The sequence below is a fragment of the Acidovorax sp. FG42 genome (assembly GCF_057809195.1).
Map to the genome: position 1 here is coordinate 389,598 of NZ_JBMDJM010000001.1, position 57,671 is coordinate 447,268.

Below are 57,671 nucleotides of genomic sequence, written 5' to 3' on the forward strand. Positions count from 1 at the left end.
TGCCGGAGCCGATGATGGCGATTTTCATGGCCGGCCCCCTCTGGCCGGCGCCTGGAATAAAAAGGTTGCGAAGCGTCCCGAAACGAATAAGAGAGGGAGGGAGGAGAAGCGCTCCAGGAGGTCAGTCGGAACCCAGGGGCCCGAAAGGCTTCGCAACGTTAAAACTGTACGCCGCGCAATCGTCTTGCGCAATGGATAGAGTGGGGCCGCTGCGGCGAAGTTCCAGAGGGCGCCTGTATTTTTTTTCAAGAAATGTAAAGAAGTCATGGCGCTTACCGGGGAGTAGGCAGGGCGAGCTGCCGTTCGATGGCACGCACAAGGCCCTTGTTGTCCGGCCCGGTCAGGCTGGAGTAGTTGTCCACCAGCTTGCCGTCGCGGCCCAGCAGGTACTTGTGGAAGTTCCAGCGGGGCGCCGTGCCCGACAGCTGGGCCAGCTGCTGGTACAGCGGCGAGGCCTCCGGTCCTTTCACGCTGCTCTTGGCAAACATCGGAAATTTCACGCCGAAGGTGTTTTCGCAGAAGTCGGCGATTTCCTTGTTGCTGCCTTTTTCCTGGGCAAAGTCGTTGGACGGGAAGCCCAGCACCACCAGCCCCTTGTCCTTATAGCGGGCATACAGCTCTTCCAGCCCTTTGTACTGGCCGGTAAAGCCACAGAAGCTGGCCGTGTTGACCACCAGAACCACCTTGCCGCTGTACTGGCACAGCGACTGGGGCTTTTCGTCCTGCAGGCGCGGGAAGGTGTGCTGCAGCGTGGCCGGGCACCCGGCAGGCGCGTCGGCCGCCTGGGCGACGGGCGCCAGCAACAGCCAGGCCCCCAGGGCGGCGGCGGTCGAGAGGAGTCTTGTGAGGCGTTTCATAGGACTTTGGGCAGTGAGTGCAGCCAATTTAACCATTTCATCATTTTTTGTCCACATGAGTTTTTATTTGTACTGAATGGTTTACGTGGCGCGCACGCGTTTGGATTCAGATTTCGGGAGGAAACGGGACGCGCGGTGCCACTGGCGCCAGCCCATGGCCGGGCAGGGAAAGGAGGGGATACAGCGTCAGCCCCAGTGACGGACGGCAGGAGCCACGCATGGGCAACGCCTCATGCAGGTATCGGGGGGGGGCTGTGGCCCGCCGCTGACAGCGGCGGCGCGTAGAACCGGGGGGCTTGCAGCGCCCTCCTGGTCGTCAGACCATCTGCAGCAGGCGGTCCAGCGACAGGTTGACGCGTACGTCCTTGAACGCCACCACGCCGGTGACCTTCCAGGGCGGCATGCCCGTGTCGCGGGGGATGGGCTCGCCCGTGGCCATGCCGTCGCGGTTGGTCACCACGGCCACGCGGGGGGTGGTGGCGGTGGTGCCCCGGCGGATGACCACGCCCACCTCACGGCTGGCCAGGCGCACAAAGGCACCCGGGGGGTAGACCCCCAGCGTCTTGACGAGGGCGGCGCCGGCCTCGTCCACCTGGTGTTCTTCGTCGTAGTAGCTGGCCTGCATGGCGGCGGTGACGGGCATGGGCAGCCGCGCCGCACGGGGAGCCAGGCGGGCGCCAAAAATGTCGGCACGCTGCAGCAGGCGCGCCATCTGCTGGGCTTCGGTCTTCTTGGACAGCGGCCCGGGCGTGCGGTGGTGGTGGCAGCGCACGGCCTCCAGCCACACCGGGTCGGCCACGCCCAGGTGGCGCAGCAGCGCCTCGGACCGCGCCGCGTGGTCTTCCACGGCCGCGATCTGGGTCGCGGTGAGGGGCTGGGTCTGCAGCACCAGCTGGTCCTGCAGCTCGGTCATGGCGATATTCATGCTCAGCGCCGCGTGCCCCAGTTGCTGCACGCGGCTGCTGGGCCAGCGCAGCATCTCGCGGGCGACCACCATGCACACGCAACTGACCAGCATGGAGTGGGTGGCGCTGTACATGCGTGTTTCCTGGGCCGACAGGTAAATCAGGCCCAGCAAGGTGGCGTCGGGGGTTTGTTCGCAATGGCGCGCCAGCTCGTCGTGCAGCGCCTGAAAGCGCCCGCCGAAGTCGCTGGGCGACGGGGCGCGCAGCAGCTGCGTGGCGCGCAACTGCAGTTCGGGCCAGTCGGGCAGGGTCTTGCCTGCACGCGCGGCGGCTGCAGCGGCGGCCTGCTCGCCCGCCGTCATCTTCATGGCGGCGATCTCGCCCAGGTTGGTGTCGGCGATCAGCATGCGCTGCAGCTGCGCCAGGTAGGCGCGGTGGCTGCCGCCGGATTCGTCGGTATCCACGCACAGCTCGCGGCCCCGTTCGACCAGCTTGGCCAGCTCGTCGCGGGTGCGGATCACATAGCCTTTTTGCGCCAGCAACACGCCATCGGCCCCCCTCAGCACAAAAGGCAAGGGGTGGCCCAGCTGGATGGATTCGATGTTGAGGCTGACGAGGTTCATGGTGCGCATTGCATTATCCGACGGCTACCCCCCGCCAAAGCCCGCGCAACCCCCGTGATTGCCCTGCTTTTTGGGCTCACGCCGGGGGGCGCGCCAAGTGCTGGCGTCAGGGGGCGGAATGCGGCGCTGAGGGTGCCGTGGCCGGGGCTGCGGGGGCCGCCGGTGCGCCCGAGGCATGGCGCCCCCCGCGCAGGCGGCGGACCAGCCGCCCGAACCCCTGTCCCAGGTCATCCACCCCGGTGAACACCGCGGGAATCACCAAGAGGCTCAGCAGCGTGGAGGTGATGAGCCCGCCAATCACCGCCACCGCCATCGGCGAGCGAAAGCTCGCGTCGGCCGCACCCAGGCCAATGGCGATGGGCAGCATGCCCGCGCCCATGGCCAGCGTGGTCATGATGATGGGCCGTGCGCGCTTGTGGCAGGCATCGATCAGCGCCTCAAAACGCGTCATGCCGTGTTCGCGCCGCGCCAGGATGGCGTATTCCACCAGCAGGATGGAGTTTTTGGTGGCAATGCCCATGAGCATGATCAGCCCGATGAGCGAGGGCATCGAGAAGCTCTTTTGTGCAATCAGCAGCCCCACAAACGCACCGCCCAGCGACAGCGGCAGCGCCGCCAGGATGGTCACCGGGTGCAGGAAGTCCTTGAACAACAGCACCAGCACGATGTAGATGCACAGCACGCCAGTGAGCATGGCCAGGCCGAAGCTGGCAAACAGCTCGCCCATCATTTCGGCGTCACCAATCGTGATCTGGCGCACGCCCGGCGGCAGGTTCTGTATGGAGGGCAGCGCCTCCACCGCCTTGGTCACGTCGCCCAGCGGCTGGCCCGAGAGTTCGATCTCGAAGTTCACATTGCGTGCGCGGTCATAGCGGTCCACCACGGCCGGGCCGCCGCTGAACTCCAGCGTGGCCACCTGGCCCAGCATCACCGGGCCCTTGGCGCCGGGCACCGGCAGCCGCTCCAGCAGCGACAGGTCCTTGCGTGCATCGTCCTGCAGCTTGACGACGATGGGCACCTGGCGCGCAGCCAGGTTGAGCTTGGGCAGCGACACGTCGTAGTCACCCACCGTGGCAATGCGCAGGGTTTCAGCGATGGCGCTGCTGGTCACGCCCAGGTCGGCGGCGCGGGCAAAGTCGGGGCGCACGGCGATCTCGGAGCGCACGAGGCTGGCGGTGGACGAGATGCTGCCGAGGCCCGGAATGGTGCGCAGGTCCTTTTCGACCGCCAACGCGGCCGTGGTCAGCGCCTGCGGGTCGTCGCCCGTGAGCACCAGCACGTACTTCTCGCCCGAGCCGCCCAGGCCCACCTTGCTGCGCACGCCGGGCAGCGTCTCCAGCGCGGCGCGGATCTTGTTCTCGATGCCCTGCTTGCGCGGCCGGTCGCCGCGCGGGGACAGCAGGATGGTGAGCGTGGCCTTGCGGGTTTCGGTGCTGGCGCCGCCCATGAAGGGGTCGGTGCCGGCCGAGCCGCCGCCAATGGTGGTGTACACGCTTTGCACATGCTCCATCTGGGCGATGCGCTGGCGCGCGTCTTCGGCCACGGCACGCGTCTGCGCCAGCGTGGCGCCGGGCGGCAGCTCCAGGTACACCTGGGTCTGCGAGTTGTCGTCGGGCGGGATAAAGCCCGTGGGCAGCAGCGGGATCAGCGCCAGCGAGCCGATGAAGAACGCCGCCGTGGCAATGAAGGTCATCCACCGGTGCTTGATGCACCACGCGGCCCAGCGCAGGTACACCGTCATCCAGCGCGGCTCCTTGTGGTCGCCCACGATGGGCTTCAGGATGTAGGCCGCCATCATGGGCGTGAGCAGGCGGGCCACCACCAGGCTGGCAAACACCGCGAGCGACGCCGTCCAGCCAAACTGCTTGAAGAACTTGCCCGCAATGCCGCTCATGAACGCCGTGGGCAAAAACACCGCGATCAGCGTGAAGGTGGTGGCGATCACGGCCAGGCCGATCTCGTCGGCCGCCTCCATGGCCGCCTGGTAGGGGGTCTTGCCCATGCGCAGGTGGCGCACGATGTTCTCGACCTCCACGATGGCGTCGTCCACCAAAATGCCCACCACCAGCGACAGCGCCAGCAGCGTGATCACGTTGATCGAGAAGCCCAGCCAGTACATGCCTATGAACGCCGGGATCACCGACAGCGGCAGCGCCACAGCCGATACAAACGTCGCGCGCCAGTCGCGCAGGAACAGCCACACCACCAGCACGGCCAGCAACGCACCTTCGTACAGCAGGTGCATGGAGCCGTCGTATTCCTCCTGCACCGGCTGCACGAAGTTGAAGGCCTCGGTGATCTCCAGGTCGGGGTGCTGCGAGCGCATCTCCTGCAGGGCCGCCTGCACCGCAGCGCCCACTTCCACTTCGCTCGCGCCCTTGCTGCGCGCGACCTCGAAGCCCACCACCGGCTTGCCGTTGAGCAGCGCCAGCGCGCGGGGCTCGGCGATGGTGTCTGCCACCGTGGCCACCTGGTCCAGCCGCACATGGCGGCCGTCCGACAGGGCCAGGGTCAGGCCCGCCAGCTCCTGCGCCGACTGCACCGTGGCCAGCGTGCGCACAGGCTGCTCGCTGCCGCCCAGGTCTGTGCGGCCACCAGCACTCTCCGTCTGAACCAGCCGCAGCTGGCGCGACACATCGGCCGCCGTGGCGCCCAGGGACTGCAGCTTGACCGGGTCGAGCGCCACATGCACCTCGCGCTGCACGCCGCCCACGCGGTTGACGGCGCCCACGCCACGCACGGTGAGCAGCTTCTTGGCCACGGCGTCGTCCACAAACCAGGACAGCGCCTCATCGTCCATGCGGGCCGACGCGATGGTGAAGGCCAGCACGGGCTGCGCAGCCAGGTCCATCTTGGTCACGATGGGGTCGCGCACGTCGCCCGGCAGGTCGCCGCGCACGCGGGCCACGGCCGAGCGCACGTCGTCCAGCGCCTCCTGCGTGGGCTTCTCCAGCCGGAACTCGGCGGTGATGGTGGCGCCGCCGTCCTGCACCTTGGTGTAGATGTGCTTGAGGCCCTGCAGCGTGGCGATGCTGTTCTCGATCTTGCGCGCCACGTCGTTTTCGAGCTGCGCGGGCGAGGCGCCGGGCAGCGCCACCGTGACGGAGATCGTGGGCAGGTCGATGTCCGGGAAGTTCTGCACCTTCATCGCGTTGAAGGACAGCAGGCCGCCGAAGGTCAGCAGCACAAACAGCATCAGCGCCGGTATGGGGTTCTTTATGGACCAGGTGGATACATTCATCGGGAATGCTCCTTAATTGATAGCTGTCAGCGCATGATCCACTAGCGCTACAGGCACTTTTTGCATGAAATACTCGCTGGAGGACTGCTTGCCCGCCGCTGGCGCCGCCGCAGGGGCCGCCACGCGCACGAGGTCACCATCGTTCAAAAAGCCCGCACCGCGCACGGCCACGGAGGCCCCGGCATCCAGGCCCGACAGCACCTCGACCCGGTCGGCCACGCGGCGGCCGGTCTGGACCTTGCGCATCTGCACGCGCTGGTCTCCGCCCACCACAAACACGTACGAGAACCCGTCGCGCACCACCAGCGCCTCTTGCGGCACGGTGAGCGCGTCGCTGCTGCCCAGCGCGAAGTCGCCCCGCGCAAACATTCCGGCACGGAAGTCGGTGTTGGCGGGCAGATCCACGTAGACCAGCGCATTGCGCGTCTGCGGGTCCACCGTGGGCGCGACCATGCGCACGGTGCCCTCGGCCACGGCGCCGCTGGCGGCGGTGACGCTGACTTTGGCGCCGGGCTGGATGCGCCGCAGCTCGGTGGACGTGACCTCGGCGCGCCACTCCAGGCGGCCCTTGCGCACCATGCGGAACAGCTCTGTGCCGGCCCCCACCACCGCGCCCACGGTGGCGGTGCGGGCCGAGATCACGCCACTGTCAGGTGCCACCACCTGCGTGTATTTGAGGCGCAGCTGCTGCGCGTTCAGCGCGGCCTGGGCGGCCTCCACGCGGGCCTTGGCAGTTTGCTCGGCCGTGGTGAACTGCTGGATCTGCTGCTGGCTGAGTGCGCCCGTGGCCTGTAGCGAGCGGGCGCGATCGGCATTGGCGGCGGCCTCGGCCGCATTGGCCTGGGCTTCGAGCAGGCTGGCGCGGCTCTGGGCCACATCGGCCAACACCGTGTCGGCAGAGAAGGTGGCCAGCACCTGCCCGGCCTTGACCACATCGCCCACGTTCACGCGCACGTCGGTCAGGCGCAGGCCGTTGCTCTCGGCCCCAATGCTCGCCTCTTGCCAGGCCGCGATGTTGCCGTTGGCGGCCAGGCGCAGCGGCACCTGCATGCGCTGCGGTTGCGCCGTGCTGACGGTGAGCGCAGGCCGGGGCTGGCCCGCCTTGGGTTCATCGGCGGCACGCGATGCACCCGAGAAAACCAGCGCACCGCCCGTGGCCAGCACGCAGGCGGTGATCACGGCGAAGGCGGTGGGGGAAAACTTGAAGGAGAAGGAGGAGTGTTGCATGTGCATCTGTCCTGAAAAATTCATATCCGCTGTGCATGGTGTTGGGCGCAGCCCACTGCGCTTGAAACCGGCGATGCGCAGACGAGGCGCAAAGCGCCTCAGGGGGTGTCTCATAGCTTCCAGCCGCCGCCAGCGGCGCGGTACAGCGCAATCCAGGCGGTCTGGCGCTCGTGCTGCAGCGCGATCAACGCGTTCTCGGCGGCCAGCGCTGTGCGCCGGGCGTCTTCCAGCTCCACCAGGCTGGCCAGGCCTCCGCGCCAGCGCGCCTCGGTCGCGTCGAACGATGCGCGGTAGCCGTCGGCGGCAGTGCGCGCGCTGGCGCTGCGCTCGGCTGTGCTTTGCAGGCGCACCAGGGCTTGCTCGACCTCGCTCACGGCCTGGCGCACCTTGGCCCGGTACTGCGAGGCGGCCTCGTCATAGCGGGCCTGCGCTGCATCGGTCTGCGCGGCACGCCGGCCACCGTCAAAGAGGGGCACGCTGAGCGCCAGCGGGCCGATGGTCCAGGTGTTCAGGTCGGTGGTTACGCCCCCCGTGCGCACCTGGGCTGCACCCACGCTGCCGCTGAGGGTCAGGCGTGGGTAGCGCTGGGCCTGGGCGCTGGCGACGTCGGCACTGGCGGCCGCCACTTCGCGCTCGGCGTTGTACACGTCGGGGCGCTGGGCCAGCACCTGGGCGGGCAGTGCGTCCACGGTAAACAGCGTGTCCGGGGCCGCAGCCACCGGCTGGGCCAGCCGGGTGCGCAGGGTGGGTTCTTCCCAGCCGGTGAGCGCCACCAGGGCCTTGACTTCCACATCGCATTGCATGCGCTGCTGTGACGCACGGGCTTGGGCCTCGGCGGCGCTGGCACGGGCCAGTGCGGCCGTGGCGGGCGCCGTGAAGCCCGCGCGCTCACTCAGCTGGGACAGGCGGGACGTTTCACCACGGGACTGCGCGTCGCGCTCGGCCACCTGCTGCTGGGCCAGGCAGGTGCGGATGCTGCTGGTCTGCTGTGCCACCTCGGCCGCCACGCTCACGCGCGCCTCGTGCCACAGGGCCTGTGCGCCCGCCAGCCGTTCATCGGCCGCAGTTTTGGCGGCGCGGTTGGCGCCAAACAGGTCCACTTCCCAACTCGCCTGCAGTCCGGCCTGCGAGGTGGTGGCCACGCGGGCCAGCTGGTCATTGAAGCCCCGGCTGGCGCTGGCCTGTGCGTCGAGTGAAGGCAGCAACGCCGCCCGGCTGCCCACCTGCGTGGCGCGGGCCTGCGCAATGCGCGACTGGGCCTGCGCGATGCCCGGGCTCACGGCCTGGGCGGCGTCGATCAGCTCGACTAGCAGCGGATCTTGCAGCTGGGTCCACCAGCGGGCCATGTCCGTGAGGGAGCCCTGGTGCGGCAAGGGTGCCTGCCAGCCCATGGGCACGGGTGTTTCGACCTGGGCTGGGGGTGCGGTGGTGGAGCAGGCCACGAGTGGCAGGACCAGCGCCAGCCACAGGGGTTTGTGTGAGATCAGTCGCATGTGCAAGTCACTCTGGGGTACGGGAAGAGGAGGTTTTTTTGGCGGACGCAGCAGCGCGGGCCGTAGCGCGGCGCTGGCGCTCCCCGTCCACCATGAACTGGGCAAAGTCCACCAGCCGTGATGTGGTGGCGGCCAGTCCCCGTGGCGTGGCGGTGAGTCCGGGGCGCACCGCCTGCACCACGTCGCGGCCCACGTAGTACTGCAGCGCCAGGGCGGTGATGGCCATGGCAAGGCGGTGTACGTCGTCATCGGCGGTTTTCAGGCCGAACTCCTTGCACAGTAGGCCCACGAGCGCGGCGTGCGCGGGCTTGATCTCGCACTCCAGCTCCTGCTGCCACAGCCCGGTCGGGTCCAGCATTTCGCGAAAGTGCAAGCGCATGCACAGCTCGACCAGATCGCCTTCGTGCAGGGGTTGCATGAAACTCTGGATCAGCAGCTCGATGAACGCAGGCAAGGTGTCCGGCCAGGCATCCACGGCGATGGGGCTGCCCATGGGTTCGGTGAACGCCGCACGGTACAGCCCGTTCTTGTCGCCAAAGTAGTAGCTGATGGAGGCCGGGTTGACCCCCGCCGCCTGGGCAATGTCGCGGATGGATGCCTTGGCAAAGCCGTTTTCTGCAAAGAGGCGCAACGCTGCGTGCAGCAGCCGTGCACGGGCCTGCGCGCCTTCCGTGGGCGGTGGTGGGGGCATGGAAGGCCGGGGCGACCTGGAGGCTGAATCTGGCATGGAGCCGGATTACAGCACTATTTAATCAAACGATTGATTAAATTTTTGTTTCAGAAAATGTCGAAGGTGTTTCGGCCGTGTCTCTGCCCGTGCGGAGCGGCTGTTTGGAGCGGGGGCTGGGCAGATCGGATGGAGGTTTTGCACCATCCGAATATAGGGTGTGGAGGAGGAAGGCGACCCCTCCGGAAGTCGGCCATTCCTTGCGCTGTGCGCCCGCCGATCAGGCTGATGCGGCAGCAGAGCCGAAGACCGCGGTCCACAGCGCCAGCACGGCATCGCGCTCGGTCTGCAGTGCGGGGGGCGTGACCTGGGTGGGCGCCTCGTCCAGGCGCGCCACGTGCTGCACCCGGCGCAGTTCTCGGTACGCGTCGGCGGCTGCGTGGCCCACACCGGCAGGTAGCAGGCCCACTTGCTCGGCGCGCTGCAGCAGCGCAATGTTGCCCAGGTTGCCGCGCAACTCGGGGTGGGCCGCAGACTGCGATAGCACCAGGTACTGCACGGCAAACTCTGCGTCCACCATGCCGCCCGGGCTGTGCTTCACGTCAAAGCGGCCTGCCGGCGTGGGATGGGCCGAGCGCACCCGCTCGCGCATGGTCACGATCTCGTCTTTCAACGCCAACGGGTCGCGGGCGGAGGTGATCACGGCCTCACGCACGGCGTCGAAGCGCTCGCGCAAGGTCTCGCTGCCCATCACAAAGCGCGCACGTGTCATGGCCTGGTGTTCCCAGGTCCAAGCGGTGTTGCTGCCGCGTTGCTGCTGGTAGTTGGCATAGGCCTCGAAGCTGGTCACCAGCAGGCCCGAGTTGCCGTTGGGCCGCAGGGCCGTGTCGATCTCGTACAGGTCGCCCTCGCCCGTCTTGACGGTCAGCCAGTTGATGAGCTTGCGCACAAAGGCCGCGTACACCTCGGGGGCGCGCTCATCGTCGTCGTCGAACACAAATACGATGTCCAGGTCGCTGCCGTAGCCCAGCTCCTTGCCGCCCAGCTTGCCGTAACCAATGATGGCGAACTGGGGTTCGTCGCGGTGGCGGTTCTTGAGGCGGCTCCAGCACCACTGGCTGGTGATGCGCAGCACGCTGTCGGCCAGCGCGCTGAGGTCGTCGGCCACCTGTTCCACCGTGATGCGGCGCTCCACGTCGCGCGCCAGGGTGCGGAAGGTTTCTGCATGCTGGGCACGGCGCAGCAGGTTGAGCAGGGTTTCGTCGTCGTCCTCACCGGTGGAGCGCAGCGACGCCAGGCGCATGCCCAGTTCGCGTTCAAAGTCGGCTACCACAAAACGTTCGGACAGCAGTGCGTCGCCCACCAGCTCGTCGATCACGCCGGGGTGCTGCAGCAGGTACCGTGCGGGCCATTTGGCCGCGCCCAGCAGGTGCAGCAGCTGTTCGTGCACCGACGGCCGCTCCAGCAGCAGCGCCAGATAGCTCTCGCGCCGCAGCAGCGGCTCCAGCCAGTTGGCCAGGCGCACGGTCGCCTCTTCGGTGACGCGTCCTTCCTTGAGCCACTGGGCCGTGCGCTGCACCAGGCGGAACAGGCGCGCGCGCGCTTCGTCACGCAGACCGGCCACGCGCGGGTGGTTGCGCCACTCGGCCACGCGCTCACGAAAGCCCGGCGGCAGCTGCTCCAGCAGGCCTTCCAGTTCCGGGGGCGGCGGTGCCGCTGCCCGGGGGCCGCCACAGCCGCCGCCGCTGCATTGTTTTTTGCCGTTGCCACCCAGCAGGGTGTCGAACTCCTGGGCCACCAGCTCGCGGTGTGCGTCCAGCTCGTGCAGGAAGGCGCAGCAGTTCTTGTAACCCAGGGTGCTGGCGATCCAGGCCAGATCGTCGTCGCGCGTGGGCAGCACGTGGGTCTGCTGGTCGTCCAGGTACTGGATGCGGTGCTCCACCCGGCGCAGGAACACATAGGCCCGGGCCAGCGCGTCGGCGGTTTCCTGGGGCATCAGGCCCGCGTGGGCCAGGCGCTGCAACGCATCCAGCGTAGGGCGGCGGCGCAGCTCGGGGAACTGCCCGCCGCGCACCACCTGCAGCAGCTGCACGGTGAATTCGATCTCGCGGATGCCGCCACGCGAGAGCTTGACGTCGTTGGCGCGCTCGGGGTGCCCGGCGCTGCGTTTGGACGCATGGTCCCGGATCTGGCTGTGCAGCGAACGCAGCGCGTCGAACACGCTGTAGTCCAGGTAGCGGCGGAACACAAACGGCAGGACCACGCCGCGCAGTGCTTGCACCTCGGGGCGGCCAATGCAGTCGCGCGGGGCCACTACACGGCTCTTGAGCCAGGCAAAACGTTCCCATTCGCGGCCCTGCACCTGTAGGTATTCCTCCAGCGCGGCCAGGGACACCGATGCGGGGCCCGAGTTGCCGTTGGGCCGCAGGGCAAGGTCCACCCGGAAGACAAAGCCATGCTCGGTGGTGTCGCCCACCAGGCTGTAAATGGCCTTGACGGCGCGCGCAAAGTATTCGTGGTTGGAGATGCGGCCCCGGCCATCGGGCATGCCGGCGGTTTCGCCATCGTGCTCATACACATAGATGAGGTCGATGTCGCTGGAGACATTGAGCTCGCGGGCGCCCAGCTTGCCCATGCCGATGATCCACAGCTGCACGGGCTGGCCCTGCGGGCCGCGCGGTGCGCCATGGCGTTCGTCCAGCTCGCGGCGCGCCTGCTGGCAGGCGCGGTCCAGGGCCAGTTCGGCCAGTTCGGTCACGGCCCGGGTGATGTCGGCCAGGGGAGTCTGTGCCTCACAGTCCAGCTGGATCAGCCGTTCCATGACCAACTGGCGCAGCACGCGCAGCGCGGTGCCCGTATCGCAGCCGCGTGCGCACAGGGCATCGTAGGCCTGGCCCATGGTCGCCAGCACCGGGACGCCCGGGGGCAGCAGCGGAAGGTCGTTGGCGTAGCGGCGGTGCAGGCGCTGGTAGAAGCGGGAATGTTCGGCCAGGGGGCCCTCGGGCAGGGGCTGGTGGCAGCGGGGGTCAGACAGAGAAGGATGCATGGCAGCCACAGCCGGATGTTGGACGGGGAGCGGGGTGCTGGTGTGCGGGCCCGACGGCATACAAAAGCTCACTGGGCACTCGGGTCACGAGTGAACCCACGCCAGGGCTGCGGGTCATAATTCCTGCCACTTTCCATCTCACCATGATCGATCCCACCTCGCACCCCTCACGCCTGCTGAAAATAGTTGCAGGTTTTGCGCGGTGGTCGCTGGGCTTGTTGCTCGCGTTCTGGCTGCTGCTGACCATCGCATGGGGGGCTCTTCATGGCTGGATTGTGCCGCGAATCGGTGATTTCCGCCCACAGTTGCAGGCGCAGGCCGCACGGGTATTGGGGGTTCCCGTGCAGATCGGCGCCATCGTGGCCCGCACCGAGGGGTTGATCCCGTCCATCGAGCTGTCTGACGTCGCGCTGCTGGATACGGCAGGCCGTACCGCGTTGCGCCTGCCTCGGGTGGTGGTGGCGCTGTCGCCCCGTTCGTTGTTGCAGTGGGGGTTTGAGCAGCTTTACATCGAAGGCCCGGATCTGGAGGTGCGGCGGGCGAGCGACGGGCGCATTTATGTGGCGGGGCTGGAATTTGCCCAGAACCAGGGCGATAGCAGCGCGGCGGCCGACTGGTTGTTCTCGCAGGGCGAGGTCTATATCAAGGGTGGCACGGTGCGCTGGACCGACGAGCAGCGCGGCGTCCCCGAGCTGGCGCTGGAAAAAGTGGACCTGGTTTTGCGCAACGGCAACTGGCACCACAACCTTCGGGTGGATGCCACACCGCCGCCGGAATGGGGCGACCGTTTCAGTCTGGTCGGTTTGTTTCGCGCGCCGCTGCTGCGCGCCCGCGATGGCAACTGGAAGCACTGGAGCGGCCAGATGTTTGCCCACTTCACGCGGGTCGATGTGTCGCACCTGCGGCACCACGCCGATGTGGGCATCGAGGTGGCGCAGGGCCGGGGCGCGCTGCGGGCCTGGGCCGATGTGCGCAGCGGGCAGGTGGTGGGCGGCACAGCCGACCTGGCGCTGGCCGATGTGAACACCACGCTGGCGGCCGATCTGCGCCCGCTGGTTCTGCCTTCCATCCAGGGCCGGCTGGGGGGGCGGCGGCTCACCGGCGGCTTTGAATTCTCGACGCAGGCGCTGCAGTTCCAGACCGACGACGGCCTGACCTGGCCCGGCGGCAACTTGCGGCTGGTGCACACCGATGCCAACGGCAAGGCACCGGCGCAAGGCGAATTGCGGGCCGACCGGCTGGACTTGGCGGCCCTGGCGCAGGTGGCCAGCCGTCTGCCGCTGGGAGCGGCTGCCCACGACGCCTTGCGCACCTACACGCCCCAGGGGCTGGTGGACGAGATCCAGGCCTCCTGGAAGGGGCCGCTGGATGCGCTGCAGCAGTACCAGGTCAAGGGGCGCATCCAGGGGCTGGCGCTGGCCGGTGCCACTGATGGCGCAACCCCCGCCCACCTGGGCCTGCGGGGCGCCAACGTGGACATCGACATGACCCAGGCAGGGGGCAAGGCGGCGCTGACCATGGCGTCGGGGGCGCTGGTGCTGCCGGGGGTGTTCGAGGAGCCGGTCCTGCCGCTCGACCGGCTCAGTGCCGACGTGCGCTGGCAGGTGGACGGGGGCCGCATCGCCGTGCAGGCCAACGATGTGCAGTTTGCCAATGCCGATGCCCAGGGCGATGCCCGCGCCACCTGGCATACCAGCGACCCCTCCAAGGCGCCCCACCGGTCGCGTTTTCCGGGGGTGCTGGACCTCACCGGCACGCTGCACCGCGCTGACGGCACACGCGTGCACCGCTACCTGCCCCTGTCGATTCCCGCCGAATCCCGCCACTACGTGCGCGATGCGGTGGTCGCTGGCAGCGCCAGCAATGTGCAGTTCCGGGTCAAAGGGGACTTGCACGACCTGCCTTTCAATGACCCCAAGCAGGGCGAGTTCCGCATTGCGGCGCGCGTCAAGGACGTCACCTACGCCTACGTGCCCACCGCGCTGCAACCCGCAGGCACCCTGCCCTGGCCGGCGCTGACCGATCTGGGGGGGGAGCTGATTTTTGAACGCTCGTCCATGCAGGTGCGCGGCGCCAGCGGCGGCTTTGCGGGTAGCAAGGGCTTGCGCCTGTCCAAGGTCGAGGCGCGCATTCCAGACCTGGCGCATACCGTGGTCGGCGTGAGTGCCGATGCGCGCGGCCCGCTGGCCGAGCTGCTCACGCTCATGACCACCTCGCCGCTGGGCCGTATGACGGGCAATGCGCTGGAGCAGGCCAGCGGCACGGGCAACGCCGACTTCCAGCTGCGGTTGAGCCTGCCCATCAGCGACATCAACAAATCCAAGGTGCAGGGCAGCGTCACGCTGGCGGGCAACGAACTGCGCATCACCCCCGACACCCCTGCACTCACCCGCGTGCGTGGCGCCGTGCAGTTCAGCGAGACCGGGTTTTCGCTGTCCAATGTGCAGGCCCAGGCGCTGGGCGGCCCCGTGCGGCTGGAAGGCGGCATGCGCGCGCTGGCGGCCAATGCCCCGGCCACCGAGTCGGCGGTGCAGATCCGTGCCCAGGGCACCGCCACGGCCGAAGGGCTGCAGCAAACCCCGCAGCTGGGCATGTTGTCGCAACTGGCGCGGCGGGCCACCGGCAGCGCACCGTACACACTGGCCCTGTCTTTTCGACGCGGGGTGCCTGAGCTGCAGGTGAACACCAGCCTGCAGGGCCTGGCCCTGGCCTTGCCGCCCCCGCTGGGCAAGGCTGCGGACAGCAGCCTGCCCTTGCGCTTCGACAACCAGGTGGCGCGCGAATCGTTGGCGGGCTTGGCGAACAACAACGGAAACGGCAGCAATGCCCCACCGCTGCGGGACCAGATCACGCTCGACCTGGGGCCGCTCGGTTCGGCCATCTATGTGCGCGACCTGAGCGGTCCCCAGCCCCGCGTGCTGCGCGGCGCCATCGGTGTGGGCCTGAGCAATGGCGAGTTCGCCCCCATGCCTGCACAAGGTGTGGCTGCCAACATCAACCAGGGCAAGCTGGACGTGGATGCGTGGGACGATGTGCTCACCCGGGCCACTGCCGCCGAGCCCGCCACACGCAGCGCTGGAGCGGCTGCAGCACCGGCGGGGCAGGCCATGGCGCAGGACTATCTGCCCACCACACTGGCGCTGCGTGCGCGGGAACTCACTCTGCAAGGCCGCACCTTGCACAACGTGGTGGCAGGCGCGCTGCGTGAGGGCACCACCTGGCGTGCCAACCTTGATGCCACCGAACTCAATGGCTATCTGGAATACCGCCAGCCCGGGTCGCCCGAGTTCAGCAACGGCCGCTTGTTTGCCCGCCTGTCGCGTGTGAACATGCCGCAAAGCGATGTGACCCAGGTCGAAGAGCTGCTCAACGAGCAACCGGGCAACTTGCCCGCGCTGGACATTGTGGTGGACGACTTTGAGCTGCGGGGCAAGCGGCTGGGGCGGGTGGAGATGGAGGCCCAGAACCGGGGTGGTGAGGGTGTGCTGCGTGAATGGCGCCTGTCCAAGTTCAACATCACCGCGCCTGAGGCGGCATTCACCGCCAGCGGCAACTGGGCGGTGCTCAACGCCGCTGCGGCAGGCCCCCGCTCTGCCGAGCGGCGCACGGTGCTGAGCTTCAAGCTCGATATCCGCGATTCGGGCGACCTGCTGGCCCGCCTGGGCATGGCCAACGTGGTGCGGCGTGGCAAGGGCCGCATGGAAGGGCAGGTGGGCTGGATTGGCGCGCCCTTCAGCCCCGACTACCGCAGCATGACGGGGCAGATCAACCTGAATGTCGAATCCGGCCAGTTTCTGAAGGCCGACCCCGGTTTGGCCAAGCTGCTGGGCGTGCTCAGTTTGCAGTCGCTGCCGCGCCGGCTGACTCTCGATTTTCGCGATGTGTTCAGCGAAGGTTTTGCATTCGATTTTGTGCGGGGCGATGTGCGCATCGAGCGCGGCGTGGCCACCACCAACAACCTGCAGATGAAGGGCGTCAACGCAGCCGTGCTGATGGAAGGCAGCGCCAACATCGACCAGGAAACGCAGGACCTGCGTGTGGTGGTGGTGCCCGAGATCAATGCCATGACCGCCTCGCTCGTGGCCACGGCCATCAACCCGGTGATTGGCCTAGGCAGCTTTTTGGCCCAGGTGTTTTTGCGTGGCCCGCTCATTGAGGCGGCCACGCAGGAGTTCCGCATCGACGGTACCTGGACCGATCCCCGGGTGGTGCGCGTGGCGCGCCGCGCACGCGAAGCGAGCCCTGCCACCGAAGCGGCGCCCCGCGCCAGCCCACCCCCCAAGACCGGAGAACCTTCATGAAAGTCGCTGCCATCCAGATGGTGTCCAGCACCGCGCTGGACGACAACCTGCGGGTTGCGCGTGAGCTGCTGGAGCAGGCTGCGCTGGGCGGCGCCGAGCTGGCGGTGTTGCCAGAGTATTTTTGTCTGATGGGATACAAGGACACCGACAAGCTCGCCTTGCGCGAGACCGCAGGCTCCGGAGTGATCCAGCAGTTTCTGGCTGACACCGCACGCGCGCTGCAGATATGGATTGTGGGGGGCACCCTGCCTATGGCCACCGATGCGCCGGACCGGGTGCGGAATACCACGCTGGTCTTTGACCCGACGGGTGCCTGCGTTGCGCGCTACGACAAGATCCATCTCTTTCGCTTCAGCAACGGCGCTGAACAGTACGACGAAGGCCGTGTCATCGACGCCGGTGACACCCCGGTGCAGTTTGATCTGCAAGCGCGCAGCGGTCAGCGCTGGCGAGTGGGGTTGTCCGTGTGTTACGACCTGCGCTTTCCGGAGTTGTACCGCGCGCATGCCCGCGCAGGTGCGGACTTGCTGCTGGTGCCCAGCGCCTTCACGCACACCACGGGTCAGGCGCACTGGGAAGTGTTGCTGCGTGCCCGCGCGGTGGAAAACCTGGCCTATGTGCTGGCCCCTGCCCAAGGCGGTGTGCACGCCAACGGCCGCCATACCTGGGGCCACAGCATGCTGGTGGACCCCTGGGGCAGCATCATCGCGCAGCGCGATCAAGGCGCTGGCGTGGTAGCCGGCGAGCTGGACGAGCAGCGCCTGAGTGCCGTGCGCGCCCAGCTGCCCGCATTGACCCACCGCGTGCTGTGAAGCCAACGCCCGTCAAACGCACCCTGCTGCAGCGCTGGCGCGGAGCCTGGCGGCGCTGGTCGTTGTGGACGGCGCTGGTGCTGCTCGTGGTGTCCATGCTTGCCACCATGGTGTGGCTGGCCGGGCGCTATGAAGCCAGCCAGGTGCAGACCCGCCTGGAGCGGGACACCGCCGATGCAGTCTCGGACATCCGCACCGCGCTGACGCACAACCTGCAAAGCCTGCAGGCACTCCCCAGCGACAACCCGAGCCATCTGGCCTGGGAGGTCGAGGCGTCTGACCTGCTGCGTAACCGGCGCGAGCTCGTGCGCATTGAGCTGCGCGATGCGAATCTGCGCATGCGCACCCACGTGCAGTCGCCCTACCGCCCGGTGGCCTGGGACATGCGGCTGCGCGACAGCGGCCAGTCGGATCTCACCATCGCCTGCGCCAACGCGCGTCGCCTGGGGGGGCCGGCGTATTCCAGCAGCTACTTCCAACCCCATGGCGACGGCCTGGGCTCGGAGATGATGGAGCTGTGTGTTCCGCTATCGGCCAGCGGCCGCCCCCTGGGGTATCTCGTCGCGACCTATGCGCTGCAGGACATCCTGGCGAATCTGGTGGGGCACAACCTCACGCGCAGCCAGGAAGCCTCCTTCACAGAGGCCGACGGCACCCGGCTGGCGGTGCTGGGAGCGGCGCGACGGGGGTCGCGCATGTTCTCGGCGCAGCACCTGCTGGACTTGCCAGGCAGTACATTGGTGCTGCGCATGGACAGCTGGCACAGTGCACCCAGCCTGTTCCCCAATGTGTTGACGGCCCTGGTCACGGCCATGTCGATTGCGCTGGTGACGGTGATGGTAGTGCTGGTGCGCGACAACCGCCGCCGCCTGCGCGCCGAGCGTGACCTGGCCGATGCGCTGGCCTTTCGCAAGGCGATGGAGGACTCGCTGGTGACCGGGCTTCGCGCGCGCGACCTGGAGGGGCGCATCACCTACGTCAACCCGGCCTTCTGCGAGATGGTGGGCTTCAGCCCGCAGGAGCTGCTGGGCCTGAGCATGTCGGCACCCTATTGGCCCCCCGAGCGTGTGGAGGAATACCGCCAGCGCCAGGCCATCCGTTTTGCCGGCACCATGCCGCCGCGCGAGGGATTTGAGTCCGAGTTCATGCGCAAGGACGGCACGCGGTTTCCCGTGCTGATCATCGAGGCCCCGCTCATCAATGCCCAAGGCCAGCACACGGGCTGGATGAGCGCGTTCCTGGACATCAGCGAGCAGCGCCGGGTCGAGGAGCTGTCCCGTGCCTCGCAGGAGCGTCTGCAGGCCACGGCACGGCTGGCCACGGTCGGCGAGATGGCCTCGTTGCTCAGCCACGAACTCAACCAGCCGCTGGCCGCCATCTCCAGCTACGCCAACGGCTCTATCAACCTGCTGGAACATGCCACGCCCGCCAGCGTCGGAGCCAGTGCCGGTGCGTCCACCCCCGAACACGATGCCCTGGAGGATGTGCGCATGGCCATGCGCCAGATCGCCCGACAGGCCGAGCGGGCGGGCCGCGTGATCAAGAGCGTGCACGACTTTGTGCGGCGCCGCGACCAGGCCCGCGAGGCCGTGCATGCGCAGCAATTGCTTGATGCCATCCTGCCGCTGGTGAGCCTGCAGGCCCGCAAGCTGGGGGTGCGCGTGAACACATCCATCGAGCCCGGCCTGGCGCCCGCGCTGTGCGACCGCACCATGGTGGAGCAGGTGCTTCTGAACCTCGCGCGCAATGCCATGCAAGCCATGGATGACCCTGGGGTGCGCAATCGTGTGCTGGATATCCGGGTGCGGCGCGCAGCCTCCAACCCGCACAATGGCTGGATTGAATTTGCCGTCACCGATGTGGGAACCGGGATTCCTCCCGAAGTCGCAGAAAAGCTGTTCACCCCGTTCTTCACCACCCGCCCCGAGGGCATGGGCCTGGGGCTGAGCATGTGCCGCACCGTCATCGAACAACACGGCGGTTTCCTCGGATTTGCGCCGAATGAGCCCCGTGGTACGGTATTTACCTTCACGCTGCCTGTGAACAATGGCGCCACGTCCTGAGGCATATGGCATGGGCCTGTGCCGAGCCCTGGCGGTTTCATCGTGTGCGCGTGACAGATATTGCAATGGACCACAGAACTGATTTATGGAGCCCATCACCAACGCCACCGTGTACATCGTGGACGATGACGCCAGCGTGCGCGAGGCGCTGGCCTGGCTGCTGCGCTCGCGCAGGCTGCCGAGCGAGTCTTTTGATTCGGCCGAGGCCTTCGATGCCATGCTGCAAAAGCGGCCGCCCCAGCGCCAGCCCTGTTGCCTGCTGCTGGATGTGCGCATGCCTGGCATGAGTGGGCTGGCACTTTTTGACGTGCTGGCCGCGCGCGGCGACTTGGCCACCATGCCGGTGATCTTTCTCACCGGCCATGCGGACGTACCCACCGCCGTGGACACCGTCAAGCGGGGGGCGTTCGATTTTTGCGAGAAGCCGTTCTCCGACAACGCGCTGGTGGACCGCATCGAACAGGCGCTGGCCCAGTCGTCCGAGCGGCTGGCCCAGGTGCGCGAGCGCAGTGACCTGCAAGTGCGGCTGAGCGAGCTGACCGAGCGGGAGCGCGACGTGATGGACCTGGTGGTCGCCGGTCTTCCCAACAAGCTCATCGCTGACCAGCTCGATATCAGCGTGCGCACGGTCGAGGTTCACCGCTCACGGGTGTTCGACAAGATGCAGGTCAAGTCCGCCGTGGAACTGGCGAACCTGCTGCGCGCGGGGCAGTGAGCCCGTCCCCTTGGCGAGGGCTCGTACCTGGGTGATCAACCCCGTGGTCGCTCGCCCACAAAAATCTCGACCCGCCGGTTGCGCGCACGGCCTTCGGCAGTGTCGTTGGTGGCAATGGGGTAGCGCTCGCCCATGCCTTCGATCACGATGCGGCGGCCGTCCACGCCGCGCGCCGTGAGGTAGTTGCGGGTGCTCGCAGCGCGGTCCATTGACAGCGGGTTGTTGATGGCGTCGCTGCCGGTACTGTCCGTGTGCCCCACGATGCGCACGTCGGTGTTGGGGTTGTTGCGCAGGCCTGCAGCAAACTGGTCCAGCACCGGCGCGAAGTTGGGCTGGATGTCCGAACGGCCCACAGCAAAAGAAATATCGCTGGGGATATTGAGCTTGAGCTGGTTGTCCGCCGTCTGCGTCACGGCGATGCCGGTGCCTTGGGTGGCTTGTTCCATTTCGCGCTTCTGGCGCTCCATGTTCTGAGACCAGATGTAGGTGCCCAGTGCCCCGACCCCGGCACCCACCACGGCGCCCGTCCCGGCACTGCCGCCAGTGGCCGAGCCGATCACCGCGCCCGCCAGGGCACCGATGCCGGCGCCTGTGGCTGTGCGGCGTTGTGTGTCGTCCATATTGGCGCATCCGGTGACCAGAACGATGGCGGCGGCCGCGCCGAGAAGTTGAATGTGTGTGCGCATGTGTGTGCTCCTTGAAGGTGGGTGGCGCCGGGTGGGCGGGCTTCGCGCCCGCAGCCTTGTCGGGGTGTTGCCCTGTTCCGCGCGTCGGCGCGGTGCCATCACCCGGCTCACGCCATCGTCGGGCCCGGGGTGCGCTTGCACCATCAGCCCGCTGGCCCATCGCTTGTAGGACGGAGCCGTACCCGCTGGGGGCTTAGCGGCGGCTCAAGGCGATGGGGGAGGCTGCTTGTCGTCGTCCGGGGGCTGCGGAGCCTGGAGTTCGCCCCCCTTGCGGCCCGAGAACATGGTCCACCACACGATGGCCACCAGGACCACCAGCGCCAGCAGCGCTTCAAGCAAAATCAGCCCCATGAAATTGACACTCCTGCGCGTTGCATTGACCGCGCTGATTGTAGGAACGCTGGCTGCCTGCTCCACGCCCCCTGCCCCCGTCCCCGCACGGCCTGGGGGCACTCCCGCGCCGCTGCCGCCCAGTGCAGTGGTGCTGCCGGGGGACACCGGCCCCCTGCCACCGCCCATGGCGCAACCCAAAAGCCGATGGATTCCGGTGCGCTGGGCCGAGCTGCCGGGCTTTACCGAAGATGCGCTGCACGAAGCCTGGAACGCGTGGATCAAGAGCTGCGAGCGGCCGCAGCCGCCTTTCACGGCGCTGTGCAGTGAGGTGCGGCAACTCAGCATTGCCACGGCCGATGAGCAGCGCGCCTGGCTCATTGCGCGCCTGCAGCCCTACCGCGTCGAGGCCACCGATGGCAATCCCGATGGCCTGCTGACGGCGTATTACGAGCCCATGATGGATGCGGCCCGCCAGCCCGGCAACGGCTTCACGGTGCCGATCTACCGGGTGCCCGCCAGCCTCGGGGCGCGCAAGCCCTGGTACACGCGTCAGCAGATCGATACCCTGCCCGAGGCCCAGGCCGCGCTGGCGGGCCGGGCCATTGCGTGGCTGCGTGATCCCATCGAGTCCATGGTGCTGCACATCCAGGGCTCGGGCCGTCTGCGCATCACCGAGCCCGATGGTTCGATCTCGCTGGTGCGGGTGGCCTACGCAGGTACCAATGACCAGCCTTACCAGAGCGTAGGCCGCTGGCTGCTGGACCAGGGCCTGACGCGCGATGCGACCTGGCCCGGCATCCGCGCCTGGGTGGCTGCCAACCCTCAGCGCACCAATGAGCTGCTGTGGAGCAATCCCCGCTACGTGTTCTTCCGCGAAGAACCCCTGAACCCGCTGGACGCCGGTTTTGGCCCGCGTGGTGCGCAGGGTGTGCCTTTGACGCCGGGCCGATCGATTGCGGTGGACCGGCAGAGCATTCCCTACGGCACCCCTGTGTGGCTGGCCTCGTCCGGCCCGCAGGTGCAGCTCAACCGCCTGGTGCTGGCGCAGGACACGGGCAGCGCCATCCTCGGCGCAGTGCGTGCGGACTATTTCACCGGCTGGGGGCCCGAGGCGGGCGACATCGCAGGCCGGCTCAAACAGAACCTGCGCCTGTGGGCGTTGTGGCCGCGTTGACTGCGAGGCGGTTTCGGCGCGGCACCGCCGCTGCCATGGGCGTGTGCTGAGCGCGCCAGGTGATCCGGCGCGCAGGCCGCTCAGCGGGGGCGGCTCAGGTGCGTCAGCGGCAGCGCCCCGCTGGCTTTCACCTCGCCCAGCGAGAAGCTGGTGTGCATGTCTTTCACATTGGGCAGGTTCAGCAGCACGTCGCGCGCAAATTGCGAAAAGCTGTCCAGGTCTCGTGCCACCACCTGCAGCTCGAAGGTACCGGTGCCGCTGATGTAGTGGCACGACACAACCTCGGGGATCTGGCGGATGGCTTCCTCCATCTTGCGCGTGAGGTTGCCGGTGCTGCGGTCCGCATCCAGCCGCACAAAGGCCAGCACCCCGAGGCCGATCTTGTGCCGGTCGATCTCGGCGCGGTAACCCTTGATGAAGCCCTGCTCCTCCAGCGCCCGCACGCGGCGCCAGCAGGGCGCGGCCGACAGGCCCACCCGCTGGGCCAGCTCGGCATTCGTCAGTCGGGCGTCAGCCTGCAGCTCGTTGAGGATGGCGATATCGAATTTGTCGAGAGTGTTCACAAAGCGGCTGAAAAGAGAAAGATTCTTTCTCAGAATAGCCTAAACACGGCACAGAACGCAAAGACATATCAGCGGCGCAGACATACACTTACCCGCAGATTAGTGCCGCAGCCCTAAACGGGCTGCATGGTGCTCCCCCAGCGTGCCCACAAGGCGCGGACCCCAAAAAAGCCATTGGAGACATAGCCATGAACGCCCCCCTGCCCGAGTCCATCCGCAAAGCGCTAGAGACGGTCACTCTGGACGACAAATACACCCTGGGCGAAGGCCGCGCCTTCATGAGCGGTGTGCAAGCCCTGGTGCGCCTGCCCATGCTGCAGCGCCAGCGCGATGCGGCGGCGGGGCTCAACACGGCGGGCTTCATCAGCGGCTATCGGGGCTCGCCCCTGGGCACCTACGACCAGGCGCTCTGGGCGGCCAAGAAGCACCTGGCGGCCAACAACATCGTCTTCCAGCCTGGTGTGAATGAAGAGCTCGGCGCCACCGCCGTCTGGGGCACGCAGCAGCTCGATCTGTACCCGCAAAGCAAGAAGTTTGATGGCGTGTTCGGCATCTGGTATGGCAAGGGCCCGGGTGTGGACCGCTGCTCCGACGTGTTCAAGCATGCCAACATGGCGGGCACCGCCAAGCACGGCGGCGTGATTGCCATTGCGGGCGACGACCACATCAGCAAGAGCAGCACGGCCGCACACCAGAGCGATCACATCTTCAAGGCCTGCGGCACGCCGGTGTTCTTCCCGAGCAGCGTGCAGGAAATTTTGGACATGGGTCTGCACGCGTTTGCCATGAGCCGCTTCTCGGGCGTGTGGTCGGGCATGAAGACTATCCAGGAGGTGGTGGAGTCGTCCAGCAGCATCAACATCGACCCCGACCGCGTGAAGATCATCCTGCCCGAGGACTTCGTGATGCCGCCCGGCGGCCTGCACATCCGCTGGCCCGACGCGCCGCTGGAGCAGGAAGCGCGCCTCATGGACTACAAGTGGTACGCGGCCCTGGCGTACATTCGCGCCAACAAGCTCAACTACAACGTCATCGAAGGCAAACAAGACCGCTTCGGCATCATCGCCAGCGGCAAGGCCTACAACGACACCCGGCAGGCGCTGGTGGATCTGGGCCTCGATGACGACACTTGCCGCCAGCTGGGCATCCGCGTGCACAAGGTCAATGTGGTGTGGCCGCTCGAAGCCACCATCACCCGCGACTTTGCGCAAGGCCTGCAAGAGATTCTGGTGGTGGAAGAGAAACGCCAGGTCATCGAATACCAGCTCAAGGAAGAGCTGTACAACTGGCGCCCCGATGTGCGCCCCAACGTGCTGGGCAAATTCGACGAGCCCGAAGGCGACGCCACGGGCGGCGAATGGAGCATGCCCAACCCCAGCCAGAACTGGTTGCTGCGCGCCAAGGCCGACCTCACTCCTGCCATCATCGCCAAGGCCATTGCCAAGCGCCTGAAGAAGCTGGGCGTACCCTCTGACATCGTGGCCCGCATGGAAGCGCGCCTGGCCATCATCGAGGCCAGCGAGCGCGCGATGGCGGAGCTGAAGGTGGACACGGGCGAACGCGCCCCCTGGTTCTGCAGCGGCTGCCCCCACAACACCAGCACCCGCGTGCCCGAGGGCTCGCGCGCTGTGGCGGGCATTGGCTGCCACTACATGGTCAACTGGATGCCCGACCGCCGCACCAGCACCTTCACGCAGATGGGTGGCGAGGGCGTGACCTGGGTCGGTCAGCAGCCCTTTACCACCGACGCGCACATCTTTGCCAACTTGGGCGACGGCACCTACTTCCACAGCGGCCTGCTGGCCATCCGCCAGAGCATTGCGGCGGGGGTGAACATCACCTACAAGGTGCTCTACAACGATGCGGTGGCCATGACTGGCGGCCAGACCGTGGGTGAGCGGCCCGAGGGGCACAGCGTGCTGCAGATCATGAACAGCCTGAAGGCCGAAGGCGTGGCCAAGCTCGTGATCGTGACGGACGAGCCGCACAAGTACGACGGCGTTGCGCTGGCCGACGGCGTGACGGTGCACCACCGCGACGAGCTGGACACCATTCAGCGCCAGTTCCGCGAGATCAAGGGCTGCACGGCCATCATTTACGACCAGACCTGCGCGACGGAAAAGCGCCGCCGCCGCAAGCGCGGTAAGCTGGCCACGCCCGACAAGACCGTGGTGATCAACGAGTTGGTGTGCGAGGGCTGCGGCGACTGCTCGACGAAGTCGAACTGCCTGAGCGTGGAGCCCGTGGAGACCGAGTTCGGCCGCAAGCGCCGCATCAACCAGAGCACCTGCAACAAGGACTACTCCTGCGTCAACGGCTTTTGCCCCAGCTTTGTGACGGTGGAAGGTGGCCAGCTCAAGAAGCCAAAGAAGGAGAAGAAGGGCGACCTGTCGGCGCTGCCCTCCATTCCTGAGCCTGTGCTACCCGTGGCCGAAAGCGCCTGGGGCATTGTGGTGGGCGGCGTGGGCGGCACGGGCGTGATCACCATCGGCTCGCTCTTGGGCATGGCCGCGCACCTGGACGGCAAGGGCGTGATCACGCAGGACGCCGGCGGTTTGGCCCAAAAGGGCGGCGCCACCTGGAGCCATATCCAGATCGCCAACCGGCCCGACGCCATCTACACCACCAAGGTCGATACCGCCAAGGCCGACCTGGTGATCGGCTGCGATTCCATTGTGGCCGCGCACAAGTACACGCTGGCCGTGATGCAGCCCGGCCGCACCTTTGTGGCGCTCAACACCCACAGCACGCCCACGGCGGCGTTTGTGAACAACCCGGACTGGCAGTTCCCTGGTGGCAACTGCGACGCCGCCATTGCCACCGCCGTAGGCGCGGCAGGTGTGGGCAGCTTTGACGCCGAGCAGGTGGCCACCCAGCTGCTGGGCGACAGCATCTACACGAACCCGCTGATGCTGGGCTACGCTTGGCAGAAGGGCCGTGTGCCACTCACCTACGCATCGCTGATGCGCGCCATGGAGTTGAACGGTGTGCAGGTCGAGAACAACAAGGCCGCCTTTGAATGGGGCCGCCGCTGCGCGCACGACCTCGCGGCCGTGCAGGCGCTGTTCCAGGCCGCGCAAGTGATTCAGTTCGTCAAGAAGCCTTCGCTGGCCGAGATGGTGGCCAAGCGTGTGGAGTTCCTGACCGGTTACCAGAACGCGGCCTACGCCTCTGAGTACCAGGCCTTCGTCGAAAAGGTGAAGGCAGCGGAAGCGAAGCTGGGCACCAGCACGAAGTTGTCCGAGGCCGTGGCCCGCTACCTGTTCAAGCTCATGGCCTACAAGGACGAGTACGAGGTGGCGCGCCTGCATACCGACAAGGCCTTCACGGACAAGATCGCCAACATGTTTGAAGGCGACTACAAGCTGGTGCACCACCTGGCACCACCCTTGACCGCCAAGAAGAACGCCAAGGGCGAGCTGGTCAAGCAGCCGTTCGGCCCCTGGATGCGCAGCGCCTTCGGCGTGCTGGCCAAGATGAAGGGGCTGCGCGGCACGGCGCTGGACATTTTCGGCAAGACCGAGGAGCGCCGCATGGAGCGCGCACTGATCGCCGAATACCGCGCCTGCATCGACGAACTGCTGGCCCGCCTGAGCGCCGACAACCTGGCCCTGGCGGTGGAAATTGCCCGCATCCCCGAAGAGATCCGGGGTTATGGCCACGTGAAGGAGCGGCACCTGAAGGCAGCGCGTCCCAAGTGGGACGGCCTGATGGCCCAGTGGCGCGCAGGCGCCCCGGTCCAGCGTCAGGTCGCCTGATCGGTCCTTCTGCCGTCAGTGTCTCCCGCAAAAGCCCGCACCTGTGCGGGCTTTTGCTATTAATAGTGTAGCTATCGAGGCATGAATCCCTAGCGCATCAGCCGTTTTTGGCTTGTATTTCCGTGGGCGAGCCCTTGCGGGCCCTGCTGGCGGCAAACACCCGCTGCATGCTTGGGTCTTCCCCCTTGGGCGGCGCCCGAAGCGCCGCATACAATGCCCTGTTCTGCCCTCGGTGGGCGCTTTGGCGCTTGGTGTGGGCGGGTTGTGTGAATTTTGACCATCCGTTGTGGAGTCCAGTCCGTGTTTATTTCTTCCGCTTTCGCCCAAACCGCACCTGCCGCAGCCGCTGGCGGCGGTGACATCATGTCCTCCCTGACCGGCATGCTGCCCCTGGTGCTCATGTTTGTGGTGCTGTACTTCGTCATGATCCGCCCCCAGATGAAGCGCCAGAAAGAACACCGCGCCATGATCGACGCCATTGCCAAGGGTGATGAAGTGGCGACCGCTGGCGGCATCGTCGGCAAGGTCACTCGCCTGTCCGAAGGTTTCCTGCACATCGAGATCGCCAGCGGCGTGGAAGTGCAAATGCAGCGCAGCGCTGTGGTGCAGGTGCTGCCCAAGGGCTCCGTCAAGTAATCCGTGAACATCCCCCTGAGGCGCTGCGCGCCCCGGCTGGGCCGGGCGCGGGGGCAGGGGGCGCTGGCGCGTAGGGCGTCAGCACAACCGAGGTGAGAGCGCGATCATGAACCGTTATCCGGTCTGGAAGTACGCGATCCTGGTGATCGTGCTGCTGGTAGGGGCCTTGTACACCCTGCCCAATTTCTTTGGCGAGGCGCCTGCCGTGCAGGTGTCGTCGGCCAAGGCCACCATCAAGGTGGACACCGCCGTGCAGCAGCGGGTGGAAGAAGCCCTCAAGGCCGCTGGCGTGACGCCCGACTTTGTGGCGCTGGAGGGCAACTCGGTGCGCGCGCGTTTCGACACGCCCGACACCCAGCTCAAGGCCAAGGACGCCATCCAGAAGGCGCTGGTGCCTGACGCCAACGATCCTTCCTACATCGTGGCCCTCAATCTGGTGTCGCGCTCGCCGTTGTGGCTCAAGGCCCTGCACGCCAATCCGATGTACCTGGGGCTGGACCTGCGCGGCGGCGTGCACTTCATGCTGCAGGTGGACATGCAGGCGGCGCTGACCAAGAAGGCGGAGTCCTATGCGGGTGACATCCGCACCGCACTGCGCGACAAGAACATCCGCCATGGCGGCATCAGCCGCGACGGCCAATCCATCGACATCAAGGTGCGCGATGAAGCCACGGCCACGGCCGCGCGCAACCTGATCGCCGACCAGTTCGCCGATCTGCAGGTCACTACCACGCCCGAAGGCACCGAATTCAAGCTGCGTGCATCGATCAAGCCCGAAGCCACGCGCCGGGTGCAGGAGCAGGCGCTCAAGCAGAACATGGTCACGCTGCACAATCGCATTAACGAGCTGGGCGTGGCCGAGCCCGTGATCCAGCAGCAGGGCCTAGACCGCATCGTGGTGCAGCTGCCCGGCGTGCAGGACACCGCCAAGGCCAAGGACATCCTGGGCCGCACGGCCACGCTGGAAGTGCGCATGGTGGACGAAGGCACCGAAGCCCGCTCGGCAGAGACAGGCCGTGGCCCCGTGCCCTTCGGCTCCGAGCGCTACCTGGAACGCAACGGCCAGCCCGTCATCGTCAAGAAGCAGGTCATCCTGACCGGCGAAAACCTGACCGATGCGCAGCCGGGCTTTGACGGCCAGACCCAAGAGCCCACCGTCAATCTGACGCTGGACGCCAAGGGCTCCCGCATCTTCAAGGACATCACGCGCGAAAACGTGGGCAAGCGCATGGCCATCGTGCTGTTCGAAAAGGGCAAGGGCGAGGTGGTTACGGCACCTGTGATCCGCTCCGAAATCGGTGGCGGCCGCGTGCAGATCTCGGGCCGCATGACCACGGCCGAGGCCAATGACACCGCCCTGCTGCTGCGCGCCGGCTCGCTGGCCGCGCCCATGGAAATCATCGAGGAATACACCATCGGCCCGAGCCTGGGCGCCGACAACATCGAGCGCGGCATCCACAGCGTGGTCTGGGGCATGGTGGCCATTGCAGTGTTCATGTGCATCTACTACGCACTGTTCGGCATTTTCTCCACCGTCTCGCTGGCGGTGAACGTGCTGCTGCTGCTGGCCATCTTGTCCATGCTGCAGGCCACGCTGACCTTGCCCGGCATTGCGGCCATGGCGCTGGCGCTGGGTGTGGCGATTGACTCCAACGTGCTGATCAACGAGCGCATCCGCGAGGAATTGCGAGCCGGGGTATCGCCCCAGGCGGCCATCCACGCGGGGTACGAGCGTGCCTGGGCCACCATCCTGGACTCGAACGTGACCACCCTGATTGCGGGCCTGGCGCTGCTGGCCTTCGGCTCCGGCCCGGTGCGCGGCTTTGCGGTGGTGCACTGCATCGGCATCCTGACCAGCATGTTCTCGGCCGTGTTTTTCTCACGGGGCCTCGTGAACCTGTGGTACGGCCGCAAGAAAAAGCTCAAGAGCGTGGCCATCGGTCAGGTGTGGAAGCCTGAGTCCGACAGCGCTGTGGCCAAGACGAACTGAAGGAGGAAGACCATGGAATTCGTAGTTCCAGCATCACGTGCGCGGTGCGCACATGAGCTTTCTCTGAAAACTCCAACGAAGGAATAGGAATCATGGAGTTTTTCCGTATCCGCAAAGACATCCCTTTCATGAAGCACGCGTTGGTCTTCAACGCGATCTCCTTCATCACCTTTGCCCTGGCGGTGTTCTTCCTGCTCACGCGTGGCCTGCACCTGTCGGTGGAGTTCACGGGCGGCACCGTGATGGAAGTGGCCTACAGCCAGCCCGCCGAACTGGCCAAGGTCCGCGACACCGTGTCTGCTCTGGGTTACCCCGACGTGCAGGTGCAGAACTTTGGCACCTCGCGCGACGTGATGATCCGCCTGCCCGTGCAAAAGGGCGTGACGTCCGCGCAGCAAAGCGAGCAGGTGCTGGGCGCCCTGAAAGCGGCAGACCCTGAAGTCACTCTGCGCCGTACCGAGTTTGTGGGCCCGCAGGTGGGCGAGGAACTGGTGCACGGCGGCCTGATGGCCCTGGCCATGGTGGTCGTGGGCATCGTGATTTACCTGGCCTTCCGCTTCGAGTGGAAGTTCGGCGTGGCGGCCATCATCGCCAACCTGCACGACGTGGTGATCATCCTGGGCTTCTTTGCGTTCTTCCAGTGGGAGTTCTCGCTGTCGGTGCTCGCGGGCGTGCTCGCGGTGCTGGGCTACTCGGTGAACGAATCGGTCGTGATCTTCGACCGGATCCGCGAGGCCTTCCGCAAGTACCGCAAGATGACCACCCACGAAGTCATCGACCACGCCATCACCAGCACGATGAGCCGCACGATCATCACCCACGCCTCCACCGAGGCCATGGTGCTGTCGATGTTCTTCTTCGGTGGCCCGAGCTTGCACTACTTTGCATTGGCGCTGACGATCGGTATCCTGTTCGGTATCTATTCCTCGGTGTTCGTGGCGGCGGCCATTGCCATGTGGCTGGGGGTCAAGCGCGAAGACCTTGTCAAGCCCGCCAAAAAGGAAGGGGATCCCAACGATCCCCAAGCCGGAGCTACCGTTTGACCCGCTAATATCTGTTCATGCACACCACGCCCCCTTCTGTTCCGCAACGTCGCCTGGCCCGCCAGGCGCGTCAGCGGTTCGTAGAGGGGATCTGTGGTGGGCTGGCGGACCTCGACAAGACGGTCCAGGACTTCCTTACCGCATTGATGAACCAGACGGGCACCGCCCGTGAAATGCAGTCGCGCCGGGACGCGTGGCTGCAGTACCAGCAAAAACATGCCGCGTGGACAGAGCGCACCGGCAAGGCCTGGCAAGAGGCCCTTGCTCCCCATGTGAGCTCTACACGCGGCCAGCTGGCAGCCGGTGGCGGCGGGGGGCTCAGCCAGTTTGAGCTGCTCAGCGACGATGTCGTGGAGAACAAGATCCTCGCCTCGCGCATGGCGCTCACTGTGAACGAGCAGGTCAGCCATCAGTTCGATACCTTGCGCCAGCGCACCCAGTCGCTGGAAGGGCAGGAGCTGGACAGCAGCGATATTCTCCGACCCGATACGGTATGCCTTCTGCTGGTGGAGCAATGGGTGGAGGCGGGCCTGCCCCGCACGGACCTGCAGACCGTGGTGGACCCCCTGCAGCGCGAACTGGCGAACCTGCTGCAAAAGCACTACCAGGCGGTCAACGTGTTCTACGTGGAGCAGGGCATCACGCCGCAGACCGATCTCAAATCCAAGGTGCGCCGCACCCAGGGCGGCACTGCCACGGGCAGTGGCGGGGGCGATTCGGGCGCAGGAGGACTTGCTTCGCAGGCCCTGGCGCAGACCCGCCAGGCCATGATGGCCGCGCGGGGAGGGATGCAACCGCCTAGCATGCCCGCCGCAGGCCGGCCGATGGGCCCTCCGGGCGCACAGATGCCGCCCCCCGGATATGGCGGCTACCCCCGGCCACAACACGGAATGCCCACGGCCTTTGCCACAGGCATGACGCCCCTGGCCCGCGCACGCCAGCGCGCGCAGGGTGTGATGGGGCAGCTGCGGCGCCTGCTCACGCAGCCCGCCACTGGCTTTGACATGGTGAATGCGCCCCCTGCGTCGGCGGCGCTGGCCCATGCACTCACTGCGCACCGCGTGAATGCGGACACCTACTACAGCGGCGTTGCCACCCTGATGGAGGACTACAGCCCTGCCGCCGTGGTCCAGTTGGTGGGCGCCGTGCGGGAGCGTTCCACCGAACTCAAGAAGAAAGCGACCACCTCGGGAGAAAAGGCCATCATCGAGGTGGTGGCCCTGATGTTCCAGAGCATCCTCGCCGAAGACCGGATACCGCCTGCCGTACGAGTGTGGTTTGCCCGGCTGCAGGTGCCGGTGTTGCGCGTGGCCTTGGCCGAGCCCGAATTCTTCAGCAACCTCGACCATCCTGCGCGCAAGCTGATCGACCGCATGGGAGCCTGTGTGCTCGGTTTTGATGCGACCAGCATCAATGGCAGTGCGCTGGAAGCCGAGATTCGCCGCGTGGTGCAGGTGATCGAACAGTACCCCGAGACGGGACGCCGCGTCTTCCAACTGGTCTATGACGAGTTCGAAAAATTCCTGGCCAAGTTCCTGACCGAAAAGCAGGTCACTTCGCGCCTGGTCAGCGTCGCCCAACAAGTCGAGCAGCGGGAAACGCTGGCGATCCAGTACACCATCGAACTGCGCACCATGTTGCGCGACATGCCGGTGCGCGACGAGATCCGCGAGTTCCTGTTCAAGACCTGGGCCGAGGTGCTGGCGCTGTCGGCCGTGCGCGATGGCCCCCAACATGCCGACACGGTGGCCTTCAAGCGTACGGCAGCAGATCTCGTCTGGGCTGCCAGTGCCAAGCCCAACCGCAGCGACCGGGCCCAGGTCATACAGAACCTTCCGGCGCTGCTGCAGCGCCTGCGGCAGGGCCTGTCCCTGCTGGGGGTGAATGGCGAGGCACAAGATACGCAGGTCAAGGTGTTGACGGACACCCTGGCCGACGCCTTCCTGTCCAAGACCGCATCCATCCCGCAGGCTCACATCGACGCCATGGCCAAGCGCCTGGCCAACCTGGAAGACTTCATCAGTGACGCCACGCTGGGCGACATGCCGCTCAACGCGGACAACATCGAGATGATGCTGGGCATCGACGCCTCGTCCATCCACGTGATTGCCGACAACGGCGCTCCGGTGGACGATGCGATGGTGGCCTGGGCGCAAGACCTGCAACCGGGCACCTGGTACACGCTGGACCACAACGGTGCATCGGCCCAGGTCCAATACGCCTGGCAAAGCCAGCGCAAGCAATTGCACCTTTTTGCAGCGGTGGATGGCAGCAGCTACCTGATTCAGTTGCGCCGCCTGGCCGCGTACCTGCAGGCCGGTCTGCTGGTGGCGCAGGACGAGGAAGGCCTCACGCTGCGTGCCACGCGCGATGCCTTGGCCAAGTTGGATGCCAACCCGGAACGATTGCTGGACTGAGCCCTGCAGGCAGGTGCTTGAAGCCTGCTGACCATCGCGTAGGGGATCGCTTGGGAGCGCAACTGGGATGTGCGCCGGCATCGTTTGCGCCGGTTTGGCTGCCGGTGATCCCGGGCCCGATCGGTTAGCCCCGGCCGACCCGCTGGAACAAGCCGCCGGGCAACCGTGCAATGCGGCCGTCGAGCTCCAGTTCCAGCAGGGCCACCTGCAACGTCGATGCGTCCATGCCCGTGCGGGCGATCAGAGCATCCAGCCCTATGGGGTCATACCCCAAGGCGGCCAGCACGGGGTCTTCTGTCTCATCCGATGCGGCCGCTCCCGGGGCGTTTACGCCTTCTTGGGGCAGGCCGGGCACGGTGGTGGCGGGTATTTTGAGCTCTTCCAGCACATCCTGGGCCGACTCCACCAGCTTGGCGCCTTGACGGATCAGCGCATGACAGCCGCGCGACTGTGGCGCGTGGATGGAGCCTGGGATGGCAAACACTTCACGCCCCTGCTCGGCTGCCATGCGGGCGGTGATCAGCGAGCCCGATGCCAGGGCGGCTTCCACAACCAGCGTGCCCTGCGAGAGGCCCGAAATGATGCGGTTGCGTTTGGGGAAATTGCCAGGCAGCGGTGGCGTGCCCAGGGGGTACTCGCTGACGATGAGTCCGTGCGCGGCAATGCGATGGGCCAAGTCCAGGTTCTTGCGCGGATACACGCGGTCGAGCCCGGTGCCCACCACGGCGATGGTCGCCGCCATCGTGCCAGCGCTGGTCGCCGCTTCCAGTGCCCCTTCATGTGCCGCTGCGTCCACACCCAGCGCCAGCCCCGACACGATGGTCAAGCCGGCGCCACACAACGCGCGGGCGAAAAGGCGGGCGTTTTCTGCGCCCTGGGCCGTGGGGTTGCGGCTGCCAACTACGGCGAGGCAGCGGTCGCTGGGAAAGGGCTGGTGCTCCAGCAGCAACGCCGGGCCCATGAGGTACAGCAACAGCGGCGGGTCTTCCGTGTCCAGCAGGGCCTGGGGATAGCGCAGGTCGCCCAGGCTCACGATGGCGCGTGCCGGCCCTTGTGGCGCAGCACTAGCAAGCCATTGGGCGGTGGTCTGCCAAAGGGCCTCCCACCCCTGGGGAATCTCCCGCAATGCCTTAGCCTGCGCGGCGGGCACGCAGAGTTGCAGCGCGGCTTCAGTCTGCTGAAAGATGGATTGAGGTAGTCCAAACCGTGCCAAGAGGCGCCGTGCAGCACCGTTGCCGATGCCCGGCGTCAAGGTCAGCCGCAGCCAGGCGCCGAGCTCGTCGTGGTCCATGGATGCCAGTACGGCGCGGCAACGTGACTACCGCAGCGCAGGAACCCCGCGCGGCGATACGTGCTGCCGGCCTTCCGCGTTACTTGGGGTTGACCAATCGGTCGCCGACGCGCACGCCGTTGCGGATTTCCAGCAGCAGCACATAGGACACGCGCTCGAAGGTGCGGAACACCATGGCGGTGCCGTTGACTTCACTCGGCAGCTTGACCATCGCCTTGTTGCTGTCGGTCATGTCCTTGATGCGGTCGCCCTTCGTGAGCAGGCTGAGCACATGGCCGGGCTCCAGTCCGTCCTGCGAACCCATGTTGATGGCCACCACCTGATTCTGGGCCGCGTAGGCCACCGCTGAGCTGCCATAGATGGACACCACTCGGGCGTCCACTTCCATCTCGGGGGCGCGGGGGGTGTAGCTCAGGAACGGACGAGCGGGTGCGGGCAGCAGGCGGTCGCCCGCGCGGACTTCCTCCTTGGTGGCCGACAGGTCCACGGTGGCGGGAATGTACTCCGCCGTGTATCCACCCTTGCCGTTTGGAATTTCTTCGAACGACTCGCCACGCACCAACTCCGCTTTGCCCAGGTACTGGGCTTCGTATCCCAGCACTTCAGCCGTCACAGGGTCCTTGAGCGCCACGGCATTGCGGAACACACGGTAATACCGGGGTTCTCCCGCCTCTGCCAGCATGGGCGACGCGGCGTCACCGCGCACATAAACACGGTCACCCGCCGCCATCAGCACGCGCTCTTCTGTGGTTGCGATCACGCGTGGGGCGCTCAGCAGCACTTGTTCGTCCACCACGAGCGGCTCGACCAGGAACGGCTCGATGAGGTGCTGCTTGAGTGTGGGCAGCGCGGAATCGGCCAGACTGTCGCTGCGCGTGCGGGGCGAGATGCGCACGGTTTCGGGTTCGTTCGAGCGGCTGGTGCTCAGGCGGGCGTAGCCGCCTTCCTTGATGAGGTACAGCGTCTGGCCCGGGAAGATCAGGTGCGGGTTGGGGATGGCCTTGAGGTTCATGCCCCAGAGCTCGGGCCAACGCCAGGGGCGCTTGAGGTACATGCCCGAAATGCCCCACAGCGTGTCGCCCCGTTTGACGGTGTAGGTGTCGGGGGCGTTGGGGGCCAGCTCTTCCAGGGGCACTCCCCGCTCGGACACTTGCTGCGCGGTGGCGCGCTGGCCGCTGGAAATGGGGTAGTTCTGCGCCTGGGCCGGCATGACCAGCAGGGCGCCAGCAATGATGGTGAGCGCGCCCAGGGCGGTCCGCCGCACGCTGGTGAATGCCGTCATGTTGTTCCTTTTCTCATGCATTGGGAAACGCCCCCTCGCTGGCACCTCGGCGCACAAAGCAGGCGTGCGGCCGGGCAAATACGTTACAAAGCTTCTTAGATTCTCTGCTCAAGCCCTTGATTCGGCAACGATTATTGGCTCGCAGGGCGGCAGTAGGCCGCAAAAGTGGCGAAAATAGCGACATCTCTTACCTGCAGCCATGGCAATCCTTCCCATTCTCTGTTACCCGGACCCCCGGCTTCACAAGGTCGCCCGCCCCGTCCAGGCGGTGGACGACCGCATCCGCACGCTGGTGGCCGACATGCTGGCCACGATGTACGACGCGCACGGCATTGGCCTCGCGGCCACCCAGGTGGATGTGCATGAGCGGCTGGTGGTCATTGACGTGTCGGAGGAGCGCGATCAGCCCCTGGTGCTGATCAACCCCGAGCTGGTCTGGACCAGCGCCGAAAAGCACCTGAACGAAGAAGGCTGCCTGTCGGTGCCTGGCATTTATGACGGGGTGGAGCGATTTAATGCCGTGCATGTGCGGGCGCTGGACGCCCAGGGCCAGTCCCGCGTGATCGAGGCTGATGGCCTGCTGGCGGTCTGTATCCAGCATGAGATGGACCACCTCATGGGCAAGGTGTTTGTGGAATACCTATCCCCCCTCAAGCGCAACCGCATCAAGACCAAGATGGTCAAGCAGCAGCGGGAGGCGCGCGGGTGAAGCGCGCAGCGCTCTGCGTCCGCCGGGGCGTCAGAGTGCTGGCGCTGGGTGCGCTGGTTGGTCTGTTGGTGGCCTGCGCGCTGCCGGCCCACGAGCAGCCGGGCGCATTGCGGGCCGAAGTGGTCGCCCGCCTGGGCGCGCCCACGGCCACGATTGCGCTGCCCTCTGGCGAGCGCTTGCTGTATTCGGAACTGCCCGCCGGGTTTGCTGCCTACAACCTCGACTTTGACGCCAGCGGCCGGCTGGTGCGCAACGAGCAGGTGCTCACGCAGCAGCGGTTCGAGAACCTGCCTATTGGCACCTGGACCCGCGCCGACCTGCAAAACACCTTCGGAATGCCCTTACGGATCGAGCAGGTGGCGCGCTTTGATGGGGATATCTGGACCTACCGCTTCCGGCAGAACTCGGACCTGCGTCAGGCCCATGTGCACCTGGACCGCCAAGGGGTGGTGCGCCAGGTGCTGTTCACCGACGAGCTGCCTAATTTTGACAACGCGCGCGATTGATGGGATGGCCCGCCCAGCAGGGCCACCGCGTCCCGCGCCCACCTGAGCCAACATCCGTTTCCATGAGAGTCATTTTTGCAGGAACCCCCGAATTCGCCCGCGTGGCCCTGGAGCGGCTGCTGTCCGCAGGCTTTACCGTTCCCTTGGTGCTGACGCAACCGGACCGCCCTGCAGGCCGTGGCATGAAGCTGCAGGCGTCGCCCGTCAAACAATGCGCGCTGGAGCATGGGATAGCCGTCGCCCAGCCCCGCAGCCTGCGCCTGGATGGCAAGTACCCCGACGATGCCGCCGCTGCGCGCGAAGCCCTGCTGGCCGCGCAGGCCGATGTGATGGTCGTGGCCGCCTACGGACTGATCCTGCCGCAGTGGACCCTGGATCTGCCCCGTCTGGGCTGCCTGAACATCCACGCGAGCCTGCTGCCGCGCTGGCGTGGCGCCGCACCCATCCACCGCGCCATCGAGGCAGGCGATGCGGAAACGGGCGTCACCATCATGCAGATGGACGCCGGGCTGGACACGGGCGACATGCTGCTCACCGAGCGCCTGCCCATCGCCCCGAGCGATACCACGGCCACCTTGCACGACCGCCTGGCCACGCTGGGCGGACGCATGATCGTCGAGGCCCTGGAGCTGGCCGCCTGTGGGGGCCTCACTGCCGTGCCGCAACCGGCAGACGGCATCACCTACGCCCACAAGATCGAAAAGGCCGAGAGCACCATTGACTGGACACTGCCCGCCGCAGTCATTGGCCAGCGCATTCGCGCGTTCAATCCCTTCCCCGGGGGCAGTACCGAGTGCAAGGGCGAGACGATCAAAATATGGAGCTATGTAATTGATAGCGCTCAGGGCATATCCGACCAGCGCCCCGGGCAGATTTTGGCTGCAAATGGCGCCGGAGTGACTGTCGCATGCGGTAGCGGCACCGCTTTGCGCCTCACCACGTTGCAGCGGGCGGGTGGCAAGCGGCTGGCGGCCGCCGATTTCTTGCGTGGCTTTGACCTGCAGCCGGGCATGGTACTGGGCGCCAACCCTGCATGAGCGTGTCTGCTGCCCTGGGCCGGACACTGCGCCACCCCTCCTTCCGCATGGCTGCCATCGACATGGCGGGCACGTCGCTGGGCATCGCCGCCTGGGGGTTGGTCACCGGGGTGGCCATGGTCAAGAGTGGCATGTCGGTCGGCATGGCGGTGTTCATGTCGCTGCTGGTGTACGCCGGCAGTGCTCAGCTTGCCGTGATTCCGCTGCTCTCCGTGGGCGCGCCGCTGTGGGTGGTGTGGCTCACGGCCGCTTGCGTCAACCTGCGGTTTGTGATCTTCAGCAGCATGTGGCGCAGCTACTTTGCGCACCTGCCGCTGCGCCAGCGCCTGGCCGTGGGATATTTCAGCGGGGACGTGATCTATGTGGCGTTCATGAAGCGCTTTCCGGAACCCCGGCCGGCGCCAGAGCAGGTGCCGTACTTCTGGGGCGCTGCCTCCACCAACTGGCTGGCATGGCAGGTGCCGTCCATCGCCGGCATCCTGCTGGCCAACGCCGTGCCCCTGTCCTGGGGGCTGGGTTTTGCGGGGGTGCTGGCGTTGCTGGGCGTGTTGTTGTCCCTGCTGTTCGACCGGGCCACTTGGCTCGCCACGGGCGTTGCGGCCACTGCCGCGATTGCCGCGTTTGCCTTGCCGCTCAAGCTCAATATCCTGGTGGCGCTGGCGGCCGCCGTGGCCGCGGGACTGCTGATGGAGGCGGTGGACCGCCGCCGTCGCCAGCCTGAGCTGCTGCTGGTGCCTGCCGACAGCGTCATGCCGCCGGAAGAGCGCGAGCATGTCGAAGCGGGCGACGTGGTGCCGCTGCGCGAGGAGCGCCACCCATGAGCTGGTCCTGGATCTATCCCGTGCTGGCCACTGTGGGCCTGGCAGTGATCACGGTGGTGTCGCGCTCTTTCTTCATGATCCCGGAGCGTGAGCTGCCCCTGCCCGACTGGCTCAAGCGGGGCCTCAAATATGCCCCGCTGGCCGCGCTCACCGCCGTCATCGCGCCCGAGATCCTCATGGTGCAGGGCGAGTTGATCGACACCTTCATGGACGCCCGCCTGCCGGCCGTGCTGTTCGCCAGCGCCTATTACTTCTGGCGCCGGGGCATTCTGGGCACCATTCTGGTGGGCATGGCGGTGTACCTGCCGCTGCACATCGGTTGGGGCTGGTAGGTGCTGGCGGCGCCGGGCCGCGTCAGCATGGCCGCCTAAAATGGCGCCCCTGATCCACCGGCCCCTCCAGGAAACCTCCCTCCATGAACATCCTTCGCTTCTCCGATCTGTGTGCCCAGGGCAAGGCCCGCAACCAGCGCGTTTTCATCCGCGCTGACTTGAACGTGCCGCAAGACGATGCTGGCAACATCACCGAAGACACCCGCATCCGCGCCTCGATCCCCGCCATCCGTATGGCCCTGGACGCCGGTGCCGCTGTCATGGTGACCAGCCACCTGGGCCGCCCGACCGAAGGCGAGTTCAAGCCCGAAGATTCGTTGGCCCCTGTTGCAAAGCGCATGGCCGAGCTGCTGGGCCGTGATGTGCCGCTGGTTGCCAACTGGGTGGACGGCGTGCAAGTGGCCCCCGGCCAGATCGTGCTGCTGGAAAACTGCCGCCTGAACGTGGGCGAGAAGAAGAACAAGGAAGAGCTGGCCCGCAAGATGGCCGCGCTGTGCGACATCTTCGTGAACGACGCATTTGGCACCGCCCACCGCGCCGAGGGCACGACCTACGGCATCGCCCAGTTTGCGCCCATCGCCTGCGCCGGCCCGTTGCTGTCGGCCGAGATTGATGCCCTGACCAAGGCGCTGGCCCAGCCCCAGCGCCCCCTGGCCGCCATCGTGGCGGGCTCCAAGGTGTCCACCAAGCTCACCATCCTGCAAAGCCTGGCCGACAAGGTGGACCAGCTCATCGTGGGGGGCGGCATTGCCAACACCTTCATGCTGGCGGCGGGCCTGCCCATCGGCAAGAGCTTGGCCGAGCCCGACCTGCTGGACGCCGCCAAAGCCGTGATGGCTGCCATGAAGGCGCGGGGCGCCGAGGTGCCGATTCCTACCGACGTGGTCGTGGCCAAGACCTTTGCCGCCGATGCGCCCGCTACCGTGAAGGCGGCTACCGATGTGGCGGCTGACGACATGATCCTGGACATCGGCCCCGAGACGGCGGCCCGTCTGGCGGCCCAGCTCAAGTCTGCAGGCACCATCGTCTGGAATGGCCCCGTGGGCGTGTTCGAGTTCGCCGCCTTTGAAAACGGAACCAAGCAACTGGCCAAGGCCATTGCTGAATCCTCGGCCTTCAGCATCGCGGGCGGCGGCGACACGCTGGCCGCCATTGCCAAGTACGGCATCGATAAACAGGTGGGTTACATCTCCACCGGTGGCGGCGCTTTCCTGGAAGTGCTGGAAGGCAAAAAGCTGCCCGCTTTCGAGATTTTGGAAAAGCGCGCTGCAGAAGATTAAGGCACTCCATGCCTTGCTCAAGGTCATCCCAATGGGGTGGCCTTTTTTGGGGTTTGCGAGAGCAACGCACTGCTGCTCCACACGGTGTTTGATGCCACCCACCTAAAATCACGCCCCATGAACTTCACCGACATGCTGCGCGACGCCACGGCGCAGAACAACTCCCTGCTGTGCGTGGGCCTGGACCCCGAACCCACCCGCTTCCCTGCGGGCATGCAGGGCGACCCGCGCAAGATCTATGACTTTTGCGCCGCCATCGTGGACGCCACCGCCGACCTGGTGTGTGCCTTCAAGCCGCAGATCGCCTACTTTGCCGCGCACGGTGCCGAGGACCAGCTCGAACGCCTGATGCAGCACATGCGTGCCAACGCACCGCAGGTTCCGGTGATCCTGGACGCCAAGCGCGGCGACATCGGCTCCACCGCCGAGCAGTACGCCAAGGAGGCCTTCGAGCGCTACGGCGCCGATGCCGTCACGCTGTCGCCCTTCATGGGGTTTGATTCCATCGAGCCTTATCTGGCCTACCACGGCAAGGGCGCGTTTTTGCTCTGCCGCACGTCCAACCCTGGCGGTGACGATCTGCAGACCCAGCGCCTGGCCAGCGTCGAGGGCCAGCCGCTCCTGTACGAACATGTGGCGCGCCTGGCGCAAGGCCCCTGGAACAAGAACGGCCAGCTCGGCCTGGTGGTGGGCGCCACCTATCCGCAGGAGATCGAGCGCGTGCGCGCCATAGCGCCCACGCTGCCGCTGCTGATCCCGGGTGTGGGCGCCCAGGGCGGTGACGCTGCCGCCACGGTGCGTGCCGGGCTGCGCAACGATGGGCCGATCATCGTGAACTCGTCGCGGGCCATTCTTTATGCGTCCAAAGGCGAGGACTTTGCTGCCGCGGCGCGTGCCGAAGCCATGCGCACCCGGGGCGTGCTGGAAGCTGCCCGGGGCTGAGTTCCCCACCACTCCAGCCCTCGCGCGCAGCCCCCTGACAGTACAGTGCTGGCGCGACCTCGGCACCACCGATTGCCACCCGCCTGACAGCCGTCCCTCCAGGAGCCGACGATGCAGTTGAAATGGCTGGAAGACTTCATCGTGCTGGCGCAGGAGCGCAGCTTCACCCGTGCCGCCGAGCTGCGGCATGTCACTCACCCCGCGTTTGGCCGCCGCATCCGCGCGCTGGAGGCCTGGGCGGGCACGCCGCTGGTGGAGCGGGGCGGAGGCCCCGTCACCCTCACACCCGCCGGTCAAAGTTTTCTGGACACCGCCGGGCAAATGGTGCGCAACCTCACGCAGTCGCACGAAGAGCTGCAAAGTTTGGCTGGGCGCCAGGCCCGCACCGTGACCCTGGCCACGGGCCGCACCTTGGCGCGCACCGTGGTGGCCGACTGGCTGGTGCGCCTGCAGCCCATTTTGCAGGGCGGAGAGCTGTGCATCCGCACCCGGGCCCTGGCCGACACCGTGGGCATGCTGGAGCGCAACGAGGCCGACTTCTCGCTCGTGTACCACCACCCCACTCTCGCCATCCGGCTCGATGCGCGCCAGTTCACGCACCTCACGGTGGCCTCCGACCGGCTGGTGCCTGTGTCGCGCGCCACGGCGCAGGGGCAGGCGTTGCACCGGTTCGGGCCGGATGCCACGCGGGTGCCCTACCTGGCCTACGCCCCCCAGCTGGCCCTGGGGCGGCTGGTGGAAGACCACCTGGCGCACAACCCCCATGCGCCCCGGCTGCAGCGCGTGGTGGAGTGCGACTCGGCCGACGCCCACTACGAATACGTGCAAAAAGGCCTGGGCGTTGCGTGGCTGCCCTGGTCCATGGTGTTTGCCGACTGCAAGGCCCAGCGGCTGGCACTCGCGGGAGACGCCCGCATGGAGGTGCGGTTTGACGTACGCCTGTACCGCCCCAAGCGCCGCCTGGGGCCGCTGGCCGAGGCACTGTGGAAGGCGCTGGCGCTGCGCTGATGTGCCGGTGCTGACCGGAAGTGGCCTGCGGGTTTCCCCGTGTCGGATATTGTGAATCGGCACGACATGGTGCCGTTTTGGCACCAATGTCCAGCGGCGGACTTTTCACAATCCAGTCCATACCCAACCCGCCCCACATAGTCCCTCTTTGCCAAGGAGTTCCGCCATGACCACCGTCCATCCCCTGCGCCGTGTTGCACTGCTGTGCGGCCTGGCCGTTCTTGCTGCCCCTGCCATCGCGCAAGACGCCTACCCCAGCAAGCCCATCACCATCGTGGTCGGCTACCCGCCCGGCGGCAGTACCGACCTGACCGCACGCACAGTGGCTACCGAGCTGGGTAACAAGCTTGGCGTGCCAGTCGTGATCGAGAACCTGGGCGGTGCCGGTGGCGCGATCGGTGCGCAGAAGGTAGCCAACGCGGCGCCCGACGGCTACACCCTGCTGGTGGGCGCCAACAACGAGATCGCCATCAACAAGCTCGTGACCAAGAAGGTCAAGTACGACCTCAAGGACTTCACCGCCATCGGCCTCATTGCCTCCCAGCCGCTGGTGCTGGTGGCCTCCACCGGTGCGGGCGTCAAGAACCTGGCGGAGTTCACGCAGAAGGTATCCAAGAACCCCGGCAAGTTCAGCTACGGCAGCTCGGGCGTGGGCACGGCGCTGCACCTGGCGGGCGAGGCCGTGAAGGAGCAGGGCAAGCTGTTCATGACGCACATCCCCTACCGGGGCGTGGCACCGCTCACCAGCGACCTCATGGGCAACAACCTGGAGTACGGTGTGTTCGTGCTCTCCAGCGGCCTGCCGCACATCAAGAGCGGCAAGGTGATTGCACTGGGCACCACCGAGGCCAAGCGCTCCGCCACCACGCCCGACATCCCGGCGCTGGCCGAGTCGCCGCAGTACAAGAACGTGGACATCAGCGTGTGGTTTGCGCTGATGGGCCCTGCCAACCTGCCCAAGCCGGTGACCGACAAGCTCAAGAAGGCGCTGTCCGACAGCCTGCAATCGCCGGACTTCCGCAAGAAGATGGAAGCCAGCGGGTCCACCGTGGCCTCGCCCACCGTGAACATCGACCAGTTCCTGACCACCGAAGTGGCCAAGTACAAGAAGATTGTTGAATTCGCCAAGATCGAAGAATGAACCCCACCGACCTCGCCCCCACCGCCGTGCCCTCCCTGGTGTTTGAACTGCCCCCCCCCGACATCAGCGCCTGGCGTGCCGGCAACACCGGCACCGAAGGCGTATGGCACTTCGACTCGGGCCGACCCGGCCGCCGCGTGATGGTCAGCGCCCTGGTGCACGGCAACGAGCTGTGCGGCGCCTGGGCGCTCAAAGGCCTGCTCGACGCCGGTGTGCGCCCGCAGCAGGGCACGCTCACGCTGGCGTTCTGCAACCTCGACGCCTTCGACCGCTTTGACCCGGGCAACCACGACGCCTCGCGCTTCACCGACGAAGACCTCAACCGCCAGTGGCTGGACGAGCGCATCGACGCGGCCGACACCAACGAGCGCCGCCGCGCCGCCGCGCTGCGCCCGTGGGTGGCGCAGGTCGACTGGCTGCTCGACATCCATTCCATGCACGAGCCCTCGGCGCCGCTGCTGCTCACCGGCATCCAGCCGCGCAACCTGGCGCTGGCGCGCGCCATGCGCTCGCCCGAGCACATCGTGGTGGACGCCGGCCACAAGGACGGCGTGCGCATGCGCGACTACGGCCGGTTTGGCGACCTGGACGACAACGGCACCCACTCGCTGCTCGTCGAATGTGGCTTCCATGGCGACCCGGCCAGCCGCGCTGTGGCGCAGGACCAGTGCGTGCGCTTCATCGAACAGTCTGGCGCCCTGAGCGCCGACGCACTGGCGCAGCAGCTGCCCGGCTGGCGCCTGCCCGATGCACCGCGCCAGTGGGCGCTGGAGGTGACCGGCCCCGTGGTCGCCACCAGCAGCGCCTTCCGGTTCGTGGCGCCGTACACGGGCCTGGAAGTGTTCGAGAAGGCGGGCACGGTGATTGGTGACAACGACGGAGTGCCGGTGGTCACTCCGTACGACGACTGCGTGCTGGTCATGCCCTCGGTGCGCCAGGCACGTGCCGGGGTGACCGTGGTGCGCTTTGCGCGGCGCCGGTTGCTGTAGGCAGTGTTGTTGTTGTTTGCTATTTAGTTGATAGCTGCTAAGGCATATTCAACTAGCGCTACCGGCCATTTTGGCTTGTAGTCGGGGCCCCAGCACCACACAGGCCAGCGCCGCCACCACCAGCGCAATGCCTGCCCACTGCCAGGGCGCCACGCCCTCGTCCAGCAGCAGCCAGCCTGCGGTGAGGCCCACCACCGGCACCGCCAGACTGAAGGGCGCCACGCGGTTGGCGGGGTAGCGCTGCAGCAGGTTGGTCCACAGCGCGTAGCCCACGATGGTGGCCGCCCAGCCCAGGTAGGCCACCGCCGCCCACGACAGCAGCGGCACGTTGGCCAGCGTCTGCCACTGCAGCCAGCGTGCGGCGTCGGGGTCGAACAGGGCGGACAGTGCCACGAAGGGCAGCACCGGCACCAGGCTGCTCCAGATCACAAAGGCCAACGGATCAAACCCCGGGCTGTGCTGCTGTGCCAGCCGCGCCACGATGTTGGACGACGCCCACATCGCTGCGCCACACAGCGTGAGCAGCAGGCCCGCCAGTGTGGTGGCCGCCGCCACCCCCACGCCGGAGCCCGGGCCCACATAGTTCATCGCAAAACAAACCAGCCCCAGCGCGGCCAGCCCCATGCCCACGCGCAGCGGCAGCCCCGGCCGCTCGCGCAACAGCGCAAAGCCCAGCAGCGCCGTGAAGAACACCTGGGTTTGCAGCAGCACGCTGGCCAGCCCGGCCGTCATGCCCACCTTGAGTCCCATGAACAAAAAGCCGAACTGCCCCACGCCCTGGAACAGCCCGAACAGCAGCACCCAGCGCCAGTGCATGCGTGGCGGGCGCACCAGCAGCACCAGCGGCAGCGCTGCACACAGGTAGCGCGCGGCGCCCAGCTGGAAGGGGCTGAAGCTGCGCAGCCCCCACTTCATCGCCACAAAGTTCACGCCCCAGAGGATCACCACCACCAGTGCTGCGAGCAGGTCGCGCGCACGCAGCGGGCTGGTGGCGGATGCGGCCTGTGCAGCGCCGCTCATTGCGCCGCGCGCGCTGCGTCGATGTGCGCCTTCACGCGCTGGGCCAGCGCAATGTCGCCGGGGGTCTCGGGGCTCCACTTGTCCACCGTGCGTGGCTGGTCGCTGGCATCCACGGCGGTGTACACGGCCACGCAGTGCACCACGTCCTCCAGCGGTGCGCCGTGCACGGCGCCGCTGCGCACTTCCACGGCCAGGCACATGCTGTTGTCGGTGGTGTAGGCGAGGCGCGCGTGCACCTCCACCAGGTCCCCCGGGCGGATGGCGCGCACAAAGTGGGCGCCGCCCACAAACTCGGTGATGCAGGCGCCCTTGGCCCAGGCGCTGGCGCAGGCGAACCCGGCTTCGTCCACCCAGCGCAGCACCGTGCCGCCGGGGATGCGGCCTGCCTGGGGCAGCGTGGTCTGGGACGCCAGGAAGCGCAGGGTGGTTGAGTGCATGCCGGGGCTCCAAAGGATGGGGAGGCGTTCATTATTCTCCAGCGCCCCGGTGGCCGCAGCCTCCACCCGTCCCCGAACGCAGCCCAGCGCTCGCGATGCGGCCGCATGGGCGAAGCTCTGCGTCACTTGACCTGAGTCAAAACCCTACTGCAAACGCGTCCCTACATTGAGAACCATTCCGTTTGGCCCTCGGTGCCGGTGGACGATTTCCCCATGCGATCGTCCTCAGGTTCACAGGGGCCGCCCTCCAGTCGGCGGTGCCGACACCCGCCCCTGGGGCCTACTCTAAAGCGCACGCCGTGTGGCCTGCGTCCATTGCCATGTCATTGCTTCACCGGTTGAATCTGCTCGAAAAATTCCTCATCCTGGGGACCATCGGGCTCATGATGAGTGCCTTGCCCACGTATCTGGTGGTGCGCGACTCCCTGCACGCCATCGACCACGCGCGCCTGGAGGCGCAGGGCGTGGCCCCTGCCCAGGCGCTCACGCTGCTGGTGCAGCGCATGCAGGTGCACCGGGGCCTGTCGGTGGGCATGCTGGGGGGCGACGAGTCGCTGGCCGCGCGCCGCCCCGCCGCACGCGATGCGGTCAACACCGCGCTGGACGACGTGAGCGCCCGCTTTGCCGCCGCCAAGGTGCCCGCAGCGCAAATGGCGGCCTGGACCCAGGCGCAGCAGACCTGGCGCACGCTGGAGCAGGCCGTAGGCGCGCGCAGCATCGAACAGGCGCAAAGCACCGCGCAGCACACCCAGCTCATCGCAACGCTGCTGCAGCTCAATGAGTCGCTGGTGCATGCCTATGGCCTGCAGATCGACCCCGAGGCCGACACCCACGCGCTGGTGCAGGCCTCGCTGGCGCAGGCCCCCATGCTGGGGGAAAAGCTGGGCATGCTGCGCGCCCAGGGCGCCAGCGCCTTGGGCAAGCGCGAGCTCACGCCCCAGGGCAAGGGTCAGCTGCTGGTGCTGCAGCAGCGCGTGGCCGAGCTGCAGGGCGACACCTTCCGGGGGCTGGACCGCGCCTTGCAGGGCAATGCCGAGCTGCAGCGCGCGCTGGGCAGCAGCGCGCAGGCCGTGCAAGGGCAGATCCAGCAGTCGCTGCAGATGGTGGAGCGCGACATCCTCAACGCCACGGAGCTGCAGCTGCCGTCCAAGGATTACTTCGACGCGTTCACCCGCACCATCGAGGCGCTGAACGCGCTCAACAACCTGTCGATGGCCAGCCTCGACCAGGCGCTGCAGGCGCGCGTGGCAGGGCTGCAGCGCAACCTGCTGTGGGTGGCGCTGGCCCTGGTGCTCACGCTGTCGGCCACCAGTGCGATGGCGCTGGTGTTCGTGCGCTCCATGACCGGGCCGCTGTCGCAGGCTGTGGCGCTGTCACGCGCCGTGGCGCAGGGGGACCTGAGCGGCGAGCCCATTGCCCATGGCACCAACGAGGTAGGCCAGTTGCTGGAGGCCTTGCAGCAGATGCGCGCACAGCTCACGCAGGTGGTGCGCAACGTGCGCAGTGGCTCCGAGAGTGTGGCCACGGCCAGCGTGCAGATTGCCCAGGGCAACACCGACCTGTCGGCCCGCACCGAAAGCCAGGCCAGCGCGCTGGAAGAAACTGCCGCGTCGATGGAGCAGCTCAACGCCACCGTGCGCCAGAACGCCGACAGCGCCCAGCAGGCCAGCCAGCTGGCCGCCAATGCCAGCACGGTGGCCGTGCAGGGCGGTGAAGTGGTGGCGCAGGTGGTGGACACCATGCACGGCATCAACGCCTCGTCGCAGAAGATCTCCGACATCATCGGCGTGATCGACTCCATCGCGTTCCAGACCAACATCCTCGCGCTCAACGCGGCCGTGGAAGCCGCCCGCGCGGGCGAGCAAGGCCGGGGCTTTGCGGTGGTAGCCAGCGAGGTGCGCAGCCTGGCCGGGCGCAGCGCCGAGGCCGCGCGCGAGATCAAGACGCTCATCAGCGCCAGCGTGGAGCGCGTGGCCCAGGGCAGCGCCCTGGTGGACCGCGCCGGCGCCACGATGAGCGAGGTGGTGGGCGCCATCCGCCGCGTGACCGACATCGTGGGCGAGATCAGCGCTGCGAGCCACGAACAATCGCTGGGCGTGGCCCAGGTGGGCGAGGCCGTCACGCAGATGGACCAGGTGACCCAGCAGAACGCGGCGCTGGTCGAGGAGATGGCCGCCGCTGCCAGCAGCCTCAAGAACCAGGCCGAAGACCTGGTGCAGGTGGTGTCGGTGTTCCGCCTGGGCGACGATGGCGGCGGGCGCACGGCCGCAGGCGTGCTACGAATTCAATAGCTGCAGCGGCATATTGCACTAGCGCTACCGGCCTGAATGACCTGAAATGCGCTGTAACGCGCATGGAGGAGCGTCATGGCAGGCCGTACAGCCCCCAACGTTCACGCCCCAGGCCCGTGCGCAATGCCCAGTTCGGCCAGCTCCGCGTCGGTGAACACCCGCGAGCGCGTGTGGAAGGCCTTGCCCTCCGGCCCCTCCAGCGAAAAGGTGCCGCCCGTGCCCTCGATCACATCGATGATGAGCTGCGTGTGTTTCCAGGTCTCGTACTGCGCGCGCCCGATGTAGAACGGGCAGCCACCGATATCGCCCAGGTACACGTCGCCCGCGCCCATCGTGATCTCGCCGGGCAGGTAGCAGTTGGCCGCGCTGTTGTCGCAGCAGCCGCCACTCTGGTGAAACATGAGCGCAGGGCCGTGCTTCTCTTGCAGAAAGGCCACCAGCTCCAGCGCGGCGGGGGTGGCGGTGACTTTTTCGACCATGGTTGTCTCCAGCGTGCAATGCAAAAACGCGGCCAGTTGGAACAACGAGCCGCATCCGTAGAAACGTTTCCAGCGGTCCACAAACCGTCCCTGGCCAGGCGTCTCCGTCGCAGACAGTGGCAGCGCCACGGCAAAACGGAGCAACGACGCCAGGGGCGGTTTTGGGACCGCCACCCCATCAGAAGAAGCCGAGCTTGTTTTCGCTGTAGCTAACCAGCAGGTTCTTGGTCTGTTGATAGTGGTCCAACATCATCTTGTGCGTCTCACGCCCAATGCCCGATTCCTTGTAGCCGCCAAATGCCGCATGCGCGGGGTACGCGTGGTAGCAGTTGGTCCACACCCGCCCGGCCTTGATGGCGCGGCCCATGCGGTAGGCCACATTGCCGTTGCGGCTCCACACGCCCGCACCCAGGCCGTACAGCGTGTCGTTGGCAATGGCCAGCGCTTCGGCCTCGTCCTTGAAGGTGGTCACGGCCAGCACGGGGCCGAAGATTTCCTCCTGGAAGATGCGCATCTTGTTGTGGCCCTTGAACAGCGTGGGCTGCACGTAGTAGCCGCCTTCCAGGTCACCGCCCAGGTGGGCCTGGCCGCCGCCAGCCAGCACTTCGGCGCCCTCCTGCTTGCCCAGGTCGAGGTAGCTCAGGATCTTGGTCAGCTGCTCTTTACTGGCCTGCGCGCCCATCATGCTGTCGGTGTCCAGCGGGTTCTGGTGCTTGATGGCGGCGACACGCTTCAAGACACGTTCCATGAACTTGTCGTAGATGCTTTCCTGAATGAGTGCACGCGATGGGCAGGTGCACACCTCGCCTTGGTTGAACGCGAACAGCACCAGGCCCTCAATGGCCTTGTCCAGGAAGGCGTCATCCTTGTCCATCACATCGGCAAAGAAGATGTTGGGGCTCTTGCCGCCCAGCTCCAGCGTGGCGGGGATCAGGTTGTTGGCAGCGGCCTGCGCAATCACGCGGCCGGTGCTGGTGGAACCGGTGAACGCGATCTTGGCGATGCGCTTGCTCTGCGCCAGCGGCATGCCGGCCTCGCGGCCGTAGCCGTTGACGATGTTCAGCACGCCGGGCGGCAGCAGGTCGGCGATCAGCTCGACCAGGATGAGGATGGAGATGGGGGTGGACTCTGCAGGCTTGAGCACCACGCAGTTGCCCGCACCCAGCGCGGGTGCCAGCTTCCAGGCGGCCATCAGGATGGGGAAGTTCCACGGAATGATCTGGCCCACCACGCCCAGCGGTTCTTGGATGTGGTACGCCACCGTGTTCTCGTCGATGTTGGAGAGGGCGCCTTCCTGCGCGCGCACGCAGCCCGCAAAGTAGCGGAAGTGGTCCACGGTGAGCGGGATGTCGGCGTTCAGCGTCTCGCGGATGGCTTTGCCGTTGTCCACGGTTTCGGCGTAGGCCAGGCGCTCCAGGTTTTCTTCGATGCGGTTGGCGATCTTGAGCAGGATGTTGGCGCGCGTGGCGGCATCGGTCTTGCCCCAGCTGTCGGCGGCGGCGTGGGCGGCGTCCAGTGCCAGTTCGATGTCTTCGGCGGTGGAGCGCGCGGCCTGGGTGTAGACCTTGCCGCTCACGGGCGTGATGACATCAAAGTACTGGCCCTTGACGGGGGGCACGAATTTGCCGCCGATGAAGTTGTCGTAACGGGGCTTGTAGGTGATCTTGGCGCCAGCGGCGCCGGGGGCTGCGTAAACGGTCATGGTGTTGTCTCCTGCGATGGTTGTGTGCATCGGGTGGGCTCTGTAGCGCCTGTCCGATGCCAACCCCTTACTCAAAACACATGCCAGCAGGCCACGGCGCGCGAAGTGTTGATTTCATTGGCTTTTTTCGGCCGCCCAGTGCGGATACCTGTTGCAACCGCCCGCGCCCGGGTGTCCCGGGCCGCGACACCTGTCACGAAATGGAACAGTTGGCGCCCCGCTTGCGCCCACACCCTTGCCCCGCGCCGTCGAGCCCGCCATACTGGCCCACACACCACAAGCGGGCCGCCCTGAGCCCGCACGGAGACAAAGCGTGCGCCCCAACACCTCCCCCGTCGCCCTGCGACAGGCCCGCCAGCACCTGCTGGACTCTGGCCAGTGCCCCAGCGGCCTGGTGGACGAGCGCCTGGCGCGCTCCTGGTCGCGCAGCATGGCGGCCGGCCTGCTGCCCACCGGGCGGCCCCCCGCCATCGACCACCCCAGCAGCGGCACGCTGCGCCAGGTGCTGGCCAGCAACCCTGAGCTGCTCGCGCATTCGCGGCCGGTGATGGAATACCTGTTTGAACAAGTGCGCCACAGCCAGAGCGTGGTGGTGCTGGCCGACCGGCGCGGCATGCTGATGCACACGCTGGGCGACCCGCACTTTGTGGACAAGGCCGAGCGTGTGGCGCTGACCAGCGGTGCCTCGTGGCACGAGGCCCACCGGGGTACCAATGCCATCGGCACCGCTCTGGCCGAGGCCTGCGCGGTGGAGGTACACGGCGGCGAGCATTTTCTGGAGCGCAACAACTTTCTCACCTGCGCGGCCTCGCCCATCCTCTCGGCCACCGGCGATTTGCTGGGCATCCTCGACATCTCGGGCGACTACCGCAACGGCCACGCCCATGCGCTGGGCCTGGTCAGCACGGCCGCCCGCATGATCGAAAACCGCCTGCTGGCTGCCACCTGCAAACGCAACATCCGCCTGCACCTGCACAGCGCGCCCGAGGGCATTGGCAGCGTGGCCGAGGGCATCGTGGCCGTGTCGGCCGACGGCTGGATCGTGGGCGCCAACCGCGTGGCCCTGGCCCAGCTGGGCCTGCACGCGGGCGATGTGGGCGCCACCTTGCTGGAGCGGGTGCTGGACGTGCGGCTCGATGACCTGCTCTCGCACCACAAGCGCCGCCCCCAGCAGCCGCAGGCCTTGCGCACACTGCAAGGCGCCTTGCTGTTTGCCCAGGTGCAGATGGACGCCGCCTGGGTTGCCACCCCCACACGGCCCGCTGCTATGGCCGCCGCAGTGCCCCAGCAAGACGCACTCGCGTTGCTGGACACCGGCGACGCCCGCTGGCGCGCCGCTGCTGACAAGGCCCGCCGCGTGGTGGGTAAGCCGATTGCGGTGCTGGTGCAGGGCGAGTCGGGCGTGGGCAAGGAGGTGTTTGCGCGCGCGCTGCACGCCAGCGGCCCGCGCCGCGATGCGCCGTTTGTGGCCATCAATTGCGCAGCGATCCCTGAGCACCTGATCGAATCCGAACTCTTCGGCCATGTGGCCGGTGCCTTCACCGGCGCGCGCAAGGAGGGCCACCTGGGCCGCCTGCGCGAGGCCCACGGCGGCACGCTGTTCCTCGACGAAATCGGCGACATGCCGCTGGCCCTGCAGACCCGTCTGCTGCGTGTGCTGCAAGAGCGCAGCGTGACGCCCGTGGGCGCCAGCAAGGCCGTGCCGGTGGACTTTGCACTGGTCTGTGCCACGCACAACCAGCTCATGCAGGCGGCGGAACAGGGGCGCTTTCGGCAAGACCTGTACTACCGCATCAACGGCCTCACGGTGCAGCTGCCCGCACTGCGCGAGCGCAGCGACTTTGTGGCGCTGCTGCAGCGTCTGCTGGCCGACCTGGCGACGGAACAGGGTCTGGGTTTTGAAGTGCAGGTGGCGCTCGACCTGCTGACCCGCCTGGCCGCCTACCCCTGGCCCGGCAACCTGCGCCAGCTGGCCAACGTGCTGCGCACCGCCTGCGCCATGCTGGCCGAGGGCGAAGACACCCTGGGCTGGGAGCACATGCCCGACGACCTGGTGCAGGCGCTGACGGCGGTGCCCGCCAGCCCGCGCAGCGATGCCGCAGCGGGTGTCGGTGTGGACGGCCTGCCTGCCAGCCTGAGCCTGCAGCAGCTGTCCCAGGCCGCCATCGACCAGGCGCTGCAGGCTGCGCGCGGCAACATGTCGCAGGCCGCGCGCCAGCTGGGCATAAGCCGCCAGACGCTGTACCGCAAGCTGAAGATGCCGGGGACCTGAGCGTCTGCAGGGTTCACTGAATTGCTATTGATTTGAGAGCTTCTACCGCATATTGCACTAGCGCTTGCGGCACTTTTGGCTGAATTTTCAGTGCGCAGTGTGCTCTGGGCGCGCCCTGCGGCCTCTGGGCTGTCCGCCGAGAGGTAGCACCAGTCGCGCCCGCAGCCCCGCGCCCGGCGCACTGTGCAGCTCCAGCCGCCCGCCGTGGCTGCGCACCACACGCTCCACAATGGCCAGGCCCAGCCCCGCCCCCGGCGCGCCCGAACGTGCCGCGCCATCGCCGCGCGCAAAGGGCTGGCGGATGCGGTCCAGCTCTGCCGGGGCGATGCCAGGGCCCTGGTCCTGCACTTCCAGCCACACCCAGTCGGCATCGGCCCCCGTGCGCAGCAGCACGGGCGGCGTGCCGTGGCGCCAGGCGTTTTCCACCAGGTTGTCCAGCGCGCGGCGCAGGGCCTGGGGGCGCACCGGCACGTCGGGCAGGGTGCCCAGCGCCAGCCGCACGGTGCGCCCATGGTCGGCCTGCGCCTCGGCCACGGCCTGGGCCAGGTCGTTGAGCGACGCCGTGGTGGGCACCTCCGCCTCACCGCTGCGCGCAAACTGCAGAAACTGGCCCACGATGCCGTCCATCTCGTCGATGCTGCGGGCCATGCTCGCGGCCAGGGGCGCATCCACCTGCGCACCGGCAATCTCCACGCCCAGGCGCAGCTTGGTCAGTGGAGTGCGCAGGTCGTGCGACACACCGGCCAGCATCAGCGCGCGCTCCTGCTCGGCTGCGGCCAGGCTGTGCGCCATGTGGTTGAAGCTGCGGCCCACGGTGGCGATTTCTTCGGGGCCGTCCTCGGGCAGCGGCGCAGGGGTCTGGCCCTGCGCCAGCTGCCGGGCCGCTGCCACCACCTGCGCTAGCGGGCGGTTGATGTGCCGCTGTAGCCACCAGGCCCCCAGCAGCGCCAGCAGCATGCTGGCCAGCGTGGCGGCCAGCCAGGCGCCGGTGAATTCGCGCGTGGGGAACACGCTGGGCAGGTTCAGCCAATAGGTCTCCGCCCCCTCCGGCCCCTGGTGCACCACACGCAGGGCCAGCACGCCCGTGCTGTCGCGGCGCCATACGGGTTGTGATGACTGCGATGTTGGTGTTGCCGCATCGTCCGCCCCCAGGCGGTGCGACACCGCCTGCACAAACTGCCGCTCCATGGGCGACAGCAGCGCACGGCGCGCAGCGCTTTCCGCCGCCACGGGCGGGGCCGACCGCACCGCTTGCTGGTTGAACGCCTCGACAAATGCGGCCCGCTCTGCCGGGGGCAGCGCCTGCAGCCCTGCTCGCAGCGCGCCCACGTTGCTCGCCACGCCATCGGCCACCTGCGCCACGCGGGGCTGAAAGATCATCTGCCGCACCAGCATGGCCGCCACCAGCTGGCCCAGCACGATCAGCACCGCCATCAGCAGCAGGTTGCGGCCCAGCAGGCTGCGCGGCCACCAGCCTCGGGTGGCCTGGGGCGTGGGGGCGGGCGTCATGGCTTGCCCCCGCCGCCGGGCGCTGCGCCATCGGGCACAAATACATAGCCCACGCCCCACACGGTGCGGATATGGCGCGGCTGTGCGGGGTCGGCCTCGATGAGCTTGCGCAGGCGCATCACCTGCACGTCGATGCTGCGGTCGGTGGCGGTGTGGTCGGGGCCATAGGCCAGTGCGATGAGCCGGTCACGGCCCAGGGGCCGGTGCGGTTGCTGTGCCAGCGCCTGCAGCAGCGCGAATTCGCCCGTGGTCAGGGGCACGTCCTGGGCGCTGTCGCCGTCGGCGCCCCCGTGGCGTTCCAGCCGGCGCTCATCCAGCCACAGCGTGAACGCGCCAAAATCGATGCGCCCGCCCGTCTGGCGCGGCCCGGTGTGTGCACCCAGCAGGCGCTGGCGGCGCACCATGGCCTGGATGCGGGCCAGCAGCTCGCGCGGGTTGAAGGGTTTGGGCAGGTAGTCGTCGGCGCCCATCTCCAGGCCCACGATGCGGTCCACGGGGTCGCCCCTGGCCGTGAGCATCAGGATGGGAATGGTCTCGCCCTGCGCTCGCAGGCGGCGGCAGATCGACAGGCCATCCTCGCCCGGCATCATCACGTCGAGCACCAGCACATCAAAGCGCTCGCGCTGCAGCAGCACATCCAGCGGCCCGGCGCCCTCCACCGTGCGCACGCTGTAGCCCTGGTCGCTCAGGTAGCGCTGCAGCAGCGCACGCAGGTCGGGTTCGTCATCGGCGACCAGGATCTTGGCCAGGGCTTCCGTCATGGGGCGGTGTGTGGGTGTGGCAGCGGGTGGGTGCAGCCGAGGCTGCGTGCCAATGGTAGGGCCGAAAACACCGGGTGCCAGCGCGGGCAGGTGATCCGGTGCATGACAACGCATGACAGGCCCCGGAGGTTTGTCATGCTTTGTCATACATCGTGCAGCGGGCGCCACAACTGGCTCATACCTGGCGGCCATAGTTCAGGCCAGCGCAGCACCCTGCTGCCCCGCCCCCCTGTTCTGTTGCAAGGAGCCGACCGCCATGTTCTCTTCCGCCCCGACACCGCCCGCCCCCGTTGCCACCTACCGCGCCATGCTGCTGGCCGCCCTCGCCGTGGGTGCACTGCTGCTCCTGGCGGCCAGCGATGCCAGCGCACGCAGCCGCCACACGGTGGAGCACAACGCCGATGGCAGCACCACCGCCCGCACCGGCGTGGTCCGCGCCGCGCCGGGCGGTGGGGGCGTGCTGCGCGGCCGCAGCGTGACCACCGACGGCCAGGGCCACGGCAGCGTGCGCAGCGGCGCCGCCGTGGTGGGCCCCAACGGCGCCACCGCTGTGCGCCAGGGCCAGAGCGCAAGGAATGCCGATGGCACGGCCAGCCACAGCAGCGCCATGGCCGCCCAGGGCGACCGGGGCACGCTGCAGAGCACGGGCGCCGCCAAGCGCAGCGCCGACGGCAGCGTGACCCAGGGCCGCACAACAACGGCCACCAGCGCCACCACCGGCAACAGCGTGCAGACCAGCAGCTCGTACAACGCGGACACCGGCCGCACCCGCAGCGCCAGCTGCTTTGACGCCAGCGGCGCCCCGATGGCCTGCCCAGCGCGGCCCTGATTTTTCACCGTCCATTCATTGAGCCAGGAGATCCCGCATGTCCCGTCCTTCCACCCCACTCTCCGCGTTCGCGTCCCTGCGCACAGGCCTGGGCGCAGCGCTGTGTGCGCTGGCCGCTGTGCTGACCCCGCCCGCCCACGCCCAGCTGCGCGGGCTTGGGCCCTTTGCCCAGTTACGCGACACCGCTGCGGCCTTGCCCGCCGGTGTGCAGCGCTTGGCCGATGTGCCCTATGGTGCGGACCCGCTGCAGCGCATGGATGTCTACCTGCCCGCCGCTGGCGGTGCCGCCAGCAGCGCTGCGGAGGCCAGCGGCACACGCGCTCCGGTGATCTTCATGGTGCATGGCGGCGCCTGGCGCACGGGCGACAAGGCCATGTCCCGCGTGGTGCAGGAGAAGGTGGCGCGCTGGGTGCCCAAGGGCTTTGTGTTCATCTCGGTGAACTACCGCCTGTACCCCGCCGTGAACGTGCTGCAGGAGGCGCAGGACGTGGCCATGGCACTGGCCGCCGCGCAAAGCCGTGCCGCCAGCTGGGGCGCCGATGCATCGCGGTTCATCCTGATGGGGCACTCGGCGGGCGCGCACTTGGTGTCGCTCATCAATGCATCGCCCACCCTGGCACAGCGCGAAGGGGCCTGGCCCTGGCTGGGCACCGTGTCGCTGGACAGTGCGGCACTCAATGTGCCCGTGGTGATGACCGCGCCGCACTACCCGTTTTACGACGAGGTGATGGGCGCCAACCCGTTGTTCTGGGCCGCGGTGTCGCCGTACCACGCGCTGTCGGGCCCGGTGCCGCCGTTCCAGTTTGTCTGCTCCACCGAGCGCCCCGACCACCCATGCCTGCAGGCGCAGGGCATGGCCCGCCGCGTGCGCGACCTGGGCGGCCGCGCCGAGGTGCTGCCGCAGGAGCTGACCCATGGCGAGATCAACGCGCAGCTGGGCCTGGAAAGCGCCTACACGCGGGCCGTGGAGACCTTCATGGCGTCGCTGGATGCCGTGGTGGCGCAGCGGCTCAAGTAATTGCGTTCAGTCAACCTGCACGGCCCGGCGCAGCGCCGCACGGGCCAGCAGGCGGGTGGAGTCCAGCGTGGGCAGCGGGGAGTTGGCGTCGCTCAGGATCAGCGGGATTTCGGTGCAGCCCAGCACCACGGCATCGCAGCCTTCCTCGCGCTGCATGCGGGCGATGATCTGCTGGAACAGGGCCACGCCCTCAGGGCGAATGATGCCGGGCACGAGCTCGTCCATGATGATGCGGTTGATCTCGCTGCGCTCGGCCTCGGTGGGGCGCACCCATTGCAGGCCCTGGGCCTGCAGCGCATCGGGGTACACGCTGCTGTCCACCAGCCAGCGCGTGCCGGTGAGGGCCAGGCGCCGGTGGCCGCGCGCTGCCGCCTCGGCCGCCACCACCTCGGCAATGTGCAGCCAGGGCAGCGGCGAGTGGGGCAGCACGCGGTCCATCGCCTGGTGGATGGTGTTGTCGGGGCAGATCAGAAAATCGGCGCCTGCTCGTGCCAGCTTGTGGGCGGAGGCGAGCATCAGATCAGCCACGCCTTGCAGGTCATTCCGGTCCAGGCAGTCCACATAGTCGGCCAGCGACGGTGTGTGCAGCGTCACCTCGGGGTGGGCATGCGGGCGGCCCAGCAGTGCAGCGCCTTCGGCGCACAGGGTGCGGTAACACAGGGCGGCCCCTTCGGCGGAGCAGCCCACGATGCCGATGTGTTGGGGCATGAATATGGTCCAGAGCGGTCGCAAAGGCCCATTATTGCCACCACGCTGCCGTGGCTCGGGCCCCATGCTGTGCCCGTCAGTCTCCGCGCACCCGCTGCGCAAACCCACGGGTGCTGAACTGCTCCACCACAAAGTCCACAAAGACGCGGGTGCGTGCGGGCAGCAGCTTCTTGCTGGGGTAGTACAGCGAGGTCGGCCCTGCATCGGCCCACCAGCCGGGCAGCACCCGCACCAGGTCGCCCCGCGCCAGCCAGGGCTGCGCAAACGGCATGGGTAGCACGGCCAGGCCCAGGCCCATCAGCGCGGCCTGGCACATGGCCTCGGGGTCGTCGAACACGATGCGCGGGCGCAGCTCCACGGGAGCCGCATCGCCGGCCTTGTTGCGCAGCGTGGTGACGTTGATGCGCCCGGTGCGGATGTTGCGCCGTGCAATGCCATCCCACTGCGCCAGGTCCGCAGGGTGGCGCGGCGCCCGCTTGCGGCCCTGCAGCAGCGCAGGCGCGGCCACGACCACCAGGTGGATGGGGCCCAGCGTGCGCGCCACCATGTCGGGGTTCAGGTTCAGGCCGCCGCCGATGCCGGCGTCAAAGCCCTCGCCGATCAAATCCACCTGCCGGTTCTCAAAGCGCCAGTCGGGCTGGATGGCTGGGTAGCGTCGCAGGAACTCGGTGAGCAGCGGCACCAGGTACGCACGGCCGAAGGCCTGGCCCATGCTGACCTTGAGCGTGCCCGCAGGCTGCTGCTCGGCCTCGGCCGC

Annotated in this window: 45 protein-coding genes (2 of these 45 cut by a window edge); 24 read left to right on the forward strand and 21 right to left on the reverse strand. The window is 67.3% G+C overall.

The window, feature by feature from the left end; translation table 11 throughout:
• From ACODSM_RS01845 to glnE, 8 genes are all read right to left on the reverse strand, one after another.
• A protein-coding gene (locus ACODSM_RS01845) for an NAD(P)/FAD-dependent oxidoreductase (RefSeq protein WP_488804149.1) crosses the window boundary here: on the reverse strand, nucleotides 1-28 show its beginning. 1,283 nt of this gene lie to the left of the window's left edge; only the first 28 of its 1,311 coding nucleotides appear in the window; it begins with the start codon at nucleotides 26-28; the stop codon falls past the left edge of the window.
• Between the two features lie 244 nt (nucleotides 29-272).
• Entirely contained in the window at nucleotides 273-857 is a 585-nt protein-coding gene (locus tag ACODSM_RS01850) for a glutathione peroxidase (protein ID WP_488804150.1), read from the reverse strand.
• A 316-nt stretch (nucleotides 858-1,173) separates the two neighbouring features.
• A complete protein-coding gene (locus ACODSM_RS01855; protein ID WP_209816838.1) occupies nucleotides 1,174-2,385 on the reverse strand; it encodes an HD-GYP domain-containing protein in 1,212 nt (403 codons plus the stop codon).
• Nucleotides 2,386-2,491: 106 nt separating this feature from the next.
• Entirely contained in the window at nucleotides 2,492-5,626 is a 3,135-nt protein-coding gene (locus tag ACODSM_RS01860) for an efflux RND transporter permease subunit (protein ID WP_488804151.1), read from the reverse strand.
• A gap of 12 nt (nucleotides 5,627-5,638) precedes the next feature.
• Complete coding sequence (locus ACODSM_RS01865; protein WP_488804152.1) at nucleotides 5,639-6,853, reverse strand: efflux RND transporter periplasmic adaptor subunit; 1,215 nt, start codon at nucleotides 6,851-6,853, stop codon at nucleotides 5,639-5,641.
• Nucleotides 6,854-6,963: 110 nt separating this feature from the next.
• Complete coding sequence (locus ACODSM_RS01870; protein ID WP_488804153.1) at nucleotides 6,964-8,346, reverse strand: efflux transporter outer membrane subunit; 1,383 nt, start codon at nucleotides 8,344-8,346, stop codon at nucleotides 6,964-6,966.
• 7 nt (nucleotides 8,347-8,353) lie between these two features.
• A complete protein-coding gene (locus tag ACODSM_RS01875; protein WP_233250406.1) occupies nucleotides 8,354-9,037 on the reverse strand; it encodes a CerR family C-terminal domain-containing protein in 684 nt (227 codons plus the stop codon).
• 256 nt (nucleotides 9,038-9,293) lie between these two features.
• Complete coding sequence (gene glnE, locus ACODSM_RS01880; RefSeq protein WP_488804154.1) at nucleotides 9,294-12,059, reverse strand: bifunctional [glutamate--ammonia ligase]-adenylyl-L-tyrosine phosphorylase/[glutamate--ammonia-ligase] adenylyltransferase; 2,766 nt, start codon at nucleotides 12,057-12,059, stop codon at nucleotides 9,294-9,296.
• A gap of 143 nt (nucleotides 12,060-12,202) precedes the next feature.
• Here glnE and ACODSM_RS01885 point away from each other — a divergent pair, with 143 nt between their 5' ends.
• The 4 genes from ACODSM_RS01885 (at nucleotide 12,203) to ACODSM_RS01900 (ending at nucleotide 19,950) form a co-directional block, all read left to right on the forward strand.
• Nucleotides 12,203-16,360 carry a YhdP family protein gene (locus tag ACODSM_RS01885; protein ID WP_488804155.1) on the forward strand — a complete coding sequence of 1,386 codons (4,158 nt, stop codon included), beginning with the start codon at nucleotides 12,203-12,205 and terminating at the stop codon, nucleotides 16,358-16,360.
• Entirely contained in the window at nucleotides 16,357-17,172 is an 816-nt protein-coding gene (locus ACODSM_RS01890) for a carbon-nitrogen hydrolase family protein (protein WP_488804156.1), read from the forward strand. Before ACODSM_RS01885 ends, ACODSM_RS01890 begins: the two co-directional genes overlap by 4 nt.
• On the forward strand, nucleotides 17,151-19,235 hold the full coding sequence (locus ACODSM_RS01895; protein WP_488804239.1) for a two-component system sensor histidine kinase NtrB: 2,085 nt from the start codon (nucleotides 17,151-17,153) through the stop codon (nucleotides 19,233-19,235). Before ACODSM_RS01890 ends, ACODSM_RS01895 begins: the two co-directional genes overlap by 22 nt.
• Before the next feature lie 85 nt (nucleotides 19,236-19,320).
• Nucleotides 19,321-19,950 carry a response regulator transcription factor gene (locus ACODSM_RS01900; RefSeq protein WP_110960800.1) on the forward strand — a complete coding sequence of 210 codons (630 nt, stop codon included), beginning with the start codon at nucleotides 19,321-19,323 and terminating at the stop codon, nucleotides 19,948-19,950.
• Between the two features lie 35 nt (nucleotides 19,951-19,985).
• Here ACODSM_RS01900 and ACODSM_RS01905 read toward each other — a convergent pair whose 3' ends face one another.
• Together ACODSM_RS01905 and ACODSM_RS01910 are read right to left on the reverse strand one after the other, a co-directional pair.
• Nucleotides 19,986-20,636 (reverse strand): YiaD family glycine zipper/OmpA-like lipoprotein, encoded by a 651-nt coding sequence (locus tag ACODSM_RS01905; RefSeq protein ID WP_110960801.1) that lies wholly within the window; start codon nucleotides 20,634-20,636, stop codon nucleotides 19,986-19,988.
• Nucleotides 20,637-20,840: 204 nt separating this feature from the next.
• A complete protein-coding gene (locus tag ACODSM_RS01910) occupies nucleotides 20,841-20,987 on the reverse strand; it encodes a hypothetical protein (RefSeq protein ID WP_209816847.1) in 147 nt (48 codons plus the stop codon).
• Between ACODSM_RS01910 and mltA the strand changes: the two genes are divergently transcribed.
• Nucleotides 20,920-22,143, forward strand: coding sequence for a murein transglycosylase A (gene mltA, locus ACODSM_RS01915; protein WP_488804157.1), 1,224 nt, complete (start codon nucleotides 20,920-20,922; stop codon nucleotides 22,141-22,143). The genes ACODSM_RS01910 and mltA overlap by 68 nt on opposite strands.
• A gap of 80 nt (nucleotides 22,144-22,223) precedes the next feature.
• On the opposite strand, the gene ACODSM_RS01920 is transcribed toward mltA, so the two are convergent.
• On the reverse strand, nucleotides 22,224-22,706 hold the full coding sequence (locus ACODSM_RS01920) for an Lrp/AsnC family transcriptional regulator (RefSeq protein ID WP_015016245.1): 483 nt from the start codon (nucleotides 22,704-22,706) through the stop codon (nucleotides 22,224-22,226).
• A gap of 188 nt (nucleotides 22,707-22,894) precedes the next feature.
• Between ACODSM_RS01920 and ACODSM_RS01925 the strand changes: the two genes are divergently transcribed.
• From ACODSM_RS01925 to ACODSM_RS01945, 5 genes are all read left to right on the forward strand, one after another.
• Entirely contained in the window at nucleotides 22,895-26,464 is a 3,570-nt protein-coding gene (locus ACODSM_RS01925) for an indolepyruvate ferredoxin oxidoreductase family protein (RefSeq protein ID WP_488804158.1), read from the forward strand.
• Between the two features lie 300 nt (nucleotides 26,465-26,764).
• Nucleotides 26,765-27,100, forward strand: coding sequence for a preprotein translocase subunit YajC (yajC, locus tag ACODSM_RS01930; RefSeq protein ID WP_015016243.1), 336 nt, complete (start codon nucleotides 26,765-26,767; stop codon nucleotides 27,098-27,100).
• A gap of 106 nt (nucleotides 27,101-27,206) precedes the next feature.
• Complete coding sequence (gene secD, locus ACODSM_RS01935; protein WP_110960803.1) at nucleotides 27,207-29,090, forward strand: protein translocase subunit SecD; 1,884 nt, start codon at nucleotides 27,207-27,209, stop codon at nucleotides 29,088-29,090.
• Nucleotides 29,091-29,182: 92 nt separating this feature from the next.
• Nucleotides 29,183-30,133, forward strand: coding sequence for a protein translocase subunit SecF (secF, locus tag ACODSM_RS01940; RefSeq protein WP_015016241.1), 951 nt, complete (start codon nucleotides 29,183-29,185; stop codon nucleotides 30,131-30,133).
• A gap of 17 nt (nucleotides 30,134-30,150) precedes the next feature.
• On the forward strand, nucleotides 30,151-32,550 hold the full coding sequence (locus ACODSM_RS01945) for a DUF1631 domain-containing protein (RefSeq protein ID WP_488804159.1): 2,400 nt from the start codon (nucleotides 30,151-30,153) through the stop codon (nucleotides 32,548-32,550).
• Nucleotides 32,551-32,674: 124 nt separating this feature from the next.
• Here the strand turns inward: ACODSM_RS01945 and dprA are convergent, their stop codons facing one another.
• Complete coding sequence (dprA, locus tag ACODSM_RS01950) at nucleotides 32,675-33,841, reverse strand: DNA-processing protein DprA (protein ID WP_295936836.1); 1,167 nt, start codon at nucleotides 33,839-33,841, stop codon at nucleotides 32,675-32,677.
• A 79-nt stretch (nucleotides 33,842-33,920) separates the two neighbouring features.
• Nucleotides 33,921-35,123, reverse strand: coding sequence for a LysM peptidoglycan-binding domain-containing protein (locus ACODSM_RS01955; RefSeq protein WP_110960806.1), 1,203 nt, complete (start codon nucleotides 35,121-35,123; stop codon nucleotides 33,921-33,923).
• Between the two features lie 199 nt (nucleotides 35,124-35,322).
• On the opposite strand from ACODSM_RS01955, the gene def reads away from it, so the two are divergent.
• From def to ACODSM_RS02005, 10 genes are all read left to right on the forward strand, one after another.
• On the forward strand, nucleotides 35,323-35,832 hold the full coding sequence (def, locus tag ACODSM_RS01960; protein WP_015016237.1) for a peptide deformylase: 510 nt from the start codon (nucleotides 35,323-35,325) through the stop codon (nucleotides 35,830-35,832).
• Nucleotides 35,833-35,867: 35 nt separating this feature from the next.
• Nucleotides 35,868-36,338 carry a hypothetical protein gene (locus tag ACODSM_RS01965; RefSeq protein WP_168162390.1) on the forward strand — a complete coding sequence of 157 codons (471 nt, stop codon included), beginning with the start codon at nucleotides 35,868-35,870 and terminating at the stop codon, nucleotides 36,336-36,338.
• 62 nt (nucleotides 36,339-36,400) lie between these two features.
• Nucleotides 36,401-37,375 carry a methionyl-tRNA formyltransferase gene (gene fmt, locus ACODSM_RS01970; RefSeq protein ID WP_488804160.1) on the forward strand — a complete coding sequence of 325 codons (975 nt, stop codon included), beginning with the start codon at nucleotides 36,401-36,403 and terminating at the stop codon, nucleotides 37,373-37,375.
• Between the two features lie 47 nt (nucleotides 37,376-37,422).
• Nucleotides 37,423-38,196 (forward strand): AzlC family ABC transporter permease, encoded by a 774-nt coding sequence (locus ACODSM_RS01975; protein ID WP_369817443.1) that lies wholly within the window; start codon nucleotides 37,423-37,425, stop codon nucleotides 38,194-38,196.
• Complete coding sequence (locus ACODSM_RS01980) at nucleotides 38,193-38,528, forward strand: AzlD domain-containing protein (RefSeq protein WP_015016233.1); 336 nt, start codon at nucleotides 38,193-38,195, stop codon at nucleotides 38,526-38,528. The genes ACODSM_RS01975 and ACODSM_RS01980 overlap by 4 nt, the downstream gene beginning before the upstream one ends.
• 83 nt (nucleotides 38,529-38,611) lie before the next feature.
• Nucleotides 38,612-39,808: a phosphoglycerate kinase gene (locus tag ACODSM_RS01985; RefSeq protein ID WP_488804161.1), complete on the forward strand. Its 1,197-nt coding sequence runs from the start codon at nucleotides 38,612-38,614 to the stop codon at nucleotides 39,806-39,808.
• A gap of 117 nt (nucleotides 39,809-39,925) precedes the next feature.
• Entirely contained in the window at nucleotides 39,926-40,750 is an 825-nt protein-coding gene (pyrF, locus tag ACODSM_RS01990) for an orotidine-5'-phosphate decarboxylase (protein ID WP_488804162.1), read from the forward strand.
• Between the two features lie 111 nt (nucleotides 40,751-40,861).
• Nucleotides 40,862-41,758 (forward strand): LysR family transcriptional regulator, encoded by an 897-nt coding sequence (locus tag ACODSM_RS01995; protein ID WP_110960812.1) that lies wholly within the window; start codon nucleotides 40,862-40,864, stop codon nucleotides 41,756-41,758.
• Nucleotides 41,759-41,924: 166 nt separating this feature from the next.
• On the forward strand, nucleotides 41,925-42,899 hold the full coding sequence (locus tag ACODSM_RS02000) for a Bug family tripartite tricarboxylate transporter substrate binding protein (protein WP_488804163.1): 975 nt from the start codon (nucleotides 41,925-41,927) through the stop codon (nucleotides 42,897-42,899).
• The gene (locus ACODSM_RS02005; protein ID WP_488804164.1) at nucleotides 42,896-43,888 is read left to right on the forward strand and encodes a M14 family metallopeptidase; all 993 of its coding nucleotides are present in this window, start codon (nucleotides 42,896-42,898) and stop codon (nucleotides 43,886-43,888) included. Before ACODSM_RS02000 ends, ACODSM_RS02005 begins: the two co-directional genes overlap by 4 nt.
• Before the next feature lie 48 nt (nucleotides 43,889-43,936).
• On the opposite strand, the gene ACODSM_RS02010 is transcribed toward ACODSM_RS02005, so the two are convergent.
• Nucleotides 43,937-44,908 carry an EamA family transporter gene (locus tag ACODSM_RS02010; protein WP_488804165.1) on the reverse strand — a complete coding sequence of 324 codons (972 nt, stop codon included), beginning with the start codon at nucleotides 44,906-44,908 and terminating at the stop codon, nucleotides 43,937-43,939.
• Entirely contained in the window at nucleotides 44,905-45,345 is a 441-nt protein-coding gene (locus ACODSM_RS02015) for an acyl-CoA thioesterase (RefSeq protein WP_060984721.1), read from the reverse strand. Before ACODSM_RS02015 ends, ACODSM_RS02010 begins: the two co-directional genes overlap by 4 nt.
• Before the next feature lie 320 nt (nucleotides 45,346-45,665).
• On the opposite strand from ACODSM_RS02015, the gene ACODSM_RS02020 reads away from it, so the two are divergent.
• The gene (locus ACODSM_RS02020) at nucleotides 45,666-47,636 is read left to right on the forward strand and encodes a methyl-accepting chemotaxis protein (protein ID WP_488804166.1); all 1,971 of its coding nucleotides are present in this window, start codon (nucleotides 45,666-45,668) and stop codon (nucleotides 47,634-47,636) included.
• A 101-nt stretch (nucleotides 47,637-47,737) separates the two neighbouring features.
• On the opposite strand, the gene ACODSM_RS02025 is transcribed toward ACODSM_RS02020, so the two are convergent.
• A complete protein-coding gene (locus ACODSM_RS02025; protein WP_343735519.1) occupies nucleotides 47,738-48,115 on the reverse strand; it encodes a DUF779 domain-containing protein in 378 nt (125 codons plus the stop codon).
• A gap of 178 nt (nucleotides 48,116-48,293) precedes the next feature.
• On the reverse strand, nucleotides 48,294-49,817 hold the full coding sequence (gene exaC / locus ACODSM_RS02030; protein ID WP_015016223.1) for an acetaldehyde dehydrogenase ExaC: 1,524 nt from the start codon (nucleotides 49,815-49,817) through the stop codon (nucleotides 48,294-48,296).
• 313 nt (nucleotides 49,818-50,130) lie between these two features.
• Between exaC and ACODSM_RS02035 the strand changes: the two genes are divergently transcribed.
• A complete protein-coding gene (locus ACODSM_RS02035) occupies nucleotides 50,131-52,089 on the forward strand; it encodes a sigma-54-dependent Fis family transcriptional regulator (protein WP_488804167.1) in 1,959 nt (652 codons plus the stop codon).
• A gap of 87 nt (nucleotides 52,090-52,176) precedes the next feature.
• On the opposite strand, the gene ACODSM_RS02040 is transcribed toward ACODSM_RS02035, so the two are convergent.
• Complete coding sequence (locus tag ACODSM_RS02040; protein WP_488804168.1) at nucleotides 52,177-53,598, reverse strand: ATP-binding protein; 1,422 nt, start codon at nucleotides 53,596-53,598, stop codon at nucleotides 52,177-52,179.
• Complete coding sequence (gene ompR / locus ACODSM_RS02045) at nucleotides 53,595-54,359, reverse strand: osmolarity response regulator transcription factor OmpR (RefSeq protein WP_015016220.1); 765 nt, start codon at nucleotides 54,357-54,359, stop codon at nucleotides 53,595-53,597. Before ompR ends, ACODSM_RS02040 begins: the two co-directional genes overlap by 4 nt.
• A gap of 256 nt (nucleotides 54,360-54,615) precedes the next feature.
• On the opposite strand from ompR, the gene ACODSM_RS02050 reads away from it, so the two are divergent.
• Together ACODSM_RS02050 and ACODSM_RS02055 are read left to right on the forward strand one after the other, a co-directional pair.
• Nucleotides 54,616-55,188, forward strand: a complete 573-nt coding sequence (locus ACODSM_RS02050) for a hypothetical protein (RefSeq protein ID WP_343735516.1) — start codon at nucleotides 54,616-54,618, stop codon at nucleotides 55,186-55,188.
• A 37-nt stretch (nucleotides 55,189-55,225) separates the two neighbouring features.
• Entirely contained in the window at nucleotides 55,226-56,206 is a 981-nt protein-coding gene (locus tag ACODSM_RS02055; protein ID WP_488804169.1) for an alpha/beta hydrolase, read from the forward strand.
• Between the two features lie 6 nt (nucleotides 56,207-56,212).
• Here the strand turns inward: ACODSM_RS02055 and ACODSM_RS02060 are convergent, their stop codons facing one another.
• Nucleotides 56,213-56,914, reverse strand: a complete 702-nt coding sequence (locus ACODSM_RS02060) for an aspartate/glutamate racemase family protein (protein WP_343735514.1) — start codon at nucleotides 56,912-56,914, stop codon at nucleotides 56,213-56,215.
• A 76-nt stretch (nucleotides 56,915-56,990) separates the two neighbouring features.
• On the reverse strand, nucleotides 56,991-57,671 hold the 3' portion of the coding sequence (locus ACODSM_RS02065; RefSeq protein ID WP_422848068.1) for a LysR family transcriptional regulator. The gene runs 246 nt beyond the window's last position; the window shows 681 of its 927 coding nt (coding positions 247-927); its start codon lies off the right edge, out of view; the stop codon is at nucleotides 56,991-56,993.

Coding starts and splice junctions, on each gene's coding strand:
- ACODSM_RS01850 (WP_488804150.1), bottom strand. CDS start 857: ATGAAACGCCTCACAAGACTCCTCTCGACCGCCGCCGCCCTGGGGGCC.
- ACODSM_RS01855 (WP_209816838.1), bottom strand. CDS start 2,385: ATGAACCTCGTCAGCCTCAACATCGAATCCATCCAGCTGGGCCACCCC.
- ACODSM_RS01860 (WP_488804151.1), bottom strand. CDS start 5,626: ATGAATGTATCCACCTGGTCCATAAAGAACCCCATACCGGCGCTGATG.
- ACODSM_RS01865 (WP_488804152.1), bottom strand. CDS start 6,853: ATGCAACACTCCTCCTTCTCCTTCAAGTTTTCCCCCACCGCCTTCGCC.
- ACODSM_RS01870 (WP_488804153.1), bottom strand. CDS start 8,346: ATGCGACTGATCTCACACAAACCCCTGTGGCTGGCGCTGGTCCTGCCA.
- ACODSM_RS01875 (WP_233250406.1), bottom strand. CDS start 9,037: ATGCCCCCACCACCGCCCACGGAAGGCGCGCAGGCCCGTGCACGGCTG.
- glnE (WP_488804154.1), bottom strand. CDS start 12,059: ATGCATCCTTCTCTGTCTGACCCCCGCTGCCACCAGCCCCTGCCCGAG.
- ACODSM_RS01885 (WP_488804155.1), top strand. CDS start 12,203: ATGATCGATCCCACCTCGCACCCCTCACGCCTGCTGAAAATAGTTGCA.
- ACODSM_RS01890 (WP_488804156.1), top strand. CDS start 16,357: ATGAAAGTCGCTGCCATCCAGATGGTGTCCAGCACCGCGCTGGACGAC.
- ACODSM_RS01900 (WP_110960800.1), top strand. CDS start 19,321: ATGGAGCCCATCACCAACGCCACCGTGTACATCGTGGACGATGACGCC.
- ACODSM_RS01905 (WP_110960801.1), bottom strand. CDS start 20,636: ATGCGCACACACATTCAACTTCTCGGCGCGGCCGCCGCCATCGTTCTG.
- mltA (WP_488804157.1), top strand. CDS start 20,920: ATGGTCCACCACACGATGGCCACCAGGACCACCAGCGCCAGCAGCGCT.
- ACODSM_RS01910 (WP_209816847.1), bottom strand. CDS start 20,987: ATGGGGCTGATTTTGCTTGAAGCGCTGCTGGCGCTGGTGGTCCTGGTG.
- ACODSM_RS01925 (WP_488804158.1), top strand. CDS start 22,895: ATGAACGCCCCCCTGCCCGAGTCCATCCGCAAAGCGCTAGAGACGGTC.
- secD (WP_110960803.1), top strand. CDS start 27,207: ATGAACCGTTATCCGGTCTGGAAGTACGCGATCCTGGTGATCGTGCTG.
- secF (WP_015016241.1), top strand. CDS start 29,183: ATGGAGTTTTTCCGTATCCGCAAAGACATCCCTTTCATGAAGCACGCG.
- ACODSM_RS01945 (WP_488804159.1), top strand. CDS start 30,151: ATGCACACCACGCCCCCTTCTGTTCCGCAACGTCGCCTGGCCCGCCAG.
- dprA (WP_295936836.1), bottom strand. CDS start 33,841: ATGGACCACGACGAGCTCGGCGCCTGGCTGCGGCTGACCTTGACGCCG.
- ACODSM_RS01955 (WP_110960806.1), bottom strand. CDS start 35,123: ATGACGGCATTCACCAGCGTGCGGCGGACCGCCCTGGGCGCGCTCACC.
- def (WP_015016237.1), top strand. CDS start 35,323: ATGGCAATCCTTCCCATTCTCTGTTACCCGGACCCCCGGCTTCACAAG.
- fmt (WP_488804160.1), top strand. CDS start 36,401: ATGAGAGTCATTTTTGCAGGAACCCCCGAATTCGCCCGCGTGGCCCTG.
- ACODSM_RS01975 (WP_369817443.1), top strand. CDS start 37,423: ATGGCTGCCATCGACATGGCGGGCACGTCGCTGGGCATCGCCGCCTGG.
- ACODSM_RS01980 (WP_015016233.1), top strand. CDS start 38,193: ATGAGCTGGTCCTGGATCTATCCCGTGCTGGCCACTGTGGGCCTGGCA.
- ACODSM_RS01985 (WP_488804161.1), top strand. CDS start 38,612: ATGAACATCCTTCGCTTCTCCGATCTGTGTGCCCAGGGCAAGGCCCGC.
- pyrF (WP_488804162.1), top strand. CDS start 39,926: ATGAACTTCACCGACATGCTGCGCGACGCCACGGCGCAGAACAACTCC.
- ACODSM_RS01995 (WP_110960812.1), top strand. CDS start 40,862: ATGCAGTTGAAATGGCTGGAAGACTTCATCGTGCTGGCGCAGGAGCGC.
- ACODSM_RS02000 (WP_488804163.1), top strand. CDS start 41,925: ATGACCACCGTCCATCCCCTGCGCCGTGTTGCACTGCTGTGCGGCCTG.
- ACODSM_RS02005 (WP_488804164.1), top strand. CDS start 42,896: ATGAACCCCACCGACCTCGCCCCCACCGCCGTGCCCTCCCTGGTGTTT.
- ACODSM_RS02010 (WP_488804165.1), bottom strand. CDS start 44,908: ATGAGCGGCGCTGCACAGGCCGCATCCGCCACCAGCCCGCTGCGTGCG.
- ACODSM_RS02015 (WP_060984721.1), bottom strand. CDS start 45,345: ATGCACTCAACCACCCTGCGCTTCCTGGCGTCCCAGACCACGCTGCCC.
- ACODSM_RS02020 (WP_488804166.1), top strand. CDS start 45,666: ATGTCATTGCTTCACCGGTTGAATCTGCTCGAAAAATTCCTCATCCTG.
- ACODSM_RS02025 (WP_343735519.1), bottom strand. CDS start 48,115: ATGGTCGAAAAAGTCACCGCCACCCCCGCCGCGCTGGAGCTGGTGGCC.
- exaC (WP_015016223.1), bottom strand. CDS start 49,817: ATGACCGTTTACGCAGCCCCCGGCGCCGCTGGCGCCAAGATCACCTAC.
- ACODSM_RS02040 (WP_488804168.1), bottom strand. CDS start 53,598: ATGACGCCCGCCCCCACGCCCCAGGCCACCCGAGGCTGGTGGCCGCGC.
- ompR (WP_015016220.1), bottom strand. CDS start 54,359: ATGACGGAAGCCCTGGCCAAGATCCTGGTCGCCGATGACGAACCCGAC.
- ACODSM_RS02050 (WP_343735516.1), top strand. CDS start 54,616: ATGTTCTCTTCCGCCCCGACACCGCCCGCCCCCGTTGCCACCTACCGC.
- ACODSM_RS02055 (WP_488804169.1), top strand. CDS start 55,226: ATGTCCCGTCCTTCCACCCCACTCTCCGCGTTCGCGTCCCTGCGCACA.
- ACODSM_RS02060 (WP_343735514.1), bottom strand. CDS start 56,914: ATGCCCCAACACATCGGCATCGTGGGCTGCTCCGCCGAAGGGGCCGCC.